The organism is Streptomyces sp. NPDC045778 (assembly GCF_056431945.1).
The window spans coordinates 166,572-221,327 of the sequence record NZ_JBWKJZ010000014.1; the positions used below are offsets into that span (position 1 = coordinate 166,572).

Below are 54,756 nucleotides of genomic sequence, written 5' to 3' on the forward strand. Positions count from 1 at the left end.
GTTGCGCGCGATACGGGCCGAGAAGTCCGTGGGCAGCGCGAGGGCCTCGTCCAGGGCGTTGGTGTGCAGCGACTGGGTGTGGCCCTGCGTGGCGGCCATGGCCTCCACGCACGTGCGCGTCACGTTGTTGAACACGTCCTGCGCGGTCAGCGACCAGCCCGAGGTCTGCGAATGCGTGCGCAGCGAAAGGGACTTGGGGTTCTGCGGGTCGAACTGCTTGACCAGCTTGGCCCACAGCAGGCGCGCCGCCCGCAACTTGGCGACCTCCATGAAGAAGTTCATGCCGATCGCCCAGAAGAACGAGAGCCGCGGCGCGAACGCGTCCACGTCCAGGCCTGCCTCCCGCCCCGCCCGCAGATACTCCACGCCGTCCGCGAGGGTGTACGCCAGCTCCAGATCGGCCGTCGCCCCGGCCTCCTGGATGTGGTAGCCGGAGATCGAGATGGAGTTGTAGCGCGGCATCTTCTGCGAGGTGTACGCGAAGATGTCGGAGATGATCCGCATGGAGGGCTTGGGTGGATAGATGTAGGTGTTGCGGACCATGAACTCCTTGAGGATGTCGTTCTGAATGGTCCCCGCCAGCTTCTCCGGCGGCACGCCCTGCTCCTCGGCGGCGACGATGTACAGCGCGAGCACCGGGAGTACCGCGCCGTTCATCGTCATCGACACCGTCATCCGGTCCAGCGGGATGCCGTCGAACAGCTGGCGCATGTCGTAGATCGAGTCGATGGCCACGCCCGCCATGCCGACGTCACCGGTCACCCGCGGGTGGTCGCTGTCGTAGCCGCGGTGCGTGGGCAGGTCGAAGGCGACCGAGAGGCCCTTCTGCCCGGCGGCCAGGTTGCGCCGGTAGAAGGCGTTGGACTCCTCCGCCGTCGAGAAGCCCGCGTACTGGCGGATCGTCCACGGCTGGTTCACGTACATCGTCGGATACGGGCCGCGCAGATACGGCGCCACTCCCGGGTACGTGTCCAGGAAGTCCAGGCCCTCCACGTCGGCGCCGGTGTACAGCGGCTTGACCGCGATGCCCTCCGGGGTCTCCCAGAGCAGGTCGTCCGCGTCCTTGCCGGTGACGGCCTCGACGGCGGCGCGCCACTGCCCTGCGGAGCCCTGCGGCGGCGCGCCCGCCTCCAGGCCGATGCCGGAGAAGTCGGGGATCGTCATGGCGCCACTCCCATGAGGTCGAGGGTGGAGGACAGCACGGCCACGGCGTCGCAGCCGGCGTGGACGTACGCGTCGACATCGTCGCCGTACTCACCGGCCCGCCCGGCGAGGAACACGTGCCGGGCGCCCGCCGCCTTGAGCGCGGCGGCGACGGCCGCCGCCTCCTCGGCGTACAGGGCGTCGCTGGAACACAGGCACGCGACCGTCGCGCCGCTGGCGCGGAACGCCTCGGCGGCGGTCTCCGCGGTCACCGACACCGGGTCGTGGACGGGCTCGATGCCGCCCGCCTGGAAGAGGTTCGCGGCGAACGAGGCGCGTGCCGTGTGCGCGGCGGCCGGGCCGAGCGCGGCCAGGAACACCTTCGGCCGGGCACCCGTCGCCTCCACGTGCGCGTCCGAGCGGGACCGCAGCGCCTCGTACGCCTCGTCGCGGCGCACCCGGGGCAGGCCGCCCGTCGGCCCCGCGGGCGCGGGCTCGCGCTCCACCGGCTTCTCGCCGAGGTGCGGGAACTCGCTGACACCGGTGATCGGTTCACGCCGCTCGGCGAGCTTGCGGCCGCGCTCGGCCCAGGTCGCCGCGAGGCGTTCGCCGAGCAGGCCCGAGCGCAGCGCGGCGGCCTGGCCGCCCGCCCGCTCGATCTCCTGGAAGAACGCCCAGGCCGCGTCCGCCAGTTCGGCGGTGAGCCGCTCCACGTACCAGGAGCCGCCCGCCGGGTCGATGACCCGGGACAGGTGCGACTCCTCCAGGAGGATCGTCGAGGTGTTGCGGGCGATCCGGCGCGCGAACGCGTCCGGCCGGCCGATGGCGTGGTCGAAGGGCAGGACCGTGACCGCGTCGGCGCCGCCCACCCCGGCGGCGAGGCCGGCCACCGTCGTCCGCAGCATGTTCACCCACGGGTCGCGGCGGGCCATCATCACCGGGGACGTGACCACGTGCTGGCGCTGCGCGCCGGCCGCCGCGTCGCCGCACGCCTCGGCCACCCGGGCCCACAGGCGCCGCGCGGCGCGCAGCTTGGCGATGGTCAGGAACTGGTCGGCGGTGGCCGCGTAGCGGAACTCCAGCTGCGCGCACGCCTCTTGGAGCGTCAGGCCCGCGTCGGTGAGGAGCCGCAGATACGCGACGCCGGTCGCGAGCGAGGCGCCCAGCTCCTGCGCGGCCGAGCCGCCCGCCTCGTGGTACGGCAGCGCGTCCACGGTCAGGGCCCGCAGGCCGGCGTACTCACGACCGGCGAGCCGCGCCAGCTCGACGGCCGCGTCCGCGCCCAACTCCTCGCCCGTGCGCGCCTCATGCCCCAGCGGGTCGGCGCCGAGCGTGCCGCGTGCCGCGCTCTTGGCGACGCCCGCCGCGTCCACGAGCCCGAGGAAGGCCCGCGCCGCCGACTCGTACGCCGCACCGGCGTCGAGGGCGACCGGGGCCAGGTCCAGATACACCCCGTCGAGCGCCCGCTCCAGGCCGGACACGGGCAGCGCGTCCGGGCCGAGGGTCAGCCACAGCGAGGTGACGCCGTTCTCCAGGTCGGCGAGGACGGCTTCGTTCGTGTGCGCGGGGTCGCTCGTCGCGTGCCGCTGGCGTACGTCCCAGCCGGTCGCGGCGGCGCCCGCGGCGGAGCCGCCCCGCACGAAGGGGGCGAAGCCCGGGTGGCCCACGTCGGCCACGGCGTCACGGGCGGTGTACAGCGGGCGGGTGGTGAGCCCGTCCTCCAGTGCGGTGGACAGTGCTTCCTCAGCCGCCGTCCCCGATACGTCCTTGCCCGACTTGCGCAGTACGCCTTCCACCAGGCGCTGCCACTGCTCATGGGTCGCATCAGGGAACTCGGCGGCCAGCGAAAGCCCGTCGTCAGGCAGGACCGTCATGCGTCGATGCTAGGGCGGAAACGGCACCTCATGCCGAGGCGCGGCTGTGACCTTGGACTCTTTGGATGCTCTTGAACTCGGCCGGTACGAACGCTATTGCCGCACGTCACAGAAGGGGCATCAGGGGTGATGTGGGGTCCGGGAGGGGTTTGCCCAATGCCGCCGATTGAGGTAGTGGAGCGCCGGTGGCGAACCGCGTGTACTCGTGGGCGAGGCGGAAGCCCGTCGTCCAGGCGAGCAGACGGCTCGGACGGTTGTCGCGCGCGCAGGACCAGCTCGCGGTGCGGCCCCGCGCCGCGACGTCCGCCGTGAGCGCGGCCACGCAGGCGTGCGCGAGTCCCCTGCGGCGGTGCGCGGGCGCCGTGGCGACGGCCACGTCCTCGTACGCCGTGCCCGCGAAGTAGGAGCAGGCGACGGACAGGACCCGGCCGCCGCGGTCGAAGGCGGCGACCGCGTGCCCGGACGCGGCGAGTCCCTCGGCGCCGCCCCAGCTGTCGTGGATCCAGCCGGAGCCGGGCCACAGAGCGGCCGCCGCGGCCAGCGCGGCCGCGTCGCCGGCGGCCACCGGGCGGATCCGCACCCCGCGCGGTGGCCGCGGCGCGGCCACGGGCTCCCGGTGGACGTACACCATGCGCTCGACGGGCACCAGGCGCGCGAACGCGGCACCGAGCACGGGCAGGAACCGCAGCGGGGCCTCGACGTGGCAGGCCGCGAACGGCGCGAGCCCCGCGGCCGTCACCGCGCCCGGGTCGCCGCGCAGCACGACGTGCCCGGCACAGGCCACCGCGAACGCGCGCGGCGCCTCGGCGCGGTCCGCCCACCACCGGCCGGTGCCGTGCGCCAGGACGTGTTCGGGCAGGGCGGCCGTCCCGGGCGCCCCGGCGGCGAACCAGTCGGACAGGGCGGGAAGTTGACGCGGCTCGAACGGGATCACGAAAGCCGTCCTCCAGGAGTGTCCACGAGTGATCGAGAGGATAGAGGGCGCACGCCGGGGTCCGCCCGGCGCCTCAGGAGGCGGCGCCCACCAGCAGGTCGGCGAGCTTGGAGAGGCGCTTGACGGTGCGGTCCTCCGTGGCGGCGGCGGCCGGTTCGACCCTCTCGTCGCGGTCGTAGTAGGCGCCGTTGACGATCTCGACGGCCGGGTCGCACAGCCGCACCACATGGGCGGCGCCCTCCGCCGCGGTCGCGCCCGCGTGCGCGTACAGCGGCAGGAGCGCGGTGTCGCACACGCCCGGGTGCACGGAGACCGCGGTCACGCGCGGGTCGGACGCGAAGACGGTGAGCGCGAGCTGTGACTGGGCGTAGGCGGCGAGGCGCGAGTAGCGGCGGGCGCGGTTCGGGTCGCTCCACTGGATCGAGGCCGTGCGGTGCAGCGACGAGGAGACGTTGACGACTCGACCGCCGGGATCGCTGGTCAGCGCGGGCTCCAGGAGGCCGGTCAGGAGGTAGTGCGCGAGGAAGTTCACCTGGAAGGCGATCTCGTTGCCGTCGGCGGTGAGGGTGTGCCGCTCGGGAGCCGCGATGCCCGCGTTGTTCACCAGTACGTCCAGACGCGGGTGCTCGGCGACGACGTGCCGCGCCAGCCGGTCGACCTCCTCCAGGCGTGTGAAGTCGGCGTCGACGGCGTACGGGCGCGGCGCGCCGGGGCGGGCCGTGGCGGCGAGTTCGTCGACGGCCGCCCGGGCTTCGGCGGCGGTGCGGCCGTGCACCAGGACGGTGACGCCGCGCTCGGCGAGCAGGCGAGCGGTCTCGTAGCCGATCCCGGAGGTCGCTCCGGTCACGAGCGCGGTACGGCCGGACAGTGAGGCAGAAGACATGGCTGTGTTCCTGTGTCGGGGCATGCCGGGACGGCCCCCGGTGGGGGCTGGGCATGCGGTGTGAGGGGGAGCGCCGGGGCCGCGAGCGCTGTCGGAAGCGCAGGACGCGGCGGGAAGGGGCGCGGGCCGGGTGCGGTGCGGGTACGGCGTCCCGTCAGGAGAGCGGGCGCGTGACCGGCACCGCCGTATGGGGCGGCCGGTCGTCAGGGCGCGCGAAGCTGTTCACGACGCCCATACAACTGGCCTCTGAGCTGGGCCTCAAGCCGTCCGCACGGTCCTTGACGAGGCCCTGATACGGACAGTGGACAGGGCCTGACCTCCCATCAAGACCCCGTCAAGAGGACCTGATGGCACATCAGGAGAGCGTCAACAAGAACGGAAACGTCCGGAACCGACCCAAGACTGATCACCACGGGGGGGACGGACGAACGGGCCCCGGTGCGGGCTCGGAGGGCGTGTGACGACGACCACCGCCGATCGTGCACGCGTCCGGCTACGGGGGCAGGGGCGGGTGCGCCCCGCACCGGCGCCCGTCGTCCGTCCGCGCGGACGTCCCGGGTCCCGGCCACGAGGGAGGCCGGGACCCGGGACGTCCTCTTTCCCGTCGTCCTCCCTCCCGGCCCCACGCCGGGGCTCCTGGAAACGGATGGGGCGCGCCGGTTTGCCGAGGCGATACACGGATACGCGACCCGCCAGACCGGCAACCGATCCGAGCTGATACGAGCCTGTACAGACCGTTATGAGCCGATACGGGCCGGTACGAGTCGACAGTCGACAGGGGAGCGAGGATGACCGACCGAGGCCAGAACAAGACGGGCCCCCTGCGGGACGACGAGCTGAAGAGGGAGCTGCGCGGGCAGCTCCTGAGCGGCCACGAGACCCGCGTGCGCGAAGACCTGGAACTGGAGCCCTCCGGCGAGGACCAGCCCGCCGTCGACCCCATGCCCGTACCGCCGCGGCCGGGCTCGACGCCACCCGGGGTGACCCCGCGGGAAGTGGAGCTGCGCGGCGAACTGGCCCGCCACCTCAGCCGCCGCGCCTACCCCGTCCACCGCGACGAACTCGTGCGGACCCTGCGCGACCACCACGCGCCGGACCGCCTCGTCGACCTCGCGGCACGGCTCCCCGACGACCGGAGCTACGACAGCGCCCAGGACATCGCCCGACAACTCATCGGCGGGTGAGGAAGCCCTACGGCACGCCGGGGCGGGTCGCGACGCACGGAGCGGCTCGCAGCCGCCGTCGCACGCGCCCCGGCGGGTACGCCGGGGCGGTGGAGGCCCCGACGTAAGAGAGGCGTCAACGCCGTCCGGCCTGCCGTATGAGAGACATCAAGAGCGCCGGCGAACGCGCTGGTGGGCGCTTTGCTTCACGGGACCGCACTAATTTCCGCGGGCCCGTGCCGCTTCGGCCGCGTACGGCCGCGGGCAGGGCCCGCCCGCACTGTCAGGAGGCGGCACACCGATGACCCGGGTGCTGGTGGTCGAGGACGACCCACAGCTCGTACGGGCTCTGGAGATCAACCTCAAGGCGCGTAAGTACGAGGTGGACGCGGCGGTCGACGGGGGCACGGCCCAGCGTCTGGCGTCGGCGCGTCCGCCGGACGTGGTCCTTCTTGATCTCGGGCTGCCCGACATGGACGGCATCGACCTGATCGGCAGGCTGCGCGGGTTCAGCCGCGCGCCGATCCTCGTCGTGTCCGCCCGCCAGGCCTCCGACGAGAAGGTCGCGGCGCTCGACGCGGGCGCCGACGACTACATCCCCAAGCCGTTCAGCATGGACGAACTCCTCGCCCGGCTGCGGGCCGCGGCCCGCAGGACCCGGCCCGCGGACCCCGACGAGTCCCCGAGAATCGTCGAGACGCCGGGCTTCACCCTCGACCTGCTGGCCAAGAAGGCCTCGCGCGACGGCCGCGTCGTGCGCCTCACGCCGACCGAGTGGCACTTCCTCGAGGTCCTGATCCGCCACCGCGGCCGCCTGGTCAGCCAGCAGCAGCTGCTCGGCGAGGTATGGGGCCCCTCGCACAGCACACGCACCAACTACCTGCGCGTGTACATGGCTCAGCTGCGCCGCAAGCTGGAGCCGGACCCGTCCCGCCCGCGGCATCTGATCACCGCGCCGGGGATGGGGTACCGGTTCGAGGAGTGACCGCCGGGCGGAGCCGGGCCGGGCGCGTCCCGGGCGGGCGGGGCTTCGGCGGGTGCCGGGCCTCGTCCACGCCCGGGCCCGTTTCACTCGTTCCGGGCCCGGCGCCCTGCCGCGCGTCAGCAGAGTGTCAGCGTGCGCCCCGATGCCGTCAACGGGACGTCATGGACGGTCGGTTGACACCCCGTGCCGGGCATAACGTCACCATGTGCCCAGTGCCCGTCACCGGGTCCACCGCGCCCCGCGCGACCGGGCCCGCGGCGCCCGACCGACCACGAGAGCCTCACCCGAGGCCCCTCAAGGAGGAACCATGACCCAGCCCCTGGTGTGCGGCGAAGACCCCGAGCCTGCCGAACGGGGCCCGGCCGGACCCCTGTTCGTCCCCGTCCGGCCGGGACCCGCGGGCTGTGTGGCCCGCCTGTTCCGCACACCCGTCGGCGACCGCACCGCCGTCGCCTTCACCTCCGAGCAGCGCCTGACCGCCACGCTCGGCGCCCGGCAGCCGTGGATCCGCCTCTCCGAAACCGCGCTGCGCGCCCTCGCCGAACCCCTGGGCGTCACCCGTTTCACCGTCGACCCGCGGCTCGCCTCCGACACACCGGTCACCTCCGTGCCACCGGTCACCGTGCCCTCCGTCGCCGCCCCCGCGTCCCGCAGGCCCGCGCGCCTGCGCGAGTGGGACCCGCAGGCCGCGGGCGCGTTGCGGGTCACCGGTGCCGCCGCCCTGGTCGGCGCGCTGACCGCTGGATCGGCTGAGACGGCCAGGTGACGACGTGAAGACAAGGCGAAACGAGGAACCCGCACCCGCCATGACCCTTGCCGACCTGCCCGCGGCCCGAGGCCGCACCGCGCCTCCTGCGCCCGCCGCACCCCCGGTGCCCACCACCCCCCTGGACACCGCCGACGACCTGACGGTCTGGCCGCACACCACGCGGCGGCTCCCGGACGGCGACCTGTCCGTCGGGGGCGTGGCCCTCACCGACATAGCCGACCGCTTCGGCACCCCCGCCTACCTCCTGGACGAAGCCGACGTACGCGACCGCTGCCGCACCTATCTGCACGCCTTCCCGCACGCCGACGTCCTGTACGCCGCCAAGGCCTTCCTGTGCCGCGCCATGGCGCACTGGGTGGCCGAGGAGGGGCTCGGTCTCGACGTGTGCTCGGCGGGCGAGCTGGAACTCGCCGTCACCACCGGCTTCCCCGCCGACCGCATCGTCCTGCACGGCAACGCCAAGAGCCCGCAGGACCTGCACGCCGCCCTGCGGCTCGGCGTCGGACGCATCGTCATCGACAGCGCGTCGGAGATCGCCCGGCTCGCCTCCGCCGTGCCCCACGGCAGCCGCCAGAAGGTACTCGTACGCGTCGTACCGGGCATCGCGGCGGGCGGCCACAGCAAGATCCGCACCGGCACCGAGGACCAGAAGTTCGGCCTGTCCATCACCGACGGCTCCGCGCAGCACGCCGTCGCCCGCATCCTGGACCAGCCCGGGCTCGAACTGGTCGGCCTGCACTGCCACTTGGGCTCGCAGATCACCACCGACAAGCCCTACCTGTGCGCCGTGCGCCGCCTCGTCGGCCTGATGGCCCGCATCAAGGAGCACCACGGCGTCACCCTGCCCGAGCTGGACCTCGGCGGCGGCCACGGCATCGCCTACCGCCCCGGCGAGGACGCGCTCGACCTCACCACGCTGGCCCGCAAGGTCCGCGCCGAACTCGCCGAGAGCTGCGCGGCGGCAGGACTGCCCGTGCCCCGCCTGATCGTCGAGCCCGGCCGCGCCATCGCGGGGCCCGCGGGCGTCGCCCTCTACCGCGTCCTGTCCGTGAAGCGCACCGGCGAGCGGACCTTCGTCGCCGTCGACGGCGGCATGAGCGACAACCCGCGGCCCGCGCTGTACGGGGTGCGCTACCTGCCGCGCCTCATCGGCCGGCGCTCCACCGCCGAACCCGCCCCCGTCACCGTCGTGGGCCGGCACTGCGAGGCCGGGGACGTCCTCGCCACCGACATCCAGCTGCCTGGTGACACCCGCCCCGGCGACCTGCTCGCCGTGCCCGTCGCGGGCGCGTACCACCTGTCGATGGCCTCCGGCTACAACCTCGTCGGCCGCCCGCCGGTCGTCGCCGTCGAGGGCGGCCACGCCCGCCTCCTGGTGCGCCGCGAGTCCCTGGAGGACATCCGCAGTCGGGACGTCGGGCTCTAGCCGCGGCGACGGCGGGCCGCCCCCTCGAACCATCGAGGGGGCGGCCCGCCGGCGGCTCTCAGAGAATCGCGCCCGGCGTGTACGCGGCCGCCGCGGGGTGCTCCTTGAGCACGTCCTCGATCCGGGCGACGACCGCCGCGACCTGGTCGCCGGCGGCGCCGCTGAACGACAGCTTGTCGGCCATCAGCTCGTCGAGCTGCGCGCGGTCCAGCGGGATGCGGGAGTCGGCGGCCAGCTTGTCGAGGAGTTCGTTGCGCTCGGCGCCCTGCTCGCGCATGGCGAGCGCGGAGGCCACCGCGTTCTCCTTGATCGCTTCGTGCGCCTCCTCACGGCCCACGCCCGCCCGCACCGACGCCATCAGCACCTTGGTGGTGGCGAGGAACGGCAGATAGCGGTCCAGCTCCCGGGCGACGACGGCGGGGAACGCGCCGAACTCGTCGAGCACCGTCAGGAACGTCTCGAGCAGCCCGTCGAGCGCGAAGAAGGCGTCGGGCAGGGCCACGCGGCGGACCACGGAGCAGGACACGTCGCCCTCGTTCCACTGGTCGCCGGCCAGTTCGGCGGTCATGGAGGCGTAGCCGCGCAGGATGACCGTCAGGCCGTTGACGCGCTCGCAGGAGCGGGTGTTCATCTTGTGCGGCATGGCGGACGACCCGACCTGGCCCGGCTTGAAGCCCTCGGTGACCAGCTCGTGCCCGGCCATCAGGCGGATCGTCTTCGCCAGGGACGACGGCGCGGCGGCCAGCTGTACGAGCGCGCTGACGACGTCGTAGTCGAGGGAGCGCGGGTAGACCTGGCCCACGGAGGTGAAGGCGCGGTCGAAGCCCAGGTGCGTCGCGATGCGGCGCTCCAGGTCGGCGAGCTTGTCCGCGTCGCCGCCGAGCAGGTCCAGCATGTCCTGCGCGGTGCCGACGGGGCCCTTGATGCCACGCAGCGGATAGCGGCCGATGAGGTCGTCGAGGCGGCGATAGGCGACGAGCAGCTCGTCGGCGGCGGTCGCGAAGCGCTTGCCGAGGGTGGTCGCCTGCGCGGCCACGTTGTGCGAGCGGCCCGCCATGACCAGCTCCGCGTACTCGCCGGAGAGCCGGCCGAGCCGCGCGAGCACCGCCACCGTGCGGTTGCGCACCAGTTCGAGGGAGAGCCGGATCTGCAGCTGCTCCACGTTCTCCGTCAGGTCGCGGGAGGTCATGCCCTTGTGGACGTGCTCGTGCCCGGCGAGGGCGTTGAACTCCTCGATGCGGGCCTTCACGTCGTGGCGCGTGACCTTCTCGCGCTCGGCGATGGAGGCCAGGTCGACCTGGTCGAGTACCCGCTCGTAGTCGGCGAGCGCCGTGTCCGGCACCTCGATGCCGAGGTCCTTCTGCGCGCGCAGCACGGCGAGCCAGAGCCGGCGCTCCAGCTCGACCTTCTGCTCGGGCGACCAGAGCGTGGCGAGCTCGGCGGAGGCGTAACGCCCGGCGAGGACGTTCGGGATACGGGGCTTAGCAGGCGCAGCAGTCACAGTCGGCCATTCTACTGGCGGTTTCTGCAGGCCAGCGCCATGGCCGGGTTCGTCGGAACGTACGAGAGGAGGGGGCGAGGGGAGAGCGGACGCGCCTCGCCCCCTCTCGCGCTGCGGTCACCTCAGCGTGTAGCCCCCGTCCGGATACAAGGTGGAGCCGGTGGTGAAGCCGTTGCCGAAGAGATAGAGCACCGCGTGGGCGATCTCGTCCTCGCTGCCGAGGCGGTGCAGGAGGGTGTCCCTGCGGTACTGGGCGAAGGCCTGCTCGCGGGCCGCCTCCGGGCGGCCCTGCCACAGGTTGCCGTCAATGGTGCCAGGGGAGACGACGTTGACGCGGACAGGGGCCAGCTCGACGGCAAGGCCGCGGGCGAGCCCTTCGAGGGCGGCGTTGCAGGCGGCGTAGGCGGGGGCGGGGCCGGGTGGGCGGGCGCCCGCGGCGCCGGACATCAGGACCACGGACCCGTCGGGCGTGAGCTTGGGCACGGCGAGCCGCACCGCGTGGTACTGGCCCCAGAACTTGGTGACGAAGGGGCTCTCGGCCTCCTCGTCGCTCAGCTCCAGCATGGGGCCGACCTGGTAGGTGCCCGCGGTGGTGAGGAGGTGGTCGACGCGCTCCACGGGCGCGAAGAACGCGGCGAGGGAGGCGCGGTCGGTGACGTCCACCGTGCGCCAGGTCGCCGCGTCCCCCAGCTCACCGGCCGCGGCGGCGAGACGGTCCGCCGACCGCCCGCCGAGCACCACCCGGGCCCCGGCCGCGACCGCCCGGTGGGCGACGCGCAGGCCGATGCCGGAGCCGCCGCCGATGAGGACGACGGTGCGGCCGTGCAGGGAGTCCGGGCCGGGCGCGGCACCGGGGCGGGGGGCGGGAGGCGGGGTGGTCATGGCGCGGTCCTTGTCAGGGAGGGGGAGCAGTCTTGATCCACTTCTGCTCCGGCCAACTCCCGCGGGCGCGGCGGCATTCCGCGCAAGGGGGTGGCGGTGGTACCCGGCTGCGCCGAAAGTCCGGCCAGGGTTCAGGCCGGGTCCGCCGCCACGCGGCGCCAGCCCTGGACCGGCCCCGGCGCCGTGGCGTCGGCCGGTGTGACCCAGAAGGCGCGGCCCGTCGTGGGGTCCACGTGGGCGCCCGTCCTGCCGTCGCCCGATGAGCGGCCCGTCAGCCGGCGGCCGATCCACGGAGCCAGATGCCGCCGGGCGAAGCGGGCGTCGGCGACGCGCCGCGCGGACCAGGACGGCGGCACGGCGACGGGCAGCGGCGTCCGCCAGTCCTCCTGCGGCGCGTAGCCGAGCGTCTGCCAGACGGCCTCGGCGACCCTGCGGTGCCCCTCCGCCGTCAGGTGCAGGCGGTCCACGTCCCACATGCGCTGGTCGCCGAGCGCCGCCGAGCCGTACAGGTCGACGACGACGGCGCCGTGACGGGCCGCGAGGTCGTCGACGTGGGCGAAGAGCTGCTCCATGCGCGGCCTGAACCGTTCGAGGACCGGGCCCTGGCGGCCCGGGCTGCGCATCAGGACGAGCTGCTTGCAGGCCGGGGCGAGGGTCTCCACGGCCTGTTCCAGCAGGCCGCGTACGCGGCCCATGTCGCACTTGGGGCGCAGGGTGTCGTTCAGGCCGCCCACGAGCGTGATCACATCGGCGCCCAGCGCGGCCGCCACACCGGCCTGCTCGTCGACGATCTGCCCGATGAGCTTGCCGCGCACGGCGAGGTTGGCGTACCGGAAGCCGGGGGTGTGGGTGGCGACGCGCTCGGCCAGGACGTCCGCCCAGCCGCGGTAGCCGCCGTCGGGCAGCAGGTCGGACATGCCCTCGGTGAAGGAGTCGCCGACCGCGACGAGGCTGGTGTAGTTGGCGTTGATCTGCATGGCGGGGTCGATGGTAACCCGCGGGCCCGGCCCTGGCCCGGGCCGCCGACGGCACCGGGGCCGGGCGCGGGCCCCGTGGAGCCTCCGGCTCAGGCCGCTGTGAAGCGGCCGCTCGGCTCCCCGCGCAGGCGCCCCCGCGGCACGGCGCGGCCGAACGCGGCGAGCAGCAGGTCCTGGCCGGATCCCCGCAGCGGCGCCCCGGAGCCGTACGTGCGGTCGAGGTCGTCGGGGCACAGCTGGACGCCGGTGAGATCGGCGCCGAAGAACTTGGCGCCCTTGACGGTGACGTGGTCCAGGAGGATCCGCACCCGGTCCTTGGGTACGCGCCGGTCGAGGCCGAGGGCCACCGTGATGTCCATGCCGTGCACCACGTCGTGGCCGAGCGCGGCGGCGAAGCCGCCGACGGGCGGGGTCCACCGATGGTGCGCGTGCTCGCGCAGGAACCCGGCGAGCCGGTCCGTCCCGTACGCCGCCGCGTCCGCGCGGGCGCACCGGTCCGTCATGCGGTGCAGGCTGCCGCCCGCCCTGACGAGCTGCCACAGGACGCGGGGGAGCGGGTAGCGGAAGCCGAGCGACATGTGGGCCGCGACCTCCCGCACCCGCCAGCCCGTGCACAGCGACGGGGCGTCCCACTGCTCGGGCGTCAGGCTCTCCAGGAGGCCGGCCAGCTCACGGCGCTCGGCCGCGGCGGCGGACCGGATGAGCGCTTCCGACGCGGTTCCAGGGCCGGTGCTCCGTGTGTTCGCCATGGTTCCAAGATCCAAGGGGCGGTTCGAGAAGTCCAAGAGCCAGTACGTCTGGTGACTAGCATTCCCCGTTATGGAACTTCGCCAGCTCCGGTACTTCCTCACCGTCGTGGAAGAGGCCAACTTCACCCGTGCCGCGGCCCGCTTGCACGTGGCGCAGCCCGGGGTGAGCGCCCAGGTCCGCCAGTTGGAGCGGGAGCTGGGGCAGCGGCTCCTGGACCGCTCGGGCCGGACGGTCACCGTGACGGAGGCGGGCGCGGCGGTGCTGCCGTACGCCCGTGCCGCGCTCGCCGCCGTGGAGGGGATGCGGCAGACAGCCGACGAGTTCACCGGGCTGCTGCGCGGCCGCGTCACGGTCGGGGTGGTCTCGGGGTCCGCCACGAGCGTGTTCGGCGTGGCGGAGCTGCTCGCCGACTTCCACGACGACCATCCGCACGTCGAGATCGCCCTGACCGAGGACACGTCGGAGCGCATGCTGGCCGCGCTGCGCGCGGGCGAACTCGACGTCGCCCTGGTCGGCCCGACCACCGAGGCCCCGCCCCCCGGCGTCCTCTGGGACATCGTGGTGGACCAGCCCCTCGTGGCCGTCGTGGCCGAGGGCGATCCGCTCATCGCGTACGCGGAGCAGTGCGCGGGCCGCGCGGGCCGCGCGGAGGCCGGGCCGGGCCCGGCAGGGGGCATCCCCCTGACCGCGCTCGCCGGCCGGCCCCTCATCAGTCTGCCGCGCGGTACCGGCCTGCGGGCGGTTCTGGAGCGGGTCTGCGCCCAGGCCGGGTTCACGCCCCGCGTCGCCTTCGAGGCGGCCGCGCCCGACCTGGTCACCCAGCTCGCGGCGCGCGGCCTGGGCGTGGCGGTCTTCCCCTCGTCGGAGACGGAGGCCGCGGAGCTGGGCCTGCGGGCGCTGCCGTTCGCCGAGCCGGTGCCGCGCGGCCGGATCGCCCTCGCCCGCCGCGCGGACGGCCCGCAGGGCCCCGCCGCCCTCGCCTTCCTCGCCCGGCTCCAGGAAGCGCTCATGCCCGGGCCCGCCGACGCGTCGACAAGCCGTGCCAAGGGGCGCGACCATAAAGGCAGTTGAGGGCTCAACCGTGAGGCCTCGCTCCTGGAGAGGGGGCCGCCATGTGGAGCGCTGCCTTCTGGAAAGCCACCGCGGAGCGCGCGGTGCGCACCTTCGCGCAGGCACTGGCCGCGGTCCTCGTCGCCGGGGCGACGAACCTCCTCGACGTGGCCTGGGCGGCAGCCCTCGGCACCGCGGGCATGGCGGCGCTGCTCGCCGTCCTCACGGCGCTCGGCTCGGCGAAGGTCGGCCCACCGGGACCCGGCTTCACGGAGACCCCGGACGGCAAAGGGCGCGCCCCCGTCCACTGACGGAAGCGCGCCCTTTGCGGCGCACACCGGGCTAGACGGGCTGCCCGAACAGCTCCCGCAGCACGTCCTCCATCGTGACCATGCCGGCCAGGCGGCCGTCCGCCCCGAGCACGGCCGCCACGTGCGTGCGGCTGCCGCGCATGGCCGTGAGGACGCCGTCCAGCGGCGTGGTCTCGCGTACGCGCGCGATCGGCCGCATGTCCGCCACCCGGAAGGGCAGGTCGCGCGGCCCGACCTCCAGGGCGTCCTTCACGTGCAGATAGCCGACGATCCGGCGCCCCTCGTCGACGACGGGGAAGCGCGAGAAGCCGCTGTCCGCCGACAGGCGCTCCAGCTTCTCCGGGGTGACGCCCACGCGCGCGTAGACCACGCGCTCCAGCGGGAGCACCACGTCGCGCACCGGCCTGCGGCCGAGTTCGAGCGCGTCGTGCAGCCGCTCCTGGGCGCGGTCGTCGATCAGGCCGGCATCGCTTGAGTCCCGCACCATGCGGGCCAGTTCGGCGTCCGAGAAGGTCGCCGCGACCTCGTCCTTGGTCTCGACCCGAAGGAGCTTCAGGATCCCGTTGGCGAACGCGTTGACGGTGAAGACCACCGGGCGCAGCGCGCGGGCCAGCGCCACCAGGGGCGGACCGAGCAGCAGGGCGCTGCGCACCGGCTCGGCGAGCGCGACGTTCTTGGGGATCATCTCGCCGAGCAGCATGTGCAGATACGTCGCCACGGCCAGCGCGATGACGAACGAGATGGGGTGGATCAGGCCGTGCGGCACGCCCACCGCGTCGAACAGCGGCTCCAGCAGGTGCGCGATCGCGGGTTCGGCGACGACACCGAGCACCAGGGTGCACAGCGTGATGCCGAGCTGCGCCGCGGCCATCAGCACGGACACGTGCTGCAAGCCCCACAGCACGCTCTTGGCGCGCCGGTCACCGTCCTCGGCGTGCGGTTCGATCTGGCTGCGGCGCACCGAGATCAGCGCGAACTCCGCGCCTACGAAGAAGGCGTTGACGACGAGCGTCGCCAGGCCGATCAGCAGCTGGATGGCGGTCATCGCTCGTCCTTCCCCTTCGCGTTCCGGTCCTGGGTCTTCGCGTGGCGCTCCCGGGCCCGGGAGCGGGACCCGTGGCGGCCCGCGCGCTCGGCGCGCCCGCCGCCCGTGCGGTCCCCGTCAGCGCCGTCGGTACCCTCTTCATCGTCGTCGGCCGCCGCCGGGGCGTGCAGCAGCACGCGCGCGGCACGGCGGCCGCCGGCGTCGACGACCTCCAGGCGCCAGCCGCCCACGTCGACGCGGTCGCCGACGGCGGGGATGCGGCCGAGCCGGGTCGCCACGACTCCGGCCAGCGTCTCGTACGGTCCTTCCGGTACGCGCAGGCCCACGCGGGCCAGCTCGTCGGTGCGGGCCGCGCCGTCCGCCGAGTACAGCTCGCGGCCGTCCTCGTCGGTGCCGACGGCGGCCAGGTCGGGCGTCTCGTGCGGGTCGTGCTCGTCGTGCACCTCGCCGACGACTTCCTCGACGATGTCCTCCAGCGTGGCGACGCCCGCGGTGCCGCCGTACTCGTCGATGACGACGGCCATGGTGCGTTTGCCCGAGAGGCGGTCGAGCAGCCGGTCGACGGTCAGGGACTCCGGGACGAGCAGCGGCTCGCGCATCAGCTCGCGCACGGGCAGGCGGGTCCTGCGTTCGGCGGGCAGCGCGATGACGTCCTTGATGTGGACGACGCCGACGACCGCGTCGAGGGAGCCCTGGTAGACGGGGAAGCGGGACAGGCCGGTCGCGCGGGTCGCGTTCGCGACGTCCTGGCAGGTGGCCTGGGCCTCCAGGGCCACGACCTGCACGCGCGGCGTCATCACGTTCTCCGCGGTCAGGTCGGCGAGGTTCAGCGTGCGCATGAACCGCTCGGCGGCCTCGGCCTCCAGGGCGCCCTCCTTCGCGGAGTGCCGGGCGAGGGCCGCCAGCTCCTTGGGGCCGCGCGCGGAGGCCAGCTCCTCGGCGGGCTCCATGCCCATGCGGCGCACGGCACGGTTCGCCGTGTCGTTCAGGTGCGTGATGAAGGGCCGGAAGGCCGCGCTGAAGATCCGCTGCGGCGTCGCGACGCGCTTGGCGATGGGCAGCGGCGAGGAGATCGCCCAGTTCTTGGGCACCAGCTCGCCGACGACCATCAGGAAGACGGTGGAGAGCACCGTGCCCAGGACGAGGGCGACGGTGGAGGCGGCCGCGTCGGGAACCCCGGCGGCGCCGAGCGGGCCCTCGATGAGGTCGCCGATCGCGGGCTTGGCGAGCATGCCGACCACGAGGCCGGTCACGGTGATGCCGAGCTGCGCGCCGGAGAGCTGGAACGTGAGGTTCTTGACCGCCTTGAGGGCGCTCTCGGCGCCGCGTTCGCCGCGCTCCGCCGCGCTCTCCAGTTCGCTGCGCTCGACGGTCGTGAGCGAGAACTCCGCCGCGACGAAGACGCCGCACGCGAGCGAGAGCAGCACCGCCACGAGAAGCAGGAGCACTTCGGTCATCGGGTCACCTCCGTCCCATGATCGGCCAGGGGCGTGGTGAATGCGCGATGTCGGGTACTAGGAGGCTCGCCCATGGGCGGACGCTCACACCTTTCGTCGGGGTGGTAGGACTCCCCCCATGTTAAAGGATCAGCAAAGCGCTACCAGGAACGTTACGTTTCGTAGCGAACGGTGGCGGGGAGTCATGCGTCCAGGTGCTTCACCCAGCGGCTCCACTGCGGCTCCGGCGTGTACCCGGCCGCGTGCCAGGCGTGGTGGGCGCGTTCGTTCCGGTTGAGCACCATGGCGTCCGCGCGGCGCCCGCCGAGGGCCGCGAACCGCTGCTCCGCCGCCGCGAGGAGCGCCGAGCCGATGCCGCGCCGCCGCAGGTCGGGGTGGACGGCGAGCCGGTACAGATGGCACCGCCAGCCGTCGAAGCCCGCGATCACCGTGCCCACAAGCTCGCCGCCGTGCTCGGCCAGGAGCAGCGCGTCGGGGTCGCGGGCCACAAGCCGCTCCACCCCCGAGCGGTCGTCGCTGATGCTCGTGCCCTCCGCGGCCACCTTCCAGAAGGCGAGGACGGCGTCCAGGGCGTCGGGTCCGGCGGGCCGAATGTGTAGGTCATCCATGGCCGCATCCCATCACCGGGCACGGCCCCGCCGCCCGGAATTCCAGAATCCGGACACCGGTACGCCAGCCCGCGAGCCGGGCACGCGCGGGGCGCCCCGCGGCGAAGCGCCGGTACGCCCCCCGTCGGCGGTGCCGGGCGCAGGGCCCCTCACTCGTGCGCGATCGCCTCCAGTACGTTCATGCGCGAGGCCCGCAGCGCCGGGAGCAGCGCCGCCACGATGCCCACGACCACCGAACCGACCACCACGGCGACGATCGTCGACCACGGCACCGCGAACGCCTTCAGCCCCTGGAGCGCCAGGACCTGCTGCATCGACACGCCCCACACCAGGCCGAGCGCGAGCCCCAGCACCGCGCCGAACACCGCGATCACCACGGACTCCAGGCGGATCATCCGCCGCAGCTGCCGTCGCGCGAGCCCGATCGCGCGCAGCAGCCCGATCTCCCGGGTGCGCTCCACGACCGACAGGGCGAGGGTGTTGACCACGCCGAGCACCGCGATGACGATCGCGAGGCCGAGCAGCGCGTACACGAGGTAGAGCAGCACGGCGATCTGCTCGCGGATCAGCTCCTTGTAGTCGGCCTGGTCGCGCACGCTCAGCTGCGGATACGGATCGAGCGCGGCGTCAAGGCGGTCGCGCAGCGTGCCGGTGTCCGTGCCCTCGGCGGCGTTGACGTAGAGCGTGGAGTCCTGCCCGCCGGGGACGTACTTCTCCAGCGTGGCGAGCCCCATGAAGATCCCGCCCTCCAGGCCGGGGCCCTCCGCGAGGTCCAGGTCGGTGAGCGCGCCGACCGTCAGCTCGGCCTCGCGCTCGCCGGGGAACGTCACGCGCAGCACCGAACCGACGCGCACGCCGTGGTCATCGGCGTAGTCCTTGTCCATCGCCAGGTGCCCGGGGGCCAGCGCTCGGGCCGTACTGCCGCGCGCGTACGACAGGTTGAGGACCTCGTCGACCCGCTCGCCGTACCCCGCGGCGGTGGACTTCACGGTCCCGCCGTCGGGCATGCGCAGCCGCAAGGTCGCGAAGCGGCTGCGGACGGTGAGCCCCGCGCCCTTCGTCTCCCGCACCTTCTCGGTGACCTCCGCGGGGAACGGGGCGAAGGGGTTGCCCGTGCCGTTGACGACGAAGTCCGCCCCCAGCGTTTTGTCGATCTGCTCGTCGAACGACTTCGTCATCGAGGCGCTCGCCACGGACAGGCCGCCCACCAGGGCGAGGCCCACCATCAGGGCGGCCGCGGTCGCGCCCGTGCGGCGCGGGTTGCGCAGCGCGTTGCGCTGGCTCATGCGGCCCACGGACCCGAAGACCGCGGGGAAGGCGCCACCGAGCACCCGGATGACCGGGCGGACGAGCAGCGGGCCCGCCACGACCATGGCGACGAGGGTGAGGGCGACGCCGAGCCCCAGCAGGGAGGCCGACGTCGAGGTGTCGCCCGCGACCGCGCAGCCCACAAGGGCCGCCGCCCCCGCCACCGCGATCACGGTCCCCACGAGGGCCCGCAGCTTCAGCGGCCGCCCCACGCCGGCGATCTCGGCGTCCGCGAGCGCGGCCATCGGCGAGACCCCGGCGGCCCGGCGCGCGGGCAGATACGCCGCGACGAACGTGACCCCGACGCCCACGACGTACGAGGCGAGGGGCGTCTGCCAGCCGATCACCATCTCCGTCGACTTCAGGTTCATGCCGAACAACCCCATCAGCTCGATGAGTCCGGCCGCGAGCCCGATCCCGGCGCCGAGCCCCAGGGTGGAGCCGACCACGCCGAGCAGCACGGCCTCGAAGAGCACCGAGCGGCGCACCTGCCTGCGGTCGGCGCCGAGCGCGCGCAGCAGCCCCAGCTCGCGGGTGCGCTGCGCGATGAGCATGGAGAAGGTGTTGACGATCAGGAACACGCCGACGAGGACGGCGACCCCGGCGAAGCCGAGCATCACGTACTTGATGACGTCCAGGAACCCGCCGAGTTCGGAGGCGGCGGACTCGGCCTGCTCGGCCGCCGTCTTCAGCTCGTACGCCGAGCCGAGTGCGGCGGCGACGCGCCGCTTCAGCTCCGCGTCGCTCACCCCGGGCGCCGCGTCCACGGAGATGCTCGTCGCCGCGTCCTCGTCGTCGAGCAGCTTGGCCTGCGCGGTCGGGGTGTCCACGAAGAGCAGGGCGGTGCCGGGGTTGGTGGTGCGGAACGTGACGATGCCGACGATCTTCACGTCGAAGGAGCCGGGCGGGGCGATCACGGTGAGCGGATCGCCGATCTCCACGTCCTTCTTGTCGGCCGTGTCCGCGTCGATCAGGGCCTGGTCCGGGCCGCGCGGGACGTGGCCCGAGGTGAGCCGTACCGGGCTGCGCCCGGTCTCGTACCAGTTGACGGCGATGGTGGGGGCGCCGGTCGTCGGGCCCACCGGGTCGTTGTCGCGGTCGACGACGGTGACGTTCTCCACGGACGCGTCGACGTGCGTGGCCGCGACCCCCTCGACCTTCGCGACCCGCTTCGCCACGGAGGCGGGCAGCGTAGGGGTGTGCCCGGTGGGCACGCGCTCGTCGCTGTCCTCCTTCGGGGAGATCGCGACGTCGGCCGACGTGGACGCGAAGAGCCGGTCGAAGGTGCGGTTGACGGTGTCCGAGAAGATGAGGCTGCCCGCGACGAACGCCACCGAGAGGACCACGGCGAGCGCGGAGAGGAACAGTCTGCCCTTGTGCGCGAGGAAGCTCCGCAGGGTGGACTTCAGCACAGCGGTCCGCCTCAGCCCTCGTCGGGGGCGCTCTGCGCCGGGCCGTCGCCGTCACGCGACGCGCCGTGCGACCCGTCATGAGGCACTGCGTGCAGCACGTCGAACCGCTTCAGGCGCTCCAGGACCGCCTCCGCCGTCGGCCGGTCCATGTCGTCCACGATCCGGCCGTCGGCGAGGAAGAGCACCAGGTCGGAGTGGGCGGCCGCGCCCGGGTCGTGCGTGACCATCACCACCGTCTGGCCGAGCGCGTCCACGGCGTCCCGCAGGAAGCCGAGGACTTCGAGCCCGGCCCGCGAGTCGAGGTTGCCGGTCGGCTCGTCGGCGAAGATCAGCTCAGGCCGTGACGCCAGGGCCCGCGCGCAGGCGACGCGCTGCTGCTGCCCGCCGGACAGCTGCGCGGGCCGGTGCCGGAGCCGGTCGCGCAGGCCGAGGGTGTCGATGACGTGCTCCAGCCACTCGGGGTCGGGGCGCTTGCCTGCGATGTCCATGGGCAGCGTGATGTTCTCGCGGGCGTTAAGCGTCGGTATCAGGTTGAACGACTGGAACATGAAGCCCACGCGGTCGCGCCTGAGCCGCGTCAGCTCGCGCTCCTTGAGCCCGGTGATCTCGGTGTCGCCGAGCCACACCTGGCCCGCCGAGACCGAGTCGAGCCCCGCGAGGGTGTGCATCAGCGTGGACTTGCCGGAGCCGGAAGGACCCATCACGGCCGTGAACCGGCCTCGCGCGATGTCGACGTCCACCGCGTCCAGGGCGAGCACCGCGGTCTCGCCCGAGCCGTACGCCTTGGTCAGGCCGCGGGCCCGGGCGGCGATGCCCGAGGGCTCCGCGCGTTCCGTGTGCGGCGTCGAAGCAGGTGGGGACAAGGCCGCCTCCGTGGAGAGCAGGAGTGAAGAGGGTTCAGAGGGTAGGGGCGGCGCGCGGGGGCCGGTATCCCTCGCAGGTCGGGCACCCGGACGTATGTAAGGGGCACGGTCCTGGCGCCGTCGCCGCCGCCCTCGGCACCCTTGTCGGTGCTAGCGCGGCGCCGCTAGCTTGAGGGCATGGCGAAGACGCAGCTGAACGTGCGGGTGGACGAGCACACCGCCCGGGCCGCGCGCGAGCGCGCCCTGGCCCGCGGCATGAGTGTGAACCGGTACATCGAGGAGCTGGTCAAACAGGACGTCGGCGAACTGGGCCATACGTTCGTGGAGGCCGCGGCCGACTTCATGAAGCAGTACGAGGCGGTGTTCGCCGAGGAGTTCGGCACGGACCGCGAAGGTCGTCGCTGACTCTTGAACCTCCGCATCGACCTCGCCTGGCTCCTGATGATCGCCGAACAGAAGACCCCGGGGGACCCCCAAGTCACCGACTGGGGCGCCTTGACGGCCGCCGTGGCCCGGCACCGGGCCGAGATCTTCGACGTCCCCGTCTACGAGGGACCGCACGACCGCGCCGCCGCCCTGCTCCAGGTCCTGCTGCACATCCCCGCCCTGGAGCGCTCGAACGCCCTCTTCGCGGTGTCCGTCGCGTACGCCTACCTCGTCGCGAGCGGCGTGAAGGTCGTGACCTCGCCCGAGCAGGTACGCGACCTCGCCCGCCTGGTGAAGGAGGACGCGGCGGGCGTACGGGAGATAGCGCACGAGCTGCGCCAGTGGAGTCGGTGACAGGTGACAGGTGACAGGTGACTGGTGACCGGTGACCGGTGACCGGTGACCAGTGACCGGTGACGGTCTGCCGTGCCGTGGCCCGGCCTTCGGCTACCTGGCGCCGGTGGCGCGTTCGTGCCGCGGCTCGTACAGGCCGACCTCGCTGCCACCGGGCAGCCGGAAGCGGGTCAGGAGCCCCCACCCCGCGTCGGTGACGGGCTCCGTGAACTCCACGCCCCGCGCGGTCAGCTCCGCCACGGTGGCCGTCACGTCCTCGCACAGGAAGAGGAACTCGTGCGCCTCCGGGCCCGCCGTGGGATGCACGGCCAGCTCGGCGGGCGGCAGCGCGAAGAGGAGCCAGCCGCCGCCCGCGTCGACGTGCCGGTAGCCGAGCACGTCGCGGAAGAAGGCCCGGTCCGCCTCCGCGTCGCGGCTGTACAGGATGAGGTGGGCTCCGTTGATCATGCGGCGAGCATAGGCACGGGCGCGCGCCCCGCCGAGCACCGATGAGTTTCGCGCCCCGCGCCGGTCACCCCCACACGCCCTTCCTCACCCGCACGCGCCCTTTCCGCACCTCGGCGCATCCGTCCCGCACCTTCGCGCACCTGTTCCGCACCTTCGCGCACTCGTCCCGCACGCTCGCGCACCCGTTCCGTCCACGCACCCCGGAGGCCAGGCATGCCCGCCACCATCCAGCCGATGCTCATCACCCCGGACGTGATCCGGCTCCAGTCCTTCTACGCCCAGCTCCTCGGCGCCGAACAGACCACCCGCGTACCCGAGGAAGGCCCGGTGTTCTTCGTGGCCTTGCGCGTACGGGAGTCGGAGCTGGGCATCGTCGCCGACGAGAAGGCCCCGCTGGACGCGCCGCAGCGCTCGCTGCTCAGCGTCACGGTCGACGACGTGGACGCCCTCCTCGGGCCCGTGGAGGACCTCGGCGGCCATGTGCTCGGGCCGCCGAACGACATGCCGTGGGGCCAGCGCGTCGCCCACATCAAGGATCCGGACGGCAACGCGGTGAATCTGGTCCAGCTCCTGTGACCGCTCAGGCCCCGTCCTCCGCGGGCCGCCAGGCGGTCCCGAGCGCGCAGTACGCCGTGGGCAGCCGCGGCCGCTTCGCGGGCACCAGGACCCGGCGGTAGGGCCCCAGCTCGAACCCGGCCGCGCGCAGCGCGTCCACCGGGTCCCGCGCGGTGTGGCAGCCGCCGAACAGCAGCGGCCACACCGTGCGGTCCAGGGCGCGCTGGGCCGTGGCGAAGGCCGCGCCCGGCGCCCGGCCGTGCTCGAAGAACCGCAGCTCGCCGCCCGGCCGCAGCACCCGCCGCAGCTCCGCGAGCGCGCGCGGCACGTCCCGCACGCTGCACAGCACCAGCGAGGCGACGGCCACGTCGAAGGCCTCGCTCTTGACCGGCAGGGCCTCCGCCGCGCCCGGCACCACGTCGACCGGCACGTCCGCGCGCAGCGCCGCCGAGACGGCCAACTGGCGCAGCAGACGCTCCGGTTCGATCGCGACGACCTCGGAGACGGCGGCGGGGTAGTGCGGGAAGTTGAGCCCGTTGCCCGCGCCCACCTCGATGACGCGGCCGGAGACCCCCTTGAGCAGCTCCGCGCGGTACGGGGCGATCACCGGCTCCGCCGCCACGCTGAGGCGGGCGTAGCAGCGGGCGAAGAGAGGGTGGTGGACGGGGGCGCGGGGGGAAGGCTTGGCAGTCGGCACGGAGGCCTCCTCAGGGAGGGGGATGGCTGGTTCTTCCCCCCTCCGGCCGCGCCGCAACCAGCCCGCGGACCCGTCCGCGAGGCGCCGGACGGGCGCGCCCCCCGGCGCTGGGCGGGCCCGCGCCCCGGTGCCGGACGGGCGTGCCCCCGCCGACGCCGGACGGGCCCGCGCCCCGCCCGTGGAGATGCGGGCTACGGGAAGGAGAGCCCGCCCCACGCGCCCCCCAGCCCCGGCCCCAGCCACGCCGGGGCCGCCTCCCGGAACTCCTGCCCGCTCAGGCTCCCCGCCCCCTCGGGCACCGCCCCGAGCAGCGGCGCCCCGGCCACCCGGGCCAGCTCCCCGACGTTGCAGCGCGCCGCGAGGTCGGGCTCGGCGGGCCAGCTGCCGATGACCACGCCGAGGCTTTCGATCCCGCGCGCCCGCAGGGCCTCGCCCGTCAGCTGGGTCACGTTCAGGGTGCCGAGCCCCGGCGCCGTGACGACGAGCACCGGAGCCGCCAGCTCGCGTGCCGCGTCCGCGAGGCAGCCGCCGCTCTCGTCGAGGTGCACGAGCAGCCCGCCCGCGCCCTCGACGAGGACGAGGTCGTGCGAGGCCGCCAGCTTCCGCGCGGCCTCCACGACGTCGCTGGGCGTGACGGGCGCGAGGCCGGCGCGCCGGGCTGCCGTCGCCGGAGCGAGCGGCTCGGGGAAGCGGGCCAGTTCGGCGCCCGTCACCCGGTCGCCCGCGAGCCGCTGCACCTCGGCGACGTCGCCCGGCTCACCGGGGCCGACGCCGGTCTGCGCCGGCTTGAGGACGGCCACGCTGCGCCCGGCGGCGAGCGCGAGCGCGGCCACGGCCGCCGTCGTCACCGTCTTGCCGATCTCCGTGCCCGTGCCGGACACCACGATCACGCTCACGCCCGTGCCTCCCCGCTCGCGCGCGCCGCCGCGCACACGGCGCGCCCGATGCGCGCCACGTCGTCGTCCCCGGTGATGAAGGGCGGCATCGTGTAGATGAGGTCGCGGAAGGGCCGCAGCCACACTCCCGCCGCTACGGAGGCCCGCGTCGCCGCCTCCATGTCGACCTGGTGGTCGAGCTGCACGACGCCGAGCGCGCCGAGCACCCGTACGTCACGGACGTGACCCAGCTCCGCGGCCGGGGCGAGCGCGGCCCGCAGGCCCGTCTCGATCCGCTTGACCTCGGTCTGCCAGTCCTGGCCGAGCAGCAGGTCGATGGAGGCGCCCGCCACCGCGGCGGCGAGCGGGTTGCCCATGAAGGTGGGGCCGTGCGCGAGCACGGGGACCTCGCCGCGGGCGATGCCGTCGGCGACGCGCGGCGTGCACAGCGTCGCCGCCATCGTCAGATAGCCGCCCGTCAGCGACTTGCCCAGGCACATCACATCCGGCGTGACGGCCGCGTGGTCGGCCGCGAACAGCGCGCCGGTGCGGCCGAACCCCGTGGCGATCTCGTCGAACACGAGCAGGACGTCGTGCGCGTCGCAGGCCTCGCGCAGCGCCCGCAGATAGCGCGGGGAGTGGAAACGCATGCCGCCGGCGCCCTGCACGACCGGCTCGACGATCACGCCGGCCAGTTCGTGGGCGTGCCGCCCGACGATGTCGTGGAGGTGGGCCGCGTACGCGTCGTCGTACGCGTCGAAGCCCGCGGGCGGCTGGTCGGCGAACACCTGCTGGGGCAGGACGCCCTGCCACAGGGAGTGCATGCCGCCCTGCGGGTCGCACACGGCCATCGGCTGCCAGGTGTCGCCGTGGTAGCCGCCGCGCCAGGTGAGCATCCGCTGCTTCTCGGGCCTGCCGACGGAGCGCCAGTACTGGAGGCACATCTTCACGGCGACCTCCACCGACACCGAGCCGGAGTCGGAGAGGAAGACGTGCTCCAGGCCCTCGGGCGTGAGGTCGACGAGCCGCTTGGCCAGGCGCACGGCGGGCTCGTGGGTGAGACCGCCGAACATGACGTGGCTCATGCGGCCGAGCTGGTCGCGCGCGGCCTCGTTCAGGACCGGGTGGTTGTAGCCGTGGATCGCCGACCACCACGACGACATCCCGTCGACCACGTCGCCGACGCCCGCGATCCGCAGCCGGACCCCGCTCGCCTCCTCGACGACCAGCGGCTCCTGCCGGCCGGGCATCGGACCGTAGGGGTGCCAGACGTGCGCGCGGTCGAGGTCCAGGATCTCCCGCAGGTCAGGCATTGGGCGCCACGTCCGTCCCCGCGCCCCGGCGGCGCACCGCCACCAGGTCGGTGCGCGCGCCGCCGGGCTCGGCCTGCGCGGCGGCCACGGGCGCTTCGGCGGAGCCGCAGACGGAGCCGCAGCCCGCGCCCTCATCGCCCCCGGACGCAGAACCGGAACCACAACCTCCGCCGCGGCGGTGCTCCGGCAGCGTCACCTGGTCCGTGGTCTCCACCTCGAAACCGGCGTCCGCGATCATCTCCAGGTCGGCCTTGCCCGCCTGGCCCTCGCTGGTCAGATAGTCGCCGAGGAAGATCGAGTTGGCGAGGTGCAGGGCCAGCGGCTGGAGCGTGCGCAGATGCAGCTCTCGCCCGCCCGCGATGCGGACCTCGATGTCGGGGCAGACGAACCGCACCATCGCGAGGATGCGCAGGCAGCGCTGCGGCGTGAGGTTCCACTCCTTGGCGAGCGGCGTGCCCTCGAAGGGGATGAGGAAGTTCACCGGCACCGAGTCCGCGTCGAGTTCACGCAGCGCGAAGACGACGTCGACCAGGTCCTGGTCCGACTCGCCCATGCCCGAGATCAGCCCCGAGCAGGCGGACAGACCGGCCGCGTGCGCCTTCCGCACGGTGTCGACGCGGTCGGCGTAGGTGTGCGTCTTGGTGATGTCGCCGTACGTCGACTCCGACGTGTTCAGGTTGTGGTTGTACGCGTCGGCGCCCGCGCCGCGCAGCCGCTCGGCCTGGCCGTCGGAGAGCAGGCCGAGGCAGGCGCACACCTCGACGCCCTCGTTCTTCTCCTTGATCGCCTTGATGGTGTCCGACACCCGGTCGACATCCCGGTCCGTCGGCCCCCGGCCGCTCGCCACCAGGCAGACGCGCTTGGCGCCGCCCGCGAGTCCGGCCGCCGCCGCCTCGGACGCCTCGTCCGGCTTCAGCCAGGTGTACTTCAGGATGCCGGTGTCCGCACCGAGCCGCTGCGAGCAGTACGAGCAGTCCTCGGGGCACAGGCCCGACTTCAGATTCACCAGGTAGTTCAGTTTCACCCGCCGACCGAACCAATGGCGCCGCACCTTTCCGGCCGCCACCACCACGTCGAGCAGTTCGTCGTCGGAGGTCGCGAGCACGGCGAGCGCCTCGTCCCGGGTCGGCAGCTCGCGCCGAAGCCCCTTGTCCACCAGCGTGTTGAGCAGATCCATGGCGCCGATCCTGGCGTACGCCGGTCCGGTCTGACCATGGAGAAACCACACAACAGAACCTCTGACAGGTGTGGGTATTGCCACACCATGGCCAGGTGGCGCGGCGGCTAGGGTCTGTGCACTGTCTACAAACGCATCCCTTCGCACCGCTCGTGCGGACGACGACCTGGAGGCCTCATGGCGAGCGCGCCGTTCGACTGGATCGACGAGCAGGCGCGGGCGCGTGAACGCGCCGGGCTCGTCCGCGGCCTGCGTCCGCGCCCGGCCGAAACCACCCTGCTCGACCTCGCGGGCAACGACTACCTCGGCCTCACCCGCCACCCGGAGGTCACCGCGGGCGCGGCCGCCGCCGCCCACCGCTGGGGCGGCGGCGCGACCGGCTCGCGCCTGGTCACGGGCTCCACCGAACTGCACGCGGAACTGGAGCGGGAGCTTGCCGCGTTCTGCGGCTTCGAGGCCGCCCTCGTGCTGTCCTCCGGCTACGCGGCGAACCTCGCGGCCGTCACCGCCCTGGCCCCGCACGGCTCGCTCGTCGTCTCGGACGCGGGCAACCACGCCTCCCTGATCGACGGCTGCCGCCTGGCCCGCGGGACCACCCAGGTGGTGCCGCACGCGGACCCCGAGGCCGCGCGCAAGGCGCTCGGCACCCACGACGGGCCCGCGATCGCCGTGACGGACTCGGTGTTCTCGGTGGACGGCGACGCCGCGCCCCTCGCCGAACTGGCCGCCGTCTGCCGGGAGTCCGGCGCGGGCCTCGTCGTCGACGACGCCCACGGACTCGGTGTGCTCGGCGCGGGCGGCCGGGGCGCCCCGTACGCCGCCGGGCTCGCGGGCGCGCCCGACACGGTGGCCACCGTCACGCTCTCGAAGTCCCTGGGCAGCCAGGGCGGCGCCGTGCTCGGCCCGGCGCGCGTCATCGACCACCTGGTCAACACCGCCCGTACGTTCATCTTCGACACCGGCCTCGCGCCCGCCGCCACCGGGGCGGCCCTCGCCGCGCTGCGGGTGCTCCGCCGCGAGCCGGAGCGTGCCACGCGCGCGCGTGAGGTGGCCACCCGACTCTACGAACTGCTGGTGGGGGAGGGGTTCTCGGCGGTGCGTCCGGACGCCGCCGTCGTCTCGGTGCGCGCCCCGTCGCCCGATGCGGCGGTGCGCTGGGCGGCCGACTGCCGGGCCGCGGGTCTCGCCGTGGGGTGCTTCCGTCCGCCGTCGGTCCCCGACGGCGTCTCGCGGTTGCGGCTGACCGCACGAGCGGACCTGGGCGACACACAGCTCGCCGAGGTCGTCGATGTGATCAGCCGCACCGCGCCCTGACACCTGAGATCTGGCACCTGAGACCTGGGTCCAGGGTCCGGCGCGCTCACTCGGGCCTCACCTAAGGGCCGTGGGCCTTCATCGAAGGGCGTCGACGAAGGCTCCCCAGGCCGTGGGGGAGAAGAGCACGGCCGGGCCGGCCGCGTTCTTCGAGTCGCGCACGGCGAGCAGGCCCCGCACGGGACCTGAGCCGAGCGGAGCCGTCTCCACACAGTTGTTCATTCCGTTGCTGCGGCTGCTGCGCCGCCACCGCGCGTCCCTGAGAGACGTGCTGGAGGGAACGTACCGAGGCAGTGCAGTCATGGTGCCTCCTTACGCGCCGTCACCTAACCCGGCGATGAAATCCATTGAATCCTGAACGGAAAGCGCCTGTCCCTGAAGTGAGTTGAAGGCGTCGGTGTACGCCTGAAGGTCTTCTTTCCGTTCGAGGTAGAGGCTACTCGTCAAGTGGTCGAGAACTACTACATCCAGATCAGAAATGTTCGGAAAGGAGAGAATAACGAAAGGGCCGATCAGGCCGATGTGCTCACCAGAGGCGAACGGCAGCACTTGAAGCCGCACTTGAGGCAGCCGTGCCGCCTCCAGTAACCGCCGCAACTGTCCGGAAAGCACCTCCGGCCCGCCCACCTGCCGCCGCAGCACCGCCTCGTCCAGGATCACGCTCAGCCGCAGCGGCGGCTCGCTGCGCAACACGTCCTGCCGGGCGAGGCGCACCTGCACGAGGGCCTCGACCTGTTCCTCGGGCCGCCCGCCGAGCGCGGCACGTGTCACCGCGCGGGCGTACTCGGGCGTCTGCAACAGGCCGGGGACCACCGTGGTCTCCAGGGTGCGCACCCGGCAGGCCTGCGACTCCAGGCTGATGAAGTCGCGGTACGCGGGCGGCAGGAGCCCCCGGTAGGCGTGCCACCAGTGGTGGCGCCCGTGCTCGTCGTCCCCGCCCGCGAGCGCGACGAGCAGCTCCCGCAGATGCGGGTCCTGCACCCCGTACGCTTCCAGGAGGAGTCGTACGTCGGTGGCCTTCACGCCGCTGCGGCCCGTCTCGATCCGGCTCACCTTCGACTGGTGCCAGCCCACGAGCGAGGCGGCCTCGCCGCTCGTGAGCCCGGCCTCGGCGCGCAGCGCCCGCAATTCCGCGCCGAGCTTGCGACGGCGCACCGCGGGACCGTACTGCATGGCTGTCTCCTTCTGGGTCCTTCCGGAGGCCGGGGGTCGGCGCCACCGGTAGGGGACGGTAGAGGAACTGCCAGTGTTGCGCCCAAATACGGTCTGCCGTCGCAGAGTTCACCGCTTCGAGCGACAGATATATGCACATCTCGGTGGATCGGCGGGCGCGGCCCTCGCGAGAGTGGCAATCTGGCGCGAAGCACCAGCTCCGGGACGATCCTCGAGTACTTCCGCCACGCGTCGGAAGTACGGTCCCGGTGGGAAAGGGACGGCGCCGTCATGGCAGACCACCAGGAAGCATCAGTCACCCTGCCGAGCGACCCTGTCTCGGTCTCCACCGCCCGCAGGTACGTCGGGGACATCCTGACCGAGTGGGGCCTTCCGGCCGACGCCGACGTGGCCGACACCGTGCGGCTCATCGTCTCCGAGCTGGCCACCAACGCGGTGCAGCACACCCTCGGCCTCTCGCCCACCTTCACCGTGGACGTCCGGCTCGACCGCGACGAGCGGCTGCGCATCGGCGTCACGGACAGCCACCCGCGTTTCCCCAAGCGGCTGCCCGCCGCCGTCCAGCAGGACAACGGCAGAGGCATGGTCATCGTCCGCTGGCTCGCCGCCGAGTGCGGCGGCAGACTCACGGTCTGCCCCACGGACGAGGGCGGCAAGACCGTGTGGATCACGCTGCCGTGGTCGGTGCCGGTGCAGAGCTGACGCTCCCGCCGCGCGGGGTCAGCGCCGCCGGTCCGTGCGGCCGACGAGGCGGGGCAGCACGCCCCACAGCCCCCCGCACACCAGGAACGTGCCCACGGCCGCCAAAATGCCGTCCGTGCGGCCCACGGCCACGTCGACGACGAGCAGGACGGACCCGGTGAGCGCGAGCACGAGGACCGCGAGCCCGGTGGCGGCGAGTCGCGAGGACACCTGCACGATCAGTGGTTTGGCGCCGCGCCCGAACAGGGTGCGGTGCACCGCGGCGGGCGCCGTGAACAGCGCGGCAGCGAGCACCGCGAGCAGCAGCGTGATGACGTACGTGGCGCGCTGCACGGAGTCGAGGGTGGGGAAGCGTGGCGTGAAGGCGAGGGTGAGCAGGAACGCGAAGAGGATCTGCACACCGGTCTGGGTGACCCGCAGTTCCTGGAGCAGTTCGGAGAAGTTGCGGTCGGCCCGCTCCAGCGGGGTCTCGTTGCGCGTGTGCCGGGAACCGGTCGGTCTGGTCGTGCCCGTGGCATGGGGGTGATGGTCGGCCATGGTCCACGAGTATCCGCATGGGGCCGCTCCACTCCCGTCCTGACGGCGGGGCCGGCCGGGTGACGTCGGCGGGGGCGCTGTCGCGGCCCGTCGTCCGGGCCGCCGTCGGGGGTGGTGCCGCCGTCCGGGCCCTGACCGGACGGCGGCGAAAGGTGCTGGTGGAGCCCTGTGCGGGCGACGGCGCGGGCCCTGAGAAAGGCCGCCGCCCGCGGGCCGGGTCAGCGGACCCGGCCGTACCAGACCTGGTTGGTCCAGATCTTTTCGAGCCGCACCACGGTGCCTCGCTTCGGGGCGTGCCAGATCTTGCCCTTACCGGCGTATATGCCGACGTGGTAGACGTTCCGGCCGGAGTGGAAGAACACCAGGTCCCCGCGGGTGCGGCTGGCGGAGGACACCTTGCGGGTCTTGTTGTACTGCTGCTGGGCGGTGCGGGGCAGCTTCTTGCCCACGCGCTTGTACGAGTAGAGCGTCAGTCCGGAGCAGTCGAACCGGTTCGGTCCGACCGCGCCGTAGCGGTACGGGGAGCCCTTCTTGGACGCCGCGACCTTGAGCGCCTTGGTCCCGTGCGAGGTGGCCGCTTGTGCTTCCCCCGTGAGTCCGGGGGCCACGAGGGTGCCGCCCACGGCGGCGAGGGTGAGAGCCGAAGCCGTACTGGCCCTCGTCAGCAGCGACGGAACACGATGCAGCGCAGTCATGCGCAACCCTTCGTCAGCCGCCTGTGAAGGATGACCTGTCGGGTTCGGGCAGGCGAAGATGCCCGGCCGCGCGATGCGACTTCACCCCAAGGGCCTTCCGGACTTGCCGGACGGCCCGCCTTGCTGGGTCCTCCACTCCTGCCGGTGCACAGATGTCGACCGGGCATCCGGGCGGCGGCAGGACTCGGCGTCCGCTCGGATCGCCCCGCCGCCTGTGGCGGGGGCTTGTCGTCGGAAGGGATCTTCACCCGAGAGAGGCGAAAAAGCCGAGCCGGATCAGCGGTATGTGAGGCTCCTCACGGCTGACCCGTTCCGGTGGACAACGGCCGAATAGGGTCTAGGTCACACTCGGAGATGATTGCCCCATCAGCGCCGGAACGCCCGAATCCGGCTGTGGTGTAAGGGAGTTGCGCGACTTCGGGGGTCCGCCGGGACGATCGCCGATTACGCAGAAGGGGCGATCATCTCTGGTCATCTCCGGGGCAACCCCGGACTCGGGCCGACATCCGCGCACACCGGCAACGGACGGATGGCGCGGGCGCGCTGGGTCCGGGGCGCGTTCCACGGTGTCAGATGCGACCGGCGCACCGGGCTGCCAGGCCGAAAACGGAATGAGGTCTGGCTGGAAGTGTGGCACGGGACACACGGTCATGGGGGGTGAATCGGACTGAATCATGACGGACCCTCATCGTGTCGCCGGCGCCGGGCCCTCGGTCAATGCCCCGTCGGTGGCGGCATCGTCACGCGCGCGGCGCGCCGCTCGCCGTCCAGGACGCGCAGCGCACGCGCGAGCGTCGGCGCGTGCACCTCGCTCTCCCCACGCTGATGCATGAGCGCCAGCGCGTCCCGCAGTTCGGTCGCCCGGGTGACCAGCGCCTGCGCGGCGCGCAGGCCGCCGTAGGTGTGCTCGGCGCGGGCCGGGTTGATCCGGCCGAGGAGGTCGAGGACCGCCAGATAGGCGTCGACGAGGTCGCCCTCGGCGCGGGTCAGCGCGGGCAGCGGCGGCAGTTCCGGAAGCACCCCCCGCCTCACTCCGCGTCCGGGCGCGCGGCCTTGCGGCTCGGGACGACCCGGTCCACCAGACCGTAGGCGAGGGCGGCTTCGGCGTCGAGCACCGTGTCCCGCTCGATGTCCGCCGAGACCTGCCCGGGCGTACGCCCGGTGTGCCGGACGAGCATCTCCTCCAGGAGCGCGCGGGTGCGCCGCAGTTCCTCCGCCCGGATGCTCAGGTCGGTCGGCTGGCCGCGCACCGGCTCGGGCAGCGCGGGCTGCTGGAGCAGCACCCGGGCGCCGGGCAGGATCGCCCGCTTGCCGGGTGTGCCCGCGGCGAGCAGCACCGCGGCGGCGGACGCGGCCTGCCCGAGGCAGACCGTCTCCACCTCGCAGGAGGCGTACGCCAGCGTGTCGTAGATCGCCGTGGTGGCGCTGAAGTCGCCGCCGGGGGAGTTGATGTACAGCGAGATGTCCCGGTCCGGCGCCGCGTGCTCCAGGTAGAGGACCTGAGCCATCACGTCGTTCGCCGCGACGTCGTCGATCGGCGTGCCGAGGAAGACGATCCGCTCCTCCAGGAGCCTGGAGTACGGATCCCAGGTGCGCGGGCCCGAGCTGGTGCGCTCGGTGAACTCCGGCAGGACGGAACGGGCGGACGGTCCGCGCATGGCACGCCTCCTGGCAGCACGAGGCCGCCGCCCTGCGCGGCGGCCTTCTGTAAAAAATGTACAGGACGTACGTGACGTTATGATGGGGACATGGCCTACGAGATTCCGGTGACGCAAGCCCGGGCGGAGCTCGCCGACCTGATCAACCGCGTGGTGTACGGCGGTGAGCGGGTGGTGGTCACGCGGCACGGCAAGCCGCTCGTGGCCCTGGTCTCCGCGGACGACCTGCGCCGCCTTGAAGAGGCGGAGGAGCCCGCGCAGGAGCAGGTGATCACCTCGGTGTCGTCGATCGGCGGCTCGGCGTCCGGCGCAGGGGAGCGGCAGCGCTTCGGCATCGCGGCCGAGCACCACGGGCCGCGGATGACGTAGCGGCCGGCGGGCCCGACGGTCCGCTCAGCCGACCGGAACCGCCTCGCGCGGCACGTCAGGGGTGCTCGCCGCCGGGGAGGGCTGTCCGCGGCGCGCCCCAAGGAGGACGGCTCCCAGGCCGAGCGCGGCCCACACGGTCAGGGTGACCACGGGGCCCGTGGCCGCCGCGCCGTCGAAGAACGCCACGGACCTGAGCAGTGAGCCGCCTGCGCCCGGCGGCAGCGCCTGCCCGATGAGGCCGACCGGCTCGGGCAGCAGGTGCGGAGCCGACGTCACGCCCGAGAACGGATTGCCGAGCAGCACCATCAGCAGGGCGCCGACGCCGATGCCCGCCGGGCCGAGCAGCGCCGCGCACCCGGCCACCGCGGAGGCGATGGCGAGCGCGGTGAGGCCGAGCGCCCCGGCCTCCGCCCACCAGTCGCCGGTCAGGATGCCGAGCCAGCTGTCCGCGAGTGCCGCCGCGACCACGCCCACCAGTGCCGCCGCGCCCACCAGCGCGGCCGCGGCCCGCGCGCCCCGCAGCCCGAGCAGGGTGACGAGCGCGCCCGCCGCGACTCCGCCGATGGCCAGCGGCAGCACGCTCGACCCGAGCGCGGAACCCCGCGGGTCCGCGCGCGGCGCGGGCACCACGTCGACGGTCGTGACCCGCGCGCCCTCCGGCGCCCGCTCGGCCACCGCCTGCTGGAGGAGCTGCGCGACGACCGGGCTCGCCGCCGACGCGGTCAGGAGCTTCGGGCCGCGCGCGGTGACGACGACTGCGCCGTAGACGGACCGGTCCTCGATCGCGGCCCGCGCCGCGGCCTCGTCGGCGTACCGGCGGATGTCGAACGCCCCCTCCCGCTGCTCCAGTTGCCGTTGCACCGGGGCAGCGGCGGCCGCCGGGCCCGCGACGCCCAGCGGCAGATCGCGCGGGGCGATCCTGGCGGCGGGCCAGGCGAAGGCCCACAGGGCGAGCGCCACGAGGACGGGGGCGAGCGCGACGACCATCAGCATGCGCCGGGTCCGGGGCGGGGGTGCGGTCGTGGACGGCGTGGACATGGCTTCTCCAGCGGGGGAGGAGGGCGGACTATGTGGTCTGTGCGCTCTGTGCGCTCTGTGCGCTCTGTGCGCTCTGCGCGCTCCGTGCGCTCCGTGTGGTCTCCGTGGTCTCCGTGGTCTCCGCGGTCTGTGTGGTCTCCGCAGGGTCCGTTTTAAAGAGAAGGATCGTTCGTTTTTGGTGCTGGCCCCACCGTGCGTCGGCGGGCGCGGCTTGTCAAGAAGGAATGTTCGTTCTACGTTGAGGCGCATGGCCCGCGTATCCCAGGAACACCTCGACGCCCGTCGCCGCCAGATCCTCGACGGCGCCGCGCTCTGTTTCGCCCGCAACGGCTTCCACGCCACGTCGATGCAGGACGTGCTCAAGGAGGTGGGCCTCTCCGCGGGCGCGGTGTACCGCTACTTCAGCGGCAAGGAAGAGCTGATCAACGCCATCGTCTCCGAGGTCCTCGACGAGATACGGGGCATCTTCGAGACCGCCGCGCGCCAGGTCCCGCCGCCCGCCCCGGACGTCCTCGTGGGCCGGGCGCTCGGGCAGGTCCTCGATCTGAAGCCGGGGCTGCGCGAGGGCGACGAGTCGTACTTCCCGCGCCTGCTCGTCCAGGTGTGGACGGAGACGCTGCGCAACGCCGAGCTGCGCGAGGTCCTCCAGGGCGGGTACGCGGCGGTGCGCGCGGCCTGGGTGCGGATCGTCGAGGGTTACCAGGACGCGGGCATGATCCGCGCCGACGTCCCCGCCGACCACGTCGCCCGCACGATGATCGCCGTCGCGCAGGGGTTCGCCGCGCAGATCGCGCTGTTCGACGGCGTTCCGGTGGAGGCGCTGGGGAACGGCCTGCGCGGACTGATGAGTATGGCGGAGCCCCGCTGATAGTCATGGCTCAGTCAAAGGCTGGTTAACCTCGCTGAAACTCCGCCCAACTAGCCTGCTCTGCCACGCCACCTGGGGATTCCGTAAGCGACAGTGGACACCGGCACGTGGGTCGCTGCGTGTTACATCTATGCCCGTCGCGGTGGCCGCGGCAGCCGGACCCCGCACGGTCCGGGGCGAGGACTGTGAGGTGGGACGTGCGACTGACCCCGCACGAGCAGGAGAGACTGCTCATCCATGTGGCCGCCGACGTGGCCGAGAAGCGCAGGGCGCGCGGCCTCAGGCTCAACCACCCCGAGGCGATCGCCCTCATCACCTCGCACATCCTGGAGGGCGCCCGGGACGGCCGCAGCGTCGCGGACCTGATGTCCTCGGGGCGCAGGGTGCTCACGCGGGACGACGTCATGGAGGGCATCCCCGAGATGATCCACGACGTCCAGGTCGAGGCGACCTTCCCCGACGGCACCAAGCTCGTCACCGTCCATGACCCGATCGTGTGACGGGAGTTCGCGCAGCATGAACGCCGTGACCGGCAGCGGCCCCGCCGATGGGCCTGCCCCCGCCCCCGCCCCCGCCCCCGCCGCCGCCCCCGCCTCCGGGCCCGTGCCTGGGCCGATCCCCGGGGAGATCCTCTTCGCCGAGGAGCCCGTCCCCTTCAACGAGGGCCGTGAGGCGACGCGCCTGACCGTCCTGAACGCCGCCGACCGGCCCGTCCAGGTCGGCTCCCACTACCACTTCGCCGAGGCCAACCCCGGCCTGGACTTCGACCGCGCCGCCGCGCGCGGCAAGCGGCTCAACATCGCCGCGGGCACCGCCGTGCGCTTCGAGCCGGGCATTCCGGTGGACGTGGAACTGGTCCCCCTCGCCGGGGCCCGTGTCGTACCCGGACTGCGCGGGGAGACCGGGGGAGCACTCGACGAACTCGAAGCCGTCGACGCCCGGGCGACCGACGCCCAGACGACCGATGCCCGGGCGGCCGGAAGCCTTCGCGCACGCCTCGCGGGCGGCCGAGCGAACGGAGCTACTGGTGCCTGAGCTGTCCCGAGCCGCGTACGCGGACCTGTTCGGCCCCACCACCGGCGACCGCGTCCGGCTCGCCGACACCGACCTGCTCGTCGAGATCGAGGAGGACCGCTCGGGCGGCCCCGGACGCTCCGGCGACGAGGCCGTGTTCGGCGGCGGCAAGGTCATCCGCGAGTCGATGGGCCAGTCCCGCACGACCCGCGCCGAGGGAGCGCCCGACACCGTCATCACCGGCGCGATCGTCATCGACCACTGGGGCGTCGTCAAGGCCGACGTCGGCATCCGCGACGGCCGCATCACCGGCATCGGCAAGGCGGGCAACCCGGACACCATGGACGGGGTGCACCCCGAGCTGGTCATCGGCCCCGAGACCGAGATCCTCGCCGGCAACGGGAAGATCCTCACCGCGGGCGGCATCGACACGCACATCCACTTCATCTCGCCGACCATCGTCGACGAGGCCCTGGCCGCCGGCGTCACCACGCTCATCGGCGGCGGCACAGGACCCGCCGAGGGCAGCAAGGCCACGACCATCACGCCGGGCGCCTGGCATCTGGCGCGGATGTTCGCCGCGATGGAGAGCAGCCCCGTCAACATCGGCTTCCTGGGCAAGGGCAACACCACCAACGCCGCCTCGATGCACGCGCAGCTGCGCGCGGGCGCCGTCAGCTTCAAGATCCACGAGGACTGGGGCGCGACCCCCGCCGCCATCGACGCCTGTCTGAACGTCTGCGAGGACACGGGCGCCCAGCTCGCCGTCCACACCGACACCCTGAACGAGGCGGGCTTCGTCGACGCCACCTTCGCCGCGGTCGGCGGCCGTACGCTGCACGCGTTCCACGTCGAGGGCGCGGGCGGCGGCCACGCCCCCGACATGATCACGGCGGTCTCGCTGCCGAACATGCTCCCCAGCTCGACCAACCCGACCCGCCCGCACACCGTCAACACCGTCGAGGAGCACCTCGACATGCTGATGGTCTGTCACCACCTCAACCCCGCGGTCCCGGAGGACCTGGCCTTCGCCGAGTCCCGCATCCGCCCCACCACGATCGCGGCCGAGGACATCCTCCACGACCTGGGCGCGATCTCCATCATGTCCTCGGACTCCCAGGCCATGGGCCGGATCGGCGAGGTCATCCTGCGCACCTGGCAGACGGCGCACGTGATGAAGCGCCGCCGGGGCGCCCTGCCCGGCGACACCCGGGCCGACAACCACCGCGCCCGCCGCTACGTCGCCAAGTACACGATCAACGCGGCCGTCGCCCAGGGCATCGAGCACGAGGTCGGCTCGGTGGAGAGCGGCAAGCTGGCCGACCTGGTCCTCTGGGAACCCGCGTTCTTCGGCGTCAAGCCGCAGGTGGTCCTCAAGGGCGGACAGATCGCGTACGCGCAGATGGGCGACGCCAACGCCTCGATCCCCACCCCGCAACCGGTCCTCCCGCGCCCGATGTTCGGCGGCCGGGGCCGGGCCCCCGCGCTCAACTCCCTGAACTTCGTGACCCAGTCGGCCCTCGACGACGACCTGCCCGAACGCCTCGGCCTCGACCGGCGTTTCGTGGCCATCCGCTCCACCCGTGGGCGTACGAAGGCGGACATGCGGGAGAACGACGCCCTGCCCCGGGTGGAGGTGGCGCCCGACAGCTTCGCGGTCACGATCGACGGCGAGCTGGTGGAGCCGTCACCGGCGGCCGAACTCCCGCTGGCCCAGCGCTACTTCCTCTTCTGACGCCCCTTCACCCCCTCCTCCTGGTTGACGTACGACATGTCACGAGCAGCACTTCTGATCCTGGCCGACGGCCGCTTCCCCGCCGGGGGCCACGCCCACTCCGGCGGCGCCGAGGCGGCCGTCAAGGCCGGGCGCGTCACCGGGGCGCCGAGCCTGGAGGCCTTCTGCCGCGGGCGGCTGCACACCACCGGCCTGGTGTCCGCCGCGCTGGCCGCGGCCGCCGCGCTCGGCGCCGCCGAACCGGCCGCCCTCGACGCGGCCGCCGACGCGCGCACCCCCTCCCTCGCCCTGCGGACCGCCGCGCGCAAGCTGGGCCGGCAGCTGCTGCGGGCGGCGCGCGCCACCTGGCCCGCGCCCGAACTCGACGCGCTGGCCCGTGCCTTCCCCAAGGGCGCCCACCAGCCGGTCGTCCTCGGGGCGGCCGCGCGGGCGGCCGGGCTCGGACCCGCCGACGCGGCGTACTGCGCGGCGTACGAGTCCATCAGCGGACCCGCCACCGCGGTGGTACGTCTGCTGAGCCTCGACCCCTTCGACGCGACCGCCGTCCTGGCGCGGCTCGGCGACGACGTGGACCGGGTGGTGCTGGCGGCGGCGGCCACGGCGGCGCGCGTACCCGACGAAGGCCCCGACGTACTCCCGGCGGCGTCGGCCCCGCTGCTCGAGATCGGGGCCGAGGCGCATGCGGCGTGGCCGGTACGGCTGTTCGCGTCGTAGAGGGCCTCCGGCCGGGCCCGCCGCGGAACACCCCCACGGGGCGCCCACCACGAAAGACCGAGAACCAAGGAGAACCATGCACCTGGACCACTCCCACGACGCGGCCGCGGCCGCGGCCGTGAGCGCGGACGCGCGCCGTCCCGACGGCCGGCGCCGCGCCCTCCGCATAGGCCTCGGCGGCCCGGTCGGCACGGGGAAGACGGCCACGGTGGCGGCGCTCTGCCACGCGCTGCGCGATGAGCTGTCCCTCGCCGTCGTCACGAACGACATCTACACCCGGGAGGACGCCGAGTTCCTGCTCAAGGAGGCGGTACTGCCGCCGGAGCGGATCACCGCGGTGGAGACGGGCGCCTGCCCGCACACCGCCATCAGGGACGACATCTCCGCGAACCTGGAGGCGGTGGAGGACCTGGAGGACGAGGTCGGCCCCCTGGACCTGATCCTCGTCGAGTCCGGCGGCGACAACCTGACCGCCACGTTCTCGCGCGGCCTGGTGGACGCCCAGATCTTCGTGATCGACGTGGCCGGAGGGGACGACATCCCGCGCAAGGGCGGCCCCGGCGTGACGACGGCCGACCTGCTGGTGGTGAACAAGACGGACCTCGCCCCGTACGTCGGCTCGGACCTGGCCCGCATGGCGGCGGACGCCGAGGCGCAGCGTGCCGGGCTGCCGGTCGTCTTCCAGTCGCTGCGCTCGGCCGAGGGTGTGACGGCGGTGGCCGAGTGGGTGCGCGGGCGGTACGCGGCCTGGGTGGCGGCCGACGCATGACGAGCCCGCCGGTGACGCGGGCCCTGGGCTCCGCGGGTGTGCGCGCCACCGCCCGCGTCACCGCCCGCCCCGACGGCCGCGGGGGCACCGTCCTGGCCGTCCTGGAGGGCGAGGGTCCGCTGGCCCTGCGCCGCGTCCGGGCCGCTGGCGCGGCGGGCGCCGCTGCCCGGGTCCTGCTGGTCGGCGCGATGAGCGGCCCGCTGGGTGGTGACCACCTCACCGTCGAGGCGACGGCCGCGCCGGGCGCGCGCCTCCACATCGGCTCCGCGGCGGCCACGATGGCCCTGCCGGGCCAGGACGGGCACGCGGCGCACTACGACGTACGCCTCACCGTCGCCGCCGACGCGGAACTGTGCTGGCTCCCCGAGCAGTTGATCTCCGTCCACGGCAGCGACCTGCGGGTCACCACCCGGGTCGACATCGCCGATGGCGGCCGCCTGATCCTCCGCGAGGAACAGACCCTGGGCCGCACCGCGGAACCCCCCGGCCTCCTCCACACCCGCCTCACCGCCCACCACGCCGGCCGCCCCCTGCTCGACCAACAACTGACCTTCGGCCCCACCGCCCCACCGGGCTGGGACGGCCCAGCGGTCCTCGGGGGACACCGGGCTGTGGGGCAACTCCTCATTGTGCGACCGGAGTTCCGTTCTGCCGTGCCGCCCGCGGCCCTTCTGGGGGAGCATGCCGCGCTCACACCACTCGGGGGACCGGGCGCACTCGTGACCGCGGTCGCACCGGACGCTCTGTGTCTGCGCCGCATCCTTGACGAGGCGCTGGCGCGGTGGGGTTAGGGCGCGGACGGTGGCGGGGCCCCTTCGAAAACACATGTTCATCACAGACACGGTCCGCCCCTCTGATTCCGGCAGACCGCCGCGGACCGTACAGGCCGAGTACTAGAGTCCTGCCGTGCGTTGAATGTGGGGCACGTCACATCCAGACGTCTGTCGGGCGGTGCGCGCAGGCGACTCGGGTCGGGCGTGCGTTAAAGGGGGTGGGGACATGTACGAGTTGACCAAGGGTGCCAATGTGGGGCTGGCAACCCTGAGCGACAACGTCGGCTCCGTGATGGTGAGTCTGGAATGGACCAGCGCAACGGGCGAGGGCGACGCCGACGTCTCCGTTCTGATGCTGAACGTCAACGGCAAAGTGCGCGGCGACGCGGACTTCTACTTCTACAACAACCCGATTGCCACGGACGGGAGCGTCCAGCTCCTGGGCAAGTCTCCGAGTGGCAACGGAAGCAAGGACAGGATCAGCTTCGACTTGTCCGCGGTCCCTGATGATGTCGACCGCATCGTGGTGGCCGCGAGCCGATACGACGGAGCTCACTTCGGCGAACTTGACGACCTGCAACTGACGTTGTCCGACGCCTCGGGCGATGGCTTGATCCGCTTCGGCATCGACGAAGCGGACTCGGTGAGCGCGTTCATCTTCGGCGAGCTCTACCGCCGTGGCAGCGAGTGGAAGTTCCGGGCCGTGGGGCAGGGTTATGAGGCTGGCCTGGCAGGCCTGGCGACTGACTTCGGCGTGGACATCGACGACGACGCGGCCATCGAGGAGGCACAAGAGGATCTGGCGCGTGCTGTGGAGGCAGCCGTCGTACCCGAGGGCACGACGCCGGACGGTGGACCGGGCCCCGTGCTGACGGCCGTACCGGCGCCCCGGCAGCCCGAGGACGACGCAGAGCCGAGGAAGCCCACGGCGCGACCTCGCACCGCCAAGAAGAAGGTCACCTTGCCCAAGACGGTCAAGAAGTCCTTGGCGGAGAACGATTCCTGGAGGCAGGCAAGACCCTTCCCGGTGTCCGCGCTCAAGAACGATCGGGACCGTGAGATGCGGGCCACGTCCGTGCTGTTGTCGGTGATGGCGCAGGTCCCGGAGTTCGGCAGGAGGCTCACAGCCGCATTCGGCGCACCGGCGGGTCGCATGGAGACGTTCGCCGAGGTCTCGCTGCCGCACGGCGACGCTCCCAGGCGCCCGGACGGTGTGATCCGCGTGGAGCGGGCCGGCAAGCTGTGGACAGCGCTGGTGGAGACCAAGACCAATGGCAACGCCCTCAGGGCCGAGCAGGTGCAGGCGTACATGGACATCGCCGCGCGTCGGGGCTACGAGGCGGTGATCACCCTGTCGAACGACGTGGCGTTGGAGGGCAGTCCGCTGGTCGACGTCAGGACCGACGGGCGGCGCAAGCACAAGGTGGCGCTCTGGCACCTGTCCTGGGCGGAGGTCGCCCACCAGGCGCAGATGCTGATCCGGCACGAGGGCGTGGGCAACATGGCACACGCCTGGCTGCTCCAGGAACTGCTGCACTACCTCCAGCACGAGAGCTCGGGCTGCCACGGCTTCCAGAACATGGGTTCCGCCTGGGTTCCCGTACGCAATGGGACCGACGACGAGACCCTGTGCCATGGAGACGCCCGCGCCCTTGAGGTGGTGGAAAGCTGGGAGCGGCTCATCCGCCAGGTGTGCCTGAGGCTCGGTGGCGAACTCGGTCAGAAGGTGCTGCCCGTGCAGCGGTCGAAGCGCGGGATCGACCCAGGGACCCGCAGATCTCGCCTCGCCGACCTGCTCTGTCTCGAAGGCAGACTGCACGCGGAGGTCCGCATCGAGGGGACGCCCGGCCTCCTCACCGTCATCGCCGACCTGCGAACCGGCAGACTGCGCACCTGCATCGAGATCCCAGCGCCCGACCAGGGCTACCCTTTGACCTGGGCGAAACGGCTTGTGCGACGACTCAGCGAGGCTCCCGCCGACCTCCACATCGAGACCCTGGTCGAGGAGGAGTCGGGTGGTCCGCGGGGCACGCTCGAACGACTGCGCCCGGAGCCGGCCGACATGCTGCCGCGGGATGGCGCCCGGATCACCGGTTTCCGCCTTTCCCTCTTCAAAGGCATGGGCAGTAGCCGTGGCAATGCCGAGTCCGGCTTCATCCGCAGCGTTGACGACGCCGTGCACCGCTTCTACGCCACGGTGGTGGCACATCTCGACCAGCCGACAGCGCGCCGGGCCCCTGCGCCAGAGCGGACACCGGCAGCGTGAGGCCCACACCATGAGGGCGACCCTGGTGTGGGCCACGTCATCCCGCTGCATCGAACGTTGAAACGTGGCCTACTGGGGCACTTCCTGGTCCGGAGTGTCCCTGCCGCACAGAGCACGGTGGTAGCGCACATGGGCTTCGCTGATGGGATGTCCCGGCAGCCGACGCAGTGTTCCCATGCTCGTGTCGTCCGCAGCCCAGCGGACGACACCGGCTGGGTCGATGTAGAGCGCCAACGTGTCGAACTGCACGTGATGGTTGGGGCACAGCACGAGCAGGTTGGGCAATTCGTCGGGGCCGTTGTGCGGCTGCCCGAGGCCGCGTATGTGAGCTGCTTCGCTATATGTGCCGAACCGTTTCGCCAACTGCTTTCCGCAGACTTGGCAGTGATCGGCGTGCATCGCCTTGACCCTGGCGGCCAAGGCGTCGTCGCGCACCAGGCGTGAGCTGCGCGCGACACGACGAGCAGCAGGGCCTTGTCTGCCGTCGTCGTTCTCGATGCCGCTCGCGGTCTCGTAACCGGCAAGGCCGAGTTGCTCCATCAACTGGTGGTGGGCGAATTCGGCGAAGTAGACCTGCCGCAGCGTGGCGATCGCCTGGGACCGCACGAGTGGGTGTTTCAACAGCCGATCCGCCTGTGGCGTGAAACCCGCTTCGGGGTTGTATCTGTCGAACGCCGAGGGGCTGATATTGCCGGTCTGCTCTGCTGGGAGACCCTGTATGTCCCACAGGCCGCTCGTCCGCAGATCCCAGAACGGGTACTCGGGCGTGGGCGACGACTGGGGGAGCCTGAATTGGGCCAACACCTTGCCCACCTCGTCGCGGAACTCCGACCAGGGAACGAGGCGTGACTCCCCTCGGCTGTTCCTGGCGATGGCCCACAACAGAGTCAACGGCTTGTGTCGACTGCGCAGACCATTCTGCTGGTGAACCTGGAGGTTCCTCAGCCTCTCCATGAGCGCGGCCGGCGTGAGGCGTTGTCGTTTCTGATCGCTTTCTGGGCTGGCCGACGATTTGCCCTGGGGTATACGAGGAACGGGGAACAGGGCTTCCTCGTCCGCAGGACCTTCGATGTGCCGACGGGTGCCCTCGGATTCCTCGAGGCGGACGGGGCGCTGACGAACCTCCGGCAGAACGGCATGCCCGTTCTCCACCCAATGACGCCAGGATCGTGGTGCCTTCTCCAGTGCCGCGGTCGTGGAGACCCTGCGATCGCCGCGCGCTTCGATCCAGGCCCAGTCGACCTGGTCGCCTTCGTCACTCAGGTCGAGAAGGGCGAGATCGTAGCGGTAGTTGGGAAAGGTGCCGTCCTTATCTTTCTGCTCCACCTGCTCAACACGTTCGATGATCGCGACGCCGCAGAACTTGACGTATCCCTTGGGAGTCCTGTTACGCGTGACCGTCGCGAAGACGAGCAGCGGCTCGGCCAAGGAACGCTGTTGTGCAGTCGTCGCATTGTGACGGTTCCACGCTTGCAACAGCACACGGTTGCCCTGGGTGGCGCCCACAGGGACAGTGTGATCGACGCGATGATCTCCGAAGTAGCTGACGCGCCCGTTGGCCAGGTCGAACTCATCGTGCCAGGGCGTTTCGACGGAACCGGCTTTCCACGGGCTCGAGCGTATGAGGACAGCCGGTCGCCGTCCGACACCCGCAGCCTTGGCCTCGGCGATCGGGTTGATCCCCTTGCTGAGCTGCACCTGCGCGAGGATGTCTGAAGCGGTGAGGTGGTGGATGTTCGGGTAGCCGTCCATGCTCGCGACGGAAGCGTCCCTGTTCCGTGAGGACCGCAACACCTGACCGACCCGCAACTGGCTTCCCACCGCACATCCCCTTGCCTCGTCTTCCCTTGTCATGGCGAGTTTGCCAGGACGCGACGGTGACGAGGCAGTGAGGGGCGAGTGCTCGGCGTCGGCCCGCAGTAGGGCACGACCAGGCCGGCACACCGAGAAGCACCGCCGTGCACCGTGACGCTCAGGCGTGGCTGTCGGCCCTACCTGATCTTCCGCTCCACCCACTGATCGGGGTCGTACGCCTCAGGCGTGCTGCGTCCGGTTCGCGAGATGCCCAACACCGGACGTCCGGCTTCACGGCTGTAGTAGGAGTCGATCGCAACAGCCGTCACGCGGGCAGTCCGGTAGTTGCCCGTCGTCGCGCGGATCAGGAGCGTGTCGCCGACTTCGAGGTCTGAAGCCTTGACCCGCTCGCTGTTCCGCAGGATGGGCGCATTGCGCTCGTCGATTTCCTGCTGCCACTTGGCGAGGCGTGTCGTCGTTTCCTGGTTGTACTTCTCGATCGCCACCAGATGGGCCCGTTCCACCTCGACGGCACTACGCACCTGACCGACCTGCTGCATCACTTCGGCGGCTGAGGGCCAGGACTCGGGTCGGTTAGGATTCCCCAACTCTCGCTCAAGGTGATCGAAAACCGCGGACAAGGCATCAAGTCGCCCGTGATCGAAGGTCATGCCGCAATCGTGCCTCATGGCTCTGGGACGGTGCAGTCGCCCCCTCCCAAGGCAAACCAGTACCGATCAAGGGCTGTGTTCGCCCCGGCCCCGACCGGGCTTGCGGCCATGGGGGGCGGCGGCTTCGCTCTGAGCCGGGCCGCACCCACCCTGCCTCGCTGCATGGAATGGATGCGCCCCGTGATCCAAACTGGCGCAACCGCCATGGACGGCATCTTCGGGCTCGAGACCGGGACATAGTCACTCAGATAGTCACGCACCGCACGTCAGAGGCCCGGTCGAGCAAGGGGAACGGGCCTCTGACCTGCCCTGGCCGCTGAACGGTACGCTCCGCACCGTTTATCGGATTGGTAAAGAACAACAAGCACACCTGTCCTGACCACCCCCGCAGGCGGAAGTATCCCCGTACCGAGGGAATGACCGAAACGATGTGCGGGAGGCCTCACTTGACACGTACCCAGATGACCGCGCGGAGCAGACGAGCGGTGACGCTCGGGTCCGCGGGTGCTCTTGTCGCGGCGACGCTGATCGCGGGGGCGCTCGGCGCGCCTGCCGCGAGTGCCGACGCCCCCGGCGGCAAGGCCGCGTACGCGAAGGACCGGGAGGCCCGGGGGGCCGCCGTCGCCGCGGCGCGGGCCGCGAAGAAGGGCGTCGCCTGGAAGGACTGTCCGGAGGACTGGGGGTTCGCGAAGCCCGTGCAGTGCGGGTGGGTCACCGTCCCGCTGGACTACGCCAAGCCCGACGGCAAGCAGATCAAGCTGGCCGTCGACCGCATAGGCAACACGGGGAGCAAGGAGGAGCGCCAGGGCGCGCTCGTCTACAACCCCGGTGGCCCCGGCGGCTCCGGCATGCGCTTCCCGCTGCGTGTCGTGAACAAGAGCAAGCTGTGGGAGAAGACCGCGAAGGCCTACGACTTCGTCGGGTTCGACCCGCGCGGCGTCGGCCACTCGACGCCGATCTCGTGCGTCGACCCGCAGGAGTTCGTGAAGGCGCCCAAGCTCGACCCGGTGCCCGACTCCGCCGCCGACAAGCGCGCCCAGCGCAAGCTCGCCGCCGAGTACGCGGACGGCTGCAAGGAGCGCAGCGGCTGGATGCTGCCGCACATGACCACCCCGAACACCGCGCGTGACCTCGACGTCATCCGCGCCGCGCTGGGTGAGAAGAAGCTGAACTTCCTCGGTGTGTCCTACGGGACGTACCTGGGCGCCGTGTACGCGACCCTCTTCCCCTCGCACGTGCGCCGCATGGTCTTCGACTCCGTCGTGAACCCCTCGCGGGAGAAGATCTGGTACCAGGCCAACCTCGACCAGGACGTCGCCTTCGAGACGCGCCTCAAGGACTGGATGACGTGGGTCGCCAAGTACGACTCCGTCTTCCACCTCGGTGACACGCAGAAGAAGGTCGCCGCGCAGTGGACGAAGCTGCGTGCCGCCGCGAAGCGGGCGCCGTTCGACGGGGTCGTCGGCCCCGCCGAGCTGACGTCGTACTTCCAGAGCGCGCCGTACTACGACTCCACCTGGGTCTCGATCGCCACCAACTGGAGCAAGTTCGTCGCCGGTGACCGCCAGCCGCTGATCAAGGCCGCCAGCCCGGACATGTCCGACATCGCGGGCAACAAGGCCTCGGAGAACAGCAACGCGGTCTACACCGCCGTCGAGTGCGCCGACGCCAAGTGGCCCACCAGCTGGAAGAAGTGGGACCGGGACAACACCCGCCTGCACAAGGACCACCCGTTCATGACCTGGGCGAACGCCTGGATGAACCTGCCGTGTGCCACCTGGCCCAGCAAGCAGCACCAGCCCATCGAGGTCAAGACCGGCAAGGGCCTGCCCGCCACGCTGATCGCCCAGGCCACGCGCGACGCCGCCACCCCGTACGAGGGCGGCGTGGAGCTGCACAAGCGCCTCAAGGGCTCGCGTCTGATCACCGAGAAGGACGCCGGTTCGCACGGCATCACCAACCTGGAGAACCCGTGCCTGAACGAGCGGGTCGACACCTACCTGCTCACCGGCAAGGTGGACAGCCGTGACGTGACCTGCGCCCCGCACGCCACGCCCAAGCCGTAACACCCCTGCGCGACGACCACTGTCGGGAGATCGCCCGCGGCCTCGGCCGGGCGGTCTCCCGATGGCGTTCCGAGTTCCGAGTTCCGCGTTCCGCGTCCCGTGTCACGCGTTCCGCGCCGCCGCCGAGCGGCTCAGCTCAGCGGCATCCTCGGGAACCGGCGCTCCGCCGCGGTGCGCCCGCCCTCCGCAGTCTCCCCCGCGGCCTCCTCCGCCTTCACCACGGCCGCGTACTTGTCCACGTACTCCTGGCCCGAAAGACCGAGGATCGCGTACATGATCTCGTCGGTGACCGCGCGCAGGACCGCCTTCTCGCCGTCCATGCCCGCGTACCGCGAGAAGTCGAGCGGCTCGCCGAAGCGGATCGTCACGCGCTTCAAGCGCGGCACGACCTTGCCGGGCGGCTGCGCCTCGAACGTGCCGATCATCGCGCACGGGACCACCGGCACCTGCGCCTTGAGCGCCATCGCGGCCACCCCCACCTTGCCCTTGTACAGGCGTCCGTCGTGCGAGCGGGTGCCCTCGGGGTAGATGCCGAGCAGCTCGCCCTTGCGCAGCACGCCGAGCCCCTCGCGGATGGCGGCCTGCCCGGCCTCCTTGCCGGAGCGGTCCACCGGGATCTGCCCGGCGCTGCGGAAGAAGGCGGCGGTGAGGCGGCCCTTGACGCCGGGGCCCGTGAAGTACTCGGCCTTGGCCAGGAACGTGATGCGCCGCTTGAGGATGGCGGGCATCAGGAAGTGGTCGGAGAACGACAGGTGGTTCCCGGCGACGATGGCCGCGCCGGACTCCGGGACGTGCTCAAGGCCCTCGATCCTGGGCCGGAACATCAGCCGGAGCAGAGGTCCGATCAACACGTACTTGAGGACCAGGTAGAACATGCGGGCGCCGCCTTCCCCCGGGGGTGGTGCCGACGCACAGTAGTCAATCGGCGGCGCCTAGGCGAGAGCCCGTTCGGGTCGATTCGATCGCGCGGCGAACTGGTCCGTTCGGGCCCCGCCGCGCGGCCGGCCGGGGGAGCGCGCGGCGTGGCCCCTGGCCGGGCCCCGCCCGGCAGGAGTGCGCTGGGCCCGGCCCGCCGCCGCACGGCGTGCTGGGCCGATGCCAAGCCGCCCCGGACATCACTGCCCCGGACGCCACCGTCCGTGACGCCCGAGGTCCTCGTCCGTGACGCGGCGTTCGCCCTCGCTTCCCGGAGGTCCCATGCGCTCGCTCCTCGTCACCCCGGTCGCGCTGCTCGCCCTCGCCGCGGCCGCCGGGCCGTCGGCAGCCGTCCCCGCCACGTCCGCCGAAGGGACGCCGCCCGGCAAGCGCGGCGTCTTCCTGACCGTGTCGGGCGACGAGAACACCTGGATCCGCGGGGTGCTGCTGCGCTGTGCGCCCGGACTGCCCGGGCACCACCCCTTCGCCCGGGAGGCGTGCGCGGAGCTGCGCCGGGCGGGCGGCGACTTCGAGAAGCTGCCGCACGACGACCGGATGTGCACCAAGGAGTACGAGCCGGTCACCGTCAGCGCGACCGGCACGTTCCGGGGGCGGCCGGTCGCCTGGCACAAGACGTACGGCAACGCGTGCGAGCTGGAGGCGTCGACGGGACACGTGTTCCGCTTCTGAGCCGGGGCGCCCGCGCCCTGCCCGTCGTGGGGCCAGGCCCGCGCCCTGCCCGTCATGGGCCCCGGCCCGCGCCCCGCCTCTCACACCGGGTCGCTACCGGTCGCGGGCCGACCCGCACCTCACGTCGGCCGGGAGAGGACCATCGCCACGGTGATCAGCCCGAGCACCACCCAGCCGAACCACAGCCAGCCGTTGCTGCCGAGCGCCACTGTGTAGGCGGTCACCATCACCAGACCGCCGATGGTGAACGCCCCCATCGTCTTCGTAGAACCCGGCATCGCCCTGCCTCCTCACGACAGACGGCTCGGGCGTCCGGTATCCGGGGCGCCGAGACCGTGGCCTCGACGCCATCCTCACCCGTGAGGAGGCCGCCGCGCTAGCGGCCGCGCGAGGCCAGTGACGCCAGATAGGCGTTGTACGCCTCCAGCTCCTTGTCCCCGTCGCGGTCGGCGGCGCGGTCCTTGCGCCGCCCTTCGCGCTGGTCGGAGCGGTACCACTGGAAGAGCAGGGCGAGCAGCACGAGCACCGACGGGACCTCGCTGAAGGCCCAGGCGATGCCGCCCGCCGCGTTCTGATCGGCGAGCGCTTCGACGCCGAGCGAGGCCGGGGGGTTCTTGTACGTCTCGATCATGGGCTCGGACGCCATCATCAAGGCGATGCCGAAGAACGCGTGGAACGGCATGCCCGCGAACAGCTCCAGCATCCGCATCAGATGGCCGGGCCGGTGCGGGCCCGGGTCGACGCCCATGATCGGCCAGAAGAAGACCAGGCCGACGGCGAGGAAGTGCACCATCATCCCGATGTGCCCGGCCTTGGAGCCCATGAGGGTGTCGAACAAGGGCGTGAAGTACAGCGCGTACAGGCTCGCGATGAACATCGGGATGGTGAACGCGGGGTGCGTGATGATCCGCACGTACCGGCTGTGCAGCAGCGCGAGCAGCAGCTCACGCGGCCCCTTGCGGCCCCGGCCCGCGACCGGCAGCGCGCGCAGCGCGAGCGTGATCGGCGCGCCGAGCAGCAGCAGGATCGGCGACAGCATGCTGATGATCATGTGCTGCACCATGTGCACGCTGAACAACACCATGCCGTAGTCGTTCAGCTTGGTGCACATCACGAGCAGGATCGACAGGACGCCCACGACGAACGACACCGTGCGCCCGACGGGCCACTTGTCGCCGCGCCGCACCAGGCGCACGACGCCCAAGCCGTACAGGCCGAGCGCCACCAGGCAGCTGATGAGGAAGAAGGGCTCGACCGAGAGTTCCAGGCCGCGCGCCAGCGTGAACGGCGGCAGGTCCATGTTCATCCCATGGTCCATGCCGTGCATGCCGTGCCCGCCGTGATCCATCCGCTGGCTCCTGTTTCGTGCAGATTGTGCGCTGTGTGTCCGCACCAGAGTAGAACCGCCCCCGGTCGCACTCGCGACCGGGGGCGGATTCAGGACCCGGGCCGTCCTCGCCGGGCCGGGCGGTGATCTAGAGCACGCACTCCGCTTCGTCGTACCGCTGCTCGGGCACGGTCTTGAGCGTCTCGACGGCCTCGGCGAGGGACACCATCACGATGTCGGTGCCGCGCAGCGCGGTCATCCGGCCGAACTCGCCGCGGTGCACGGCCTCCACCGCATGCCAGCCGAAGCGGGTGGCGAGGACGCGGTCGTACGCGGTGGGCGTGCCGCCGCGCTGGACGTGGCCGAGGATGACCGGGCGTGCCTCCTTGCCGAGGCGCTGCTCCAGTTCGAGGGAGAGCTGCCGGGCGATGCCCGCGAACCGCTCGTGGCCGTAGACGTCCTTGCCGCCCTCGTCGAACTCCATGGTGCCGGGGCGCGGCTTGGCGCCCTCGGCGGCCACGACGATGGCGAACTTCTTGCCGGCCTCGAACCGCTCGCCGACCTTCTTCGCCAACTCCTCGATGTCGAAGGGGCGCTCCGGCACGACGACGGCGTGCGCGCCCGCCGCCATGCCCGAGTGCAGCGCGATCCAGCCGGTGTGGCGGCCCATGACCTCGACGATCAGGACGCGCTGGTGCGACTCGGCGGTGGTCTTGAGGCGGTCGAGGGCCTCGGTGGCGACGCCCACGGCGGTGTCGAAGCCGAACGTCACGTCGGTGACCGCGATGTCGTTGTCGATGGTCTTGGGTACGCCGACGATCGGCAGGCCCGCGTCGGAGAGGAGCCGGGCGGCCTTCAGGGTGCCCTCGCCGCCGATCGGGATGATCGCGTCGAGGCCCAGCTCGGCGACGTGGCCCTTGGCGCGCTCGACGCCGTCACGCAGGTGGGCGGGCTGCACCCGGGAGGAGCCGAGAATCGTGCCGCCGCGTGCCAGGATGCCGCCGACCGCGTCCAGGTCGAGCTTGCGGTAGTCGCATTCCAGGAGGCCCTTCCAGCCGTCGTGGAAGCCGATGACCTCGTCGCCGTGGTCGACGACGGCACGGTGCACGACGGAGCGGATGACGGCATTGAGACCGGGGCAGTCGCCGCCGGAGGTCAGGACACCGATACGCATGGTGCGAAAACCTTTGCAAGGTGGGCGGTGACCGGACCCCGTCGTCCGGCAGAATCCCGGCCCACCCTACCGGCGCACCGCCCGCCTCCGCAGGCATCGCCCACCCACTGGACACAGAGACGCCGGACGGGGCGGGCAGCGAAACACCGGACGGGCGTAATCATCCAGCCCGTCCGGCGTTTGAGGACGAGCGCGCGGCGCGACACGAGCCGCTCCTCGCGCCGGAAGGCGTTACGCGGGCTGCTGGGCGGCCGCGATCCGCTCGGCGCGCAGCGCCTCGTACCAGCGGTCGTCCGTCGGCGGCAGCGCGTTCACATCGAGCGCCAGCTTCAGGAGCAGGTCGGCGATCAGCGGGTTGCGGGCCAGGACGGGCCCGTGCATGTACGTCCCGAAGACGGTGCCGTTGTAGGCGCCTTCCGTGCCGTCGCCCGTGCCGTTGCCCTTGCCGAGGCGGACGCGGGCGAAGGGGCGGGCGTTCGGGCCGACGTGGGTGACGCCCTGGTGGTTCTCGAAGCCGGTCAGCTCCGGGAGGCCGAGCTGCGGGTCGATGTCGCCGAGGACGTCGCCGACGCAGCGCTCGCCCTCGCCGCGCACGGAGACCACGTCGAGCAGGCCGAGGCCGGGCTCGCGCTGGCCAAGGTCGTTGATGAACTCGTTGCCCAGGATCTGGTAGCCGGCGCAGACCGAGAAGACGATCGCGCCGTTGCCCACGGCCCGCTGGAGGCCGCCGTCGCGGCGCAGGCGCTCGGCCGCGAGCCGCTGCGGCCGGTCCTCGCCGCCGCCGATCAGATAGATGTCGCCGGAGGTGGGCACCGGCTGGTCGCTGCGTACGTCGTAGCGCTCGACCTGGAGGCCGCGCTGGTGGGCGCGGCGCTCCACGACCAGGGCGTTGCCCTGGTCGCCGTACGTGGACAGCAGGTCGGGGTAGACCCAGACCAGCCGGAGGCTGTTGTCGCTCATGCTCATTGGTCCTCAGTGACGGTCGGGGCGCGGTCAGTTGCCCACGCGGCGGCGCAGGTCCTGGAAGGCGGTGTAGTTCGCGATGGTCTCGATGCGGCCGGGCGGGGCCAGCTGCACGGCCTCGTCGAGGCTCTCGCAGACGCGGAAGTCGAGGTTCGCGACCTCCAGGCGGACGGCGAGGTCCAGCTTGCGGTCGCCGAGCACGAAGATCGGGTGACCGGCGAGCCGGGTGTAGTCGACGTCCCACAGCCAGGAGGTGTCGGTGCCGTCGGCGCCGCGCGCGTTCACCGAGAGGATCACCGGGGCCGGGGGGCCGTCGATGAGCGAAAACGTTTCGAGCCAGCCCGCCGGGTTCTTGGCGAGCAGCAGGCGCAGGTCGCGGCCCTGGAACTGGACCACGTCATAGCGGCCCGCGACGGCCTGCACCTGATACATGCGCTCAAGGGCGACCTGCGGCGGCACGCCGAAGACGGCGGCGACGGCGGCGGACGAGGTGGCGTTGGCCTTGTTCGCCCGGCCGGGGAGCTGGAGGTGGATCGGCCAGGCCGAGCCGTGCGGGTCCAGGACGTGGTCGCCGGACAGGGCCCAGCTGGGCGTGGGGCGGCGGAAGCCGCACTCGCCGCAGTACCAGTCGTCGCCGGGGCGCTGCATGACGCCGCCGCAGGCCGGGCACGACCAGGCGTCGTCCTTCCAGGCCTGGCCCGCGGCCACCCACACCACGTTCGGCGAGGAGGAGGCGGCCCAGACGACCAGCGGGTCGTCGGCGTTGGCGATGACGACGGCCTTGGTGCCGGCCAGGCCCTCGCGCCACTTCTCGGCGAGCATGCGGGTCTCGGCGGCGCGGTCGAGCTGGTCGCGCGAGAGGTTCAGGAGCGCGATGGCCTTGGGGTCGACGTCGCGGGCGACGCCCGCGAGGTACTTCTCGTCGACCTCGATCACGCCGAACTTGGCGTCCGAGCCACCCGCGAGGGCCGAGGTGATGCCCGCGGGCATGTTCGCCCCGAGGGCGTTGGACACGACCGGGCCGCTGGCGCGCAGGGCCTCGGCGATCAGGCGCGTGGTGGTCGTCTTGCCGTTCGTGGCCGAGACGAGGACCACGTCGAGGTGGTTCGCCAGCCGGCCGAGGAGCTCCGGGTCGAGTCTGAGCGCGACCTTGCCGCCGATCACCGAACCGCTGCCGCGGCCCGCCGCGCGCGACACCGCCGCGGCTGCCTTGCCCGCCGTCACGGCCAGCTTGGCGCGTGCCGACAGCGACTCTGAGCTGCCAGGGTGTCCTGCCATCGTTCTGGGTCCTCCTTGCGTACGGCGCCGCGCCTGCCCGGCATCGTGTCGGCCCAGCCTATCGAGATCGACTGACAAGCCCGAATCGCACCACCACCCGGCACCACTGCTGTCCCCTGGACCGTACTCTTGCGGCCATGCGACACGGCACGATCCCGGGCGCCTCAGGGCGCGTACGACCCCTGACCCTGCTCGGTGACCCCGTGCTGCACACCCCCTGTGCGGAGGTGACGGACTTCGGGCCCCAACTGGCCGCGCTCGTCGAGGACATGTTCGCCACGATGTACGCGGCCCGGGGCGTCGGCCTCGCCGCCAACCAGGTCGGCGTGGGCCTGAAGGTCTTCGTGTACGACTGCCCGGACGACGAGGACGTGCGCCACCTCGGCCACGTCGTGAACCCGCGCGTGGTGGACCTCGACGGCGTGACCGTGCGCGGCCCCGAGGGCTGTCTTTCGCTGCCGGGCCTGGAGGCGGCGACCCCGCGCTTCGACCACGCGGTCGTCGAGGGCGTGAGCGTGACGGGGGAGCCGGTGCGGGTGCACGGCACCGGGTTCTTCGCGCGCTGCCTCCAGCACGAGAGCGACCACTTGACGGGCGGCGTGTACACGGACCACGTCACGGGCTGGCGCAAGCGGCGTGTCCTGCGCCAGGCGGCGCGTGCGCCCTGGGCGGCGACGGCCTGAGCCCGCGGGCCGCGTGGACGTGAGGGCCCGGGGCGCGGCGCGCCCCGGGCCCTCACAGCTTTCAGAAGCCGGGCCCGCCCACCCGGTTGCCCGCGGCGGCCAGGCGGCCCCACAGCAGGTCCGCCAGGCTGCGCACCAACTGGGCGCGGGGGCAGGGGCGCTCGCCGAGCCACCAGTCGCCCGCCGCGTGCATCATGCCGACGATGCCGTGGCCCCACACGCGCGCCAGCTCCGCGCTCTGCGGGCCGAGGTCGACGCGCTCCTCGATGACCTCGGCCAGCTCCTCGCCGAGGCGCCGCAGCAGGGGAGCGGAGTGCAGGCCGACGTCGAAGCCCTCGGTGCTCCCCTCGCCGGGCGACGCGGCTTCGGACGGATGCATGAGGAA

General features: G+C 72.5%; 56 protein-coding genes, 1 pseudogene and 1 riboswitch (2 of these 58 running past the window's edge). Of the genes and pseudogenes, 23 read left to right on the forward strand and 34 right to left on the reverse strand.

Annotated elements, in window-relative coordinates:
• The 4 genes from scpA to AC07GB_RS20025 all read right to left on the reverse strand — a co-directional run.
• On the reverse strand, positions 1–1,164 hold the 5' portion of the coding sequence (scpA, locus tag AC07GB_RS20010) for a methylmalonyl-CoA mutase (RefSeq protein ID WP_478847188.1). Its footprint begins 1,101 nt before the window's first position; only the first 1,164 of its 2,265 coding nucleotides appear in the window; its start codon is at positions 1,162–1,164; its stop codon lies off the left edge, out of view.
• Positions 1,161–3,017, reverse strand: coding sequence for a methylmalonyl-CoA mutase small subunit (mutA, locus tag AC07GB_RS20015; protein WP_478847190.1), 1,857 nt, complete (start codon positions 3,015–3,017; stop codon positions 1,161–1,163). Before mutA ends, scpA begins: the two co-directional genes overlap by 4 nt.
• A 106-nt stretch (positions 3,018–3,123) precedes the next feature.
• Positions 3,124–3,951 carry a GNAT family N-acetyltransferase gene (locus AC07GB_RS20020; protein ID WP_478847192.1) on the reverse strand — a complete coding sequence of 276 codons (828 nt, stop codon included), beginning with the start codon at positions 3,949–3,951 and terminating at the stop codon, positions 3,124–3,126.
• A gap of 73 nt (positions 3,952–4,024) precedes the next feature.
• Entirely contained in the window at positions 4,025–4,834 is an 810-nt protein-coding gene (locus AC07GB_RS20025; protein ID WP_478847194.1) for an SDR family NAD(P)-dependent oxidoreductase, read from the reverse strand.
• A gap of 788 nt (positions 4,835–5,622) precedes the next feature.
• On the opposite strand from AC07GB_RS20025, the gene AC07GB_RS20030 reads away from it, so the two are divergent.
• The 4 genes from AC07GB_RS20030 to lysA all read left to right on the forward strand — a co-directional run bounded on the left by AC07GB_RS20030 (position 5,623) and on the right by lysA (position 9,177).
• Positions 5,623–6,018, forward strand: coding sequence for a DUF2795 domain-containing protein (locus AC07GB_RS20030; protein WP_478847196.1), 396 nt, complete (start codon positions 5,623–5,625; stop codon positions 6,016–6,018).
• Between the two features lie 280 nt (positions 6,019–6,298).
• Positions 6,299–6,982, forward strand: a complete 684-nt coding sequence (locus AC07GB_RS20035) for a response regulator (RefSeq protein ID WP_478847198.1) — start codon at positions 6,299–6,301, stop codon at positions 6,980–6,982.
• 307 nt (positions 6,983–7,289) lie between these two features.
• Positions 7,290–7,748 carry an SAV_915 family protein gene (locus tag AC07GB_RS20040; RefSeq protein WP_478847200.1) on the forward strand — a complete coding sequence of 153 codons (459 nt, stop codon included), beginning with the start codon at positions 7,290–7,292 and terminating at the stop codon, positions 7,746–7,748.
• A 40-nt stretch (positions 7,749–7,788) separates the two neighbouring features.
• The gene (gene lysA, locus AC07GB_RS20045) at positions 7,789–9,177 is read left to right on the forward strand and encodes a diaminopimelate decarboxylase (protein WP_478847202.1); all 1,389 of its coding nucleotides are present in this window, start codon (positions 7,789–7,791) and stop codon (positions 9,175–9,177) included.
• A gap of 58 nt (positions 9,178–9,235) precedes the next feature.
• Here the strand turns inward: lysA and purB are convergent, their stop codons facing one another.
• From purB to AC07GB_RS20065, 4 genes are all read right to left on the reverse strand, one after another.
• A complete protein-coding gene (gene purB / locus AC07GB_RS20050; RefSeq protein ID WP_478847204.1) occupies positions 9,236–10,678 on the reverse strand; it encodes an adenylosuccinate lyase in 1,443 nt (480 codons plus the stop codon).
• Between the two features lie 117 nt (positions 10,679–10,795).
• A complete protein-coding gene (locus tag AC07GB_RS20055; protein ID WP_478847205.1) occupies positions 10,796–11,560 on the reverse strand; it encodes an SDR family oxidoreductase in 765 nt (254 codons plus the stop codon).
• Between the two features lie 131 nt (positions 11,561–11,691).
• Positions 11,692–12,537 carry an SGNH/GDSL hydrolase family protein gene (locus AC07GB_RS20060; protein ID WP_478847207.1) on the reverse strand — a complete coding sequence of 282 codons (846 nt, stop codon included), beginning with the start codon at positions 12,535–12,537 and terminating at the stop codon, positions 11,692–11,694.
• 89 nt (positions 12,538–12,626) lie between these two features.
• Positions 12,627–13,286, reverse strand: coding sequence for a maleylpyruvate isomerase family mycothiol-dependent enzyme (locus tag AC07GB_RS20065; RefSeq protein WP_478847209.1), 660 nt, complete (start codon positions 13,284–13,286; stop codon positions 12,627–12,629).
• 70 nt (positions 13,287–13,356) lie between these two features.
• On the opposite strand from AC07GB_RS20065, the gene AC07GB_RS20070 reads away from it, so the two are divergent.
• Together AC07GB_RS20070 and AC07GB_RS20075 are read left to right on the forward strand one after the other, a co-directional pair.
• Positions 13,357–14,358 carry a LysR family transcriptional regulator gene (locus AC07GB_RS20070; RefSeq protein ID WP_478847211.1) on the forward strand — a complete coding sequence of 334 codons (1,002 nt, stop codon included), beginning with the start codon at positions 13,357–13,359 and terminating at the stop codon, positions 14,356–14,358.
• Positions 14,359–14,399: 41 nt separating this feature from the next.
• Positions 14,400–14,648 carry a holin gene (locus AC07GB_RS20075; protein WP_478847213.1) on the forward strand — a complete coding sequence of 83 codons (249 nt, stop codon included), beginning with the start codon at positions 14,400–14,402 and terminating at the stop codon, positions 14,646–14,648.
• Between the two features lie 31 nt (positions 14,649–14,679).
• On the opposite strand, the gene AC07GB_RS20080 is transcribed toward AC07GB_RS20075, so the two are convergent.
• The 5 genes from AC07GB_RS20080 to AC07GB_RS20100 all read right to left on the reverse strand — a co-directional run bounded on the left by AC07GB_RS20080 (position 14,680) and on the right by AC07GB_RS20100 (position 21,341).
• Positions 14,680–15,693, reverse strand: a complete 1,014-nt coding sequence (locus AC07GB_RS20080; protein WP_478847215.1) for a hemolysin family protein — start codon at positions 15,691–15,693, stop codon at positions 14,680–14,682.
• Positions 15,690–17,150, reverse strand: coding sequence for a hemolysin family protein (locus AC07GB_RS20085; RefSeq protein ID WP_478847217.1), 1,461 nt, complete (start codon positions 17,148–17,150; stop codon positions 15,690–15,692). Before AC07GB_RS20085 ends, AC07GB_RS20080 begins: the two co-directional genes overlap by 4 nt.
• Positions 17,151–17,332: 182 nt before the next feature.
• Positions 17,333–17,758 (reverse strand): GNAT family N-acetyltransferase, encoded by a 426-nt coding sequence (locus tag AC07GB_RS20090; RefSeq protein WP_478847219.1) that lies wholly within the window; start codon positions 17,756–17,758, stop codon positions 17,333–17,335.
• Positions 17,759–17,907: 149 nt separating this feature from the next.
• Complete coding sequence (locus AC07GB_RS20095; protein ID WP_478847221.1) at positions 17,908–20,478, reverse strand: ABC transporter permease; 2,571 nt, start codon at positions 20,476–20,478, stop codon at positions 17,908–17,910.
• Positions 20,479–20,489: 11 nt separating this feature from the next.
• Positions 20,490–21,341: an ABC transporter ATP-binding protein gene (locus AC07GB_RS20100; protein ID WP_478847223.1), complete on the reverse strand. Its 852-nt coding sequence runs from the start codon at positions 21,339–21,341 to the stop codon at positions 20,490–20,492.
• A 177-nt stretch (positions 21,342–21,518) separates the two neighbouring features.
• Here AC07GB_RS20100 and AC07GB_RS20105 point away from each other — a divergent pair, with 177 nt between their 5' ends.
• Together AC07GB_RS20105 and AC07GB_RS20110 are read left to right on the forward strand one after the other, a co-directional pair.
• Positions 21,519–21,746, forward strand: coding sequence for an antitoxin (locus AC07GB_RS20105; RefSeq protein ID WP_478847225.1), 228 nt, complete (start codon positions 21,519–21,521; stop codon positions 21,744–21,746).
• 36 nt (positions 21,747–21,782) lie between these two features.
• Complete coding sequence (locus tag AC07GB_RS20110) at positions 21,783–22,121, forward strand: fic family toxin-antitoxin system, toxin component (protein WP_478847309.1); 339 nt, start codon at positions 21,783–21,785, stop codon at positions 22,119–22,121.
• A gap of 93 nt (positions 22,122–22,214) precedes the next feature.
• On the opposite strand, the gene AC07GB_RS20115 is transcribed toward AC07GB_RS20110, so the two are convergent.
• Positions 22,215–22,568: a VOC family protein gene (locus AC07GB_RS20115; protein WP_478847227.1), complete on the reverse strand. Its 354-nt coding sequence runs from the start codon at positions 22,566–22,568 to the stop codon at positions 22,215–22,217.
• A 213-nt stretch (positions 22,569–22,781) separates the two neighbouring features.
• Between AC07GB_RS20115 and AC07GB_RS20120 the strand changes: the two genes are divergently transcribed.
• Positions 22,782–23,144: a VOC family protein gene (locus AC07GB_RS20120; RefSeq protein ID WP_478847229.1), complete on the forward strand. Its 363-nt coding sequence runs from the start codon at positions 22,782–22,784 to the stop codon at positions 23,142–23,144.
• Positions 23,145–23,148: 4 nt separating this feature from the next.
• Here AC07GB_RS20120 and AC07GB_RS20125 read toward each other — a convergent pair whose 3' ends face one another.
• The 4 genes from AC07GB_RS20125 to bioB form a co-directional block, all read right to left on the reverse strand.
• Entirely contained in the window at positions 23,149–23,820 is a 672-nt protein-coding gene (locus AC07GB_RS20125) for a class I SAM-dependent methyltransferase (RefSeq protein WP_478847231.1), read from the reverse strand.
• 191 nt (positions 23,821–24,011) lie between these two features.
• Positions 24,012–24,716, reverse strand: a complete 705-nt coding sequence (gene bioD / locus AC07GB_RS20130) for a dethiobiotin synthase (RefSeq protein WP_478847233.1) — start codon at positions 24,714–24,716, stop codon at positions 24,012–24,014.
• On the reverse strand, positions 24,713–26,008 hold the full coding sequence (locus AC07GB_RS20135; RefSeq protein WP_478847235.1) for an adenosylmethionine--8-amino-7-oxononanoate transaminase: 1,296 nt from the start codon (positions 26,006–26,008) through the stop codon (positions 24,713–24,715). The genes bioD and AC07GB_RS20135 overlap by 4 nt, the downstream gene beginning before the upstream one ends.
• The gene (gene bioB, locus AC07GB_RS20140) at positions 26,001–27,185 is read right to left on the reverse strand and encodes a biotin synthase BioB (RefSeq protein WP_478847237.1); all 1,185 of its coding nucleotides are present in this window, start codon (positions 27,183–27,185) and stop codon (positions 26,001–26,003) included. Before bioB ends, AC07GB_RS20135 begins: the two co-directional genes overlap by 8 nt.
• Positions 27,186–27,362: 177 nt before the next feature.
• Between bioB and AC07GB_RS20145 the strand changes: the two genes are divergently transcribed.
• Positions 27,363–28,499, forward strand: a complete 1,137-nt coding sequence (locus tag AC07GB_RS20145) for an 8-amino-7-oxononanoate synthase (protein WP_478847239.1) — start codon at positions 27,363–27,365, stop codon at positions 28,497–28,499.
• A 78-nt stretch (positions 28,500–28,577) separates the two neighbouring features.
• Here AC07GB_RS20145 and AC07GB_RS20150 read toward each other — a convergent pair whose 3' ends face one another.
• Entirely contained in the window at positions 28,578–28,802 is a 225-nt protein-coding gene (locus AC07GB_RS20150) for a DUF397 domain-containing protein (RefSeq protein ID WP_478847241.1), read from the reverse strand.
• Positions 28,803–28,811: 9 nt separating this feature from the next.
• On the reverse strand, positions 28,812–29,672 hold the full coding sequence (locus tag AC07GB_RS20155) for a helix-turn-helix domain-containing protein (protein ID WP_478847243.1): 861 nt from the start codon (positions 29,670–29,672) through the stop codon (positions 28,812–28,814).
• A gap of 270 nt (positions 29,673–29,942) precedes the next feature.
• Between AC07GB_RS20155 and AC07GB_RS20160 the strand changes: the two genes are divergently transcribed.
• Entirely contained in the window at positions 29,943–30,374 is a 432-nt protein-coding gene (locus AC07GB_RS20160; protein ID WP_478847245.1) for an ATP-binding protein, read from the forward strand.
• Between the two features lie 18 nt (positions 30,375–30,392).
• On the opposite strand, the gene AC07GB_RS20165 is transcribed toward AC07GB_RS20160, so the two are convergent.
• The 4 genes from AC07GB_RS20165 to AC07GB_RS20180 form a co-directional block, all read right to left on the reverse strand.
• Positions 30,393–30,911 (reverse strand): DUF6328 family protein, encoded by a 519-nt coding sequence (locus AC07GB_RS20165; protein WP_478847247.1) that lies wholly within the window; start codon positions 30,909–30,911, stop codon positions 30,393–30,395.
• A gap of 218 nt (positions 30,912–31,129) precedes the next feature.
• A complete protein-coding gene (locus AC07GB_RS20170) occupies positions 31,130–31,606 on the reverse strand; it encodes a C40 family peptidase (RefSeq protein WP_478847249.1) in 477 nt (158 codons plus the stop codon).
• 3 nt (positions 31,607–31,609) lie between these two features.
• Positions 31,610–31,763: riboswitch (cyclic di-AMP (ydaO/yuaA leader) on the reverse strand.
• 557 nt (positions 31,764–32,320) lie between these two features.
• Positions 32,321–32,626 (reverse strand): hypothetical protein, encoded by a 306-nt coding sequence (locus tag AC07GB_RS20175; RefSeq protein ID WP_478847251.1) that lies wholly within the window; start codon positions 32,624–32,626, stop codon positions 32,321–32,323.
• Positions 32,627–32,634: 8 nt separating this feature from the next.
• The gene (locus AC07GB_RS20180) at positions 32,635–33,264 is read right to left on the reverse strand and encodes an ATP-dependent Clp protease proteolytic subunit (protein WP_478847253.1); all 630 of its coding nucleotides are present in this window, start codon (positions 33,262–33,264) and stop codon (positions 32,635–32,637) included.
• Between the two features lie 90 nt (positions 33,265–33,354).
• Here AC07GB_RS20180 and AC07GB_RS20185 point away from each other — a divergent pair, with 90 nt between their 5' ends.
• Entirely contained in the window at positions 33,355–33,633 is a 279-nt protein-coding gene (locus tag AC07GB_RS20185; RefSeq protein ID WP_478847255.1) for a type II toxin-antitoxin system Phd/YefM family antitoxin, read from the forward strand.
• A 24-nt stretch (positions 33,634–33,657) separates the two neighbouring features.
• Here AC07GB_RS20185 and AC07GB_RS20190 read toward each other — a convergent pair whose 3' ends face one another.
• Positions 33,658–34,671: an ABC transporter permease gene (locus tag AC07GB_RS20190; RefSeq protein ID WP_478847257.1), complete on the reverse strand. Its 1,014-nt coding sequence runs from the start codon at positions 34,669–34,671 to the stop codon at positions 33,658–33,660.
• A 247-nt stretch (positions 34,672–34,918) separates the two neighbouring features.
• On the opposite strand from AC07GB_RS20190, the gene AC07GB_RS20195 reads away from it, so the two are divergent.
• The 8 genes and pseudogenes from AC07GB_RS20195 to AC07GB_RS20230 all read left to right on the forward strand — a co-directional run bounded on the left by AC07GB_RS20195 (position 34,919) and on the right by AC07GB_RS20230 (position 42,810).
• Entirely contained in the window at positions 34,919–35,539 is a 621-nt protein-coding gene (locus AC07GB_RS20195) for a TetR/AcrR family transcriptional regulator (protein ID WP_478847259.1), read from the forward strand.
• A 197-nt stretch (positions 35,540–35,736) separates the two neighbouring features.
• Positions 35,737–36,039 carry an urease subunit gamma gene (locus AC07GB_RS20200; protein ID WP_478847261.1) on the forward strand — a complete coding sequence of 101 codons (303 nt, stop codon included), beginning with the start codon at positions 35,737–35,739 and terminating at the stop codon, positions 36,037–36,039.
• Positions 36,040–36,154: 115 nt separating this feature from the next.
• Positions 36,155–36,457 (forward strand): annotated as a pseudogene (locus AC07GB_RS20205) (urease subunit beta); the annotation flags it as partial.
• Positions 36,458–36,566: 109 nt separating this feature from the next.
• Positions 36,567–38,288, forward strand: a complete 1,722-nt coding sequence (locus tag AC07GB_RS20210; RefSeq protein ID WP_478847263.1) for an urease subunit alpha — start codon at positions 36,567–36,569, stop codon at positions 38,286–38,288.
• A 36-nt stretch (positions 38,289–38,324) separates the two neighbouring features.
• Positions 38,325–39,002: an urease accessory protein UreF gene (locus tag AC07GB_RS20215; RefSeq protein ID WP_478847265.1), complete on the forward strand. Its 678-nt coding sequence runs from the start codon at positions 38,325–38,327 to the stop codon at positions 39,000–39,002.
• A 76-nt stretch (positions 39,003–39,078) separates the two neighbouring features.
• Entirely contained in the window at positions 39,079–39,771 is a 693-nt protein-coding gene (gene ureG / locus AC07GB_RS20220) for an urease accessory protein UreG (protein ID WP_478847267.1), read from the forward strand.
• The gene (locus tag AC07GB_RS20225) at positions 39,768–40,562 is read left to right on the forward strand and encodes an urease accessory protein UreD (protein WP_478847269.1); all 795 of its coding nucleotides are present in this window, start codon (positions 39,768–39,770) and stop codon (positions 40,560–40,562) included. The genes ureG and AC07GB_RS20225 overlap by 4 nt, the downstream gene beginning before the upstream one ends.
• A gap of 208 nt (positions 40,563–40,770) precedes the next feature.
• Complete coding sequence (locus AC07GB_RS20230) at positions 40,771–42,810, forward strand: TerD family protein (protein ID WP_478847271.1); 2,040 nt, start codon at positions 40,771–40,773, stop codon at positions 42,808–42,810.
• Positions 42,811–42,879: 69 nt separating this feature from the next.
• On the opposite strand, the gene AC07GB_RS20235 is transcribed toward AC07GB_RS20230, so the two are convergent.
• On the reverse strand, positions 42,880–44,562 hold the full coding sequence (locus tag AC07GB_RS20235) for a phosphorothioated DNA-binding restriction endonuclease family protein (protein WP_478847273.1): 1,683 nt from the start codon (positions 44,560–44,562) through the stop codon (positions 42,880–42,882).
• A gap of 239 nt (positions 44,563–44,801) precedes the next feature.
• Complete coding sequence (locus tag AC07GB_RS20240; RefSeq protein WP_478847275.1) at positions 44,802–45,275, reverse strand: hypothetical protein; 474 nt, start codon at positions 45,273–45,275, stop codon at positions 44,802–44,804.
• A gap of 461 nt (positions 45,276–45,736) precedes the next feature.
• Here AC07GB_RS20240 and AC07GB_RS20245 point away from each other — a divergent pair, with 461 nt between their 5' ends.
• Positions 45,737–47,341, forward strand: coding sequence for an alpha/beta hydrolase (locus AC07GB_RS20245; protein WP_478847311.1), 1,605 nt, complete (start codon positions 45,737–45,739; stop codon positions 47,339–47,341).
• A gap of 131 nt (positions 47,342–47,472) precedes the next feature.
• On the opposite strand, the gene AC07GB_RS20250 is transcribed toward AC07GB_RS20245, so the two are convergent.
• Positions 47,473–48,216, reverse strand: coding sequence for a lysophospholipid acyltransferase family protein (locus tag AC07GB_RS20250; RefSeq protein ID WP_478847277.1), 744 nt, complete (start codon positions 48,214–48,216; stop codon positions 47,473–47,475).
• A 322-nt stretch (positions 48,217–48,538) separates the two neighbouring features.
• Here AC07GB_RS20250 and AC07GB_RS20255 point away from each other — a divergent pair, with 322 nt between their 5' ends.
• Positions 48,539–48,946 carry a subtilase-type protease inhibitor gene (locus AC07GB_RS20255; protein WP_478847279.1) on the forward strand — a complete coding sequence of 136 codons (408 nt, stop codon included), beginning with the start codon at positions 48,539–48,541 and terminating at the stop codon, positions 48,944–48,946.
• Between the two features lie 119 nt (positions 48,947–49,065).
• Here AC07GB_RS20255 and AC07GB_RS20260 read toward each other — a convergent pair whose 3' ends face one another.
• The 5 genes from AC07GB_RS20260 to AC07GB_RS20280 all read right to left on the reverse strand — a co-directional run bounded on the left by AC07GB_RS20260 (position 49,066) and on the right by AC07GB_RS20280 (position 53,688).
• Positions 49,066–49,224, reverse strand: a complete 159-nt coding sequence (locus AC07GB_RS20260; protein ID WP_478847281.1) for a hypothetical protein — start codon at positions 49,222–49,224, stop codon at positions 49,066–49,068.
• Between the two features lie 98 nt (positions 49,225–49,322).
• Positions 49,323–50,294, reverse strand: coding sequence for a cytochrome c oxidase assembly protein (locus AC07GB_RS20265; protein WP_478847283.1), 972 nt, complete (start codon positions 50,292–50,294; stop codon positions 49,323–49,325).
• Between the two features lie 127 nt (positions 50,295–50,421).
• Positions 50,422–51,447, reverse strand: a complete 1,026-nt coding sequence (locus AC07GB_RS20270) for a 6-phosphofructokinase (protein ID WP_478847285.1) — start codon at positions 51,445–51,447, stop codon at positions 50,422–50,424.
• Between the two features lie 231 nt (positions 51,448–51,678).
• Positions 51,679–52,407 carry a type 1 glutamine amidotransferase gene (locus tag AC07GB_RS20275; RefSeq protein ID WP_478847287.1) on the reverse strand — a complete coding sequence of 243 codons (729 nt, stop codon included), beginning with the start codon at positions 52,405–52,407 and terminating at the stop codon, positions 51,679–51,681.
• Between the two features lie 33 nt (positions 52,408–52,440).
• Positions 52,441–53,688, reverse strand: a complete 1,248-nt coding sequence (locus tag AC07GB_RS20280; protein ID WP_478847289.1) for a MurT ligase domain-containing protein — start codon at positions 53,686–53,688, stop codon at positions 52,441–52,443.
• A gap of 137 nt (positions 53,689–53,825) precedes the next feature.
• On the opposite strand from AC07GB_RS20280, the gene def reads away from it, so the two are divergent.
• On the forward strand, positions 53,826–54,371 hold the full coding sequence (def, locus tag AC07GB_RS20285) for a peptide deformylase (protein ID WP_478847291.1): 546 nt from the start codon (positions 53,826–53,828) through the stop codon (positions 54,369–54,371).
• Between the two features lie 61 nt (positions 54,372–54,432).
• Here def and AC07GB_RS20290 read toward each other — a convergent pair whose 3' ends face one another.
• A protein-coding gene (locus tag AC07GB_RS20290; protein ID WP_478847293.1) for a TetR/AcrR family transcriptional regulator crosses the window boundary here: on the reverse strand, positions 54,433–54,756 show its 3' portion. The gene runs 330 nt beyond the window's last position; only the last 324 of its 654 coding nucleotides appear in the window; its start codon lies beyond the right edge, outside the window — the gene reads right to left on this strand; it ends in the stop codon at positions 54,433–54,435.

Bases quoted from the DNA above. Each gene is read 5' to 3' on its own strand.
- AC07GB_RS20185 (WP_478847255.1), top strand. From the start codon at position 33,355: ATGGCCTACGAGATTCCGGTGACGCAAGCCCGGGCGGAGCTCGCCGAC.
- AC07GB_RS20025 (WP_478847194.1), bottom strand. From the start codon at position 4,834: ATGTCTTCTGCCTCACTGTCCGGCCGTACCGCGCTCGTGACCGGAGCG.
- AC07GB_RS20120 (WP_478847229.1), top strand. From the start codon at position 22,782: ATGCCCGCCACCATCCAGCCGATGCTCATCACCCCGGACGTGATCCGG.
- AC07GB_RS20180 (WP_478847253.1), bottom strand. From the start codon at position 33,264: ATGCGCGGACCGTCCGCCCGTTCCGTCCTGCCGGAGTTCACCGAGCGC.
- AC07GB_RS20030 (WP_478847196.1), top strand. From the start codon at position 5,623: ATGACCGACCGAGGCCAGAACAAGACGGGCCCCCTGCGGGACGACGAG.
- AC07GB_RS20255 (WP_478847279.1), top strand. From the start codon at position 48,539: ATGCGCTCGCTCCTCGTCACCCCGGTCGCGCTGCTCGCCCTCGCCGCG.
- AC07GB_RS20230 (WP_478847271.1), top strand. From the start codon at position 40,771: ATGTACGAGTTGACCAAGGGTGCCAATGTGGGGCTGGCAACCCTGAGC.
- AC07GB_RS20080 (WP_478847215.1), bottom strand. From the start codon at position 15,693: ATGACCGCCATCCAGCTGCTGATCGGCCTGGCGACGCTCGTCGTCAAC.
- AC07GB_RS20060 (WP_478847207.1), bottom strand. From the start codon at position 12,537: ATGCAGATCAACGCCAACTACACCAGCCTCGTCGCGGTCGGCGACTCC.
- AC07GB_RS20260 (WP_478847281.1), bottom strand. From the start codon at position 49,224: ATGCCGGGTTCTACGAAGACGATGGGGGCGTTCACCATCGGCGGTCTG.
- AC07GB_RS20165 (WP_478847247.1), bottom strand. From the start codon at position 30,911: ATGGCCGACCATCACCCCCATGCCACGGGCACGACCAGACCGACCGGT.
- AC07GB_RS20240 (WP_478847275.1), bottom strand. From the start codon at position 45,275: ATGACCTTCGATCACGGGCGACTTGATGCCTTGTCCGCGGTTTTCGAT.
- AC07GB_RS20155 (WP_478847243.1), bottom strand. From the start codon at position 29,672: ATGCAGTACGGTCCCGCGGTGCGCCGTCGCAAGCTCGGCGCGGAATTG.
- AC07GB_RS20270 (WP_478847285.1), bottom strand. From the start codon at position 51,447: ATGCGTATCGGTGTCCTGACCTCCGGCGGCGACTGCCCCGGTCTCAAT.
- AC07GB_RS20145 (WP_478847239.1), top strand. From the start codon at position 27,363: ATGGCGAGCGCGCCGTTCGACTGGATCGACGAGCAGGCGCGGGCGCGT.
- AC07GB_RS20225 (WP_478847269.1), top strand. From the start codon at position 39,768: ATGACGAGCCCGCCGGTGACGCGGGCCCTGGGCTCCGCGGGTGTGCGC.
- AC07GB_RS20115 (WP_478847227.1), bottom strand. From the start codon at position 22,568: ATGATCAACGGAGCCCACCTCATCCTGTACAGCCGCGACGCGGAGGCG.
- AC07GB_RS20195 (WP_478847259.1), top strand. From the start codon at position 34,919: ATGGCCCGCGTATCCCAGGAACACCTCGACGCCCGTCGCCGCCAGATC.
- AC07GB_RS20245 (WP_478847311.1), top strand. From the start codon at position 45,737: ATGACCGCGCGGAGCAGACGAGCGGTGACGCTCGGGTCCGCGGGTGCT.
- AC07GB_RS20105 (WP_478847225.1), top strand. From the start codon at position 21,519: ATGGCGAAGACGCAGCTGAACGTGCGGGTGGACGAGCACACCGCCCGG.
- AC07GB_RS20190 (WP_478847257.1), bottom strand. From the start codon at position 34,671: ATGTCCACGCCGTCCACGACCGCACCCCCGCCCCGGACCCGGCGCATG.
- AC07GB_RS20070 (WP_478847211.1), top strand. From the start codon at position 13,357: ATGGAACTTCGCCAGCTCCGGTACTTCCTCACCGTCGTGGAAGAGGCC.
- def (WP_478847291.1), top strand. From the start codon at position 53,826: ATGCGACACGGCACGATCCCGGGCGCCTCAGGGCGCGTACGACCCCTG.
- mutA (WP_478847190.1), bottom strand. From the start codon at position 3,017: ATGACGGTCCTGCCTGACGACGGGCTTTCGCTGGCCGCCGAGTTCCCT.
- AC07GB_RS20035 (WP_478847198.1), top strand. From the start codon at position 6,299: ATGACCCGGGTGCTGGTGGTCGAGGACGACCCACAGCTCGTACGGGCT.
- AC07GB_RS20085 (WP_478847217.1), bottom strand. From the start codon at position 17,150: ATGACCGAAGTGCTCCTGCTTCTCGTGGCGGTGCTGCTCTCGCTCGCG.
- AC07GB_RS20090 (WP_478847219.1), bottom strand. From the start codon at position 17,758: ATGGATGACCTACACATTCGGCCCGCCGGACCCGACGCCCTGGACGCC.
- AC07GB_RS20265 (WP_478847283.1), bottom strand. From the start codon at position 50,294: ATGGATCACGGCGGGCACGGCATGCACGGCATGGACCATGGGATGAAC.
- AC07GB_RS20160 (WP_478847245.1), top strand. From the start codon at position 29,943: ATGGCAGACCACCAGGAAGCATCAGTCACCCTGCCGAGCGACCCTGTC.
- lysA (WP_478847202.1), top strand. From the start codon at position 7,789: ATGACCCTTGCCGACCTGCCCGCGGCCCGAGGCCGCACCGCGCCTCCT.
- AC07GB_RS20280 (WP_478847289.1), bottom strand. From the start codon at position 53,688: ATGGCAGGACACCCTGGCAGCTCAGAGTCGCTGTCGGCACGCGCCAAG.
- AC07GB_RS20250 (WP_478847277.1), bottom strand. From the start codon at position 48,216: ATGTTCTACCTGGTCCTCAAGTACGTGTTGATCGGACCTCTGCTCCGG.
- bioB (WP_478847237.1), bottom strand. From the start codon at position 27,185: ATGGATCTGCTCAACACGCTGGTGGACAAGGGGCTTCGGCGCGAGCTG.
- AC07GB_RS20215 (WP_478847265.1), top strand. From the start codon at position 38,325: ATGTCACGAGCAGCACTTCTGATCCTGGCCGACGGCCGCTTCCCCGCC.
- AC07GB_RS20075 (WP_478847213.1), top strand. From the start codon at position 14,400: ATGTGGAGCGCTGCCTTCTGGAAAGCCACCGCGGAGCGCGCGGTGCGC.
- AC07GB_RS20040 (WP_478847200.1), top strand. From the start codon at position 7,290: ATGACCCAGCCCCTGGTGTGCGGCGAAGACCCCGAGCCTGCCGAACGG.
- AC07GB_RS20150 (WP_478847241.1), bottom strand. From the start codon at position 28,802: ATGACTGCACTGCCTCGGTACGTTCCCTCCAGCACGTCTCTCAGGGAC.
- AC07GB_RS20110 (WP_478847309.1), top strand. From the start codon at position 21,783: ATGATCGCCGAACAGAAGACCCCGGGGGACCCCCAAGTCACCGACTGG.
- AC07GB_RS20055 (WP_478847205.1), bottom strand. From the start codon at position 11,560: ATGACCACCCCGCCTCCCGCCCCCCGCCCCGGTGCCGCGCCCGGCCCG.
- AC07GB_RS20170 (WP_478847249.1), bottom strand. From the start codon at position 31,606: ATGACTGCGCTGCATCGTGTTCCGTCGCTGCTGACGAGGGCCAGTACG.
- AC07GB_RS20275 (WP_478847287.1), bottom strand. From the start codon at position 52,407: ATGAGCGACAACAGCCTCCGGCTGGTCTGGGTCTACCCCGACCTGCTG.
- AC07GB_RS20135 (WP_478847235.1), bottom strand. From the start codon at position 26,008: ATGCCTGACCTGCGGGAGATCCTGGACCTCGACCGCGCGCACGTCTGG.
- AC07GB_RS20235 (WP_478847273.1), bottom strand. From the start codon at position 44,562: ATGGACGGCTACCCGAACATCCACCACCTCACCGCTTCAGACATCCTC.
- ureG (WP_478847267.1), top strand. From the start codon at position 39,079: ATGCACCTGGACCACTCCCACGACGCGGCCGCGGCCGCGGCCGTGAGC.
- AC07GB_RS20065 (WP_478847209.1), bottom strand. From the start codon at position 13,286: ATGGCGAACACACGGAGCACCGGCCCTGGAACCGCGTCGGAAGCGCTC.